This window comes from Pseudomonas brassicacearum (genome assembly GCF_003732175.1).
Classification (GTDB): Bacteria; Pseudomonadota; Gammaproteobacteria; order Pseudomonadales; family Pseudomonadaceae; genus Aquipseudomonas; species Aquipseudomonas brassicacearum_G.
Genome location: NZ_MOBI01000038.1, coordinates 1 through 55595 on the forward strand (window position 1 = coordinate 1; position 55595 = coordinate 55595).

54 protein-coding genes, 4 tRNA genes and 1 pseudogene (1 of these 59 running past the window's edge) are annotated in these 55595 nt (G+C 59.4%); 15 read left to right on the forward strand and 44 right to left on the reverse strand.

The window, feature by feature from the left end:
* Positions 1–84: 84 nt before the first annotated feature.
* The 3 genes from BK658_RS28065 to rluC are packed head-to-tail and all read right to left on the reverse strand — an operon-like array spanning position 85 to position 2707.
* Positions 85–1074, reverse strand: a complete 990-nt coding sequence (locus BK658_RS28065; protein WP_123585146.1) for a S49 family peptidase — start codon at positions 1072–1074, stop codon at positions 85–87.
* Positions 1075–1095: 21 nt separating this feature from the next.
* Entirely contained in the window at positions 1096–1758 is a 663-nt protein-coding gene (locus BK658_RS28070; protein WP_123585147.1) for an HAD-IA family hydrolase, read from the reverse strand.
* Positions 1748–2707 (reverse strand): 23S rRNA pseudouridine(955/2504/2580) synthase RluC, encoded by a 960-nt coding sequence (gene rluC / locus BK658_RS28075; protein WP_123585148.1) that lies wholly within the window; start codon positions 2705–2707, stop codon positions 1748–1750. Before rluC ends, BK658_RS28070 begins: the two co-directional genes overlap by 11 nt.
* A 740-nt stretch (positions 2708–3447) precedes the next feature.
* Between rluC and rne the strand changes: the two genes are divergently transcribed.
* Entirely contained in the window at positions 3448–6621 is a 3174-nt protein-coding gene (gene rne / locus BK658_RS28085; RefSeq protein ID WP_123585149.1) for a ribonuclease E, read from the forward strand.
* Positions 6622–6806: 185 nt separating this feature from the next.
* Here rne and BK658_RS28090 read toward each other — a convergent pair whose 3' ends face one another.
* The 11 genes from BK658_RS28090 to BK658_RS28140 all read right to left on the reverse strand — a co-directional run bounded on the left by BK658_RS28090 (position 6807) and on the right by BK658_RS28140 (position 17197).
* Positions 6807–7412 (reverse strand): nucleotidyltransferase family protein, encoded by a 606-nt coding sequence (locus BK658_RS28090; RefSeq protein ID WP_123585150.1) that lies wholly within the window; start codon positions 7410–7412, stop codon positions 6807–6809.
* Positions 7412–9727 carry a xanthine dehydrogenase family protein molybdopterin-binding subunit gene (locus BK658_RS28095; RefSeq protein ID WP_123585151.1) on the reverse strand — a complete coding sequence of 772 codons (2316 nt, stop codon included), beginning with the start codon at positions 9725–9727 and terminating at the stop codon, positions 7412–7414. Before BK658_RS28095 ends, BK658_RS28090 begins: the two co-directional genes overlap by 1 nt.
* Complete coding sequence (locus BK658_RS28100; RefSeq protein WP_123585152.1) at positions 9724–10194, reverse strand: (2Fe-2S)-binding protein; 471 nt, start codon at positions 10192–10194, stop codon at positions 9724–9726. Before BK658_RS28100 ends, BK658_RS28095 begins: the two co-directional genes overlap by 4 nt.
* 136 nt (positions 10195–10330) lie before the next feature.
* Positions 10331–11350 carry a UDP-N-acetylmuramate dehydrogenase gene (gene murB / locus BK658_RS28105; protein WP_123585153.1) on the reverse strand — a complete coding sequence of 340 codons (1020 nt, stop codon included), beginning with the start codon at positions 11348–11350 and terminating at the stop codon, positions 10331–10333.
* Positions 11347–11811 carry a low molecular weight protein-tyrosine-phosphatase gene (locus BK658_RS28110; RefSeq protein WP_123585154.1) on the reverse strand — a complete coding sequence of 155 codons (465 nt, stop codon included), beginning with the start codon at positions 11809–11811 and terminating at the stop codon, positions 11347–11349. Before BK658_RS28110 ends, murB begins: the two co-directional genes overlap by 4 nt.
* A complete protein-coding gene (gene kdsB, locus BK658_RS28115; RefSeq protein ID WP_123585155.1) occupies positions 11811–12575 on the reverse strand; it encodes a 3-deoxy-manno-octulosonate cytidylyltransferase in 765 nt (254 codons plus the stop codon). The genes BK658_RS28110 and kdsB overlap by 1 nt, the downstream gene beginning before the upstream one ends.
* On the reverse strand, positions 12572–12757 hold the full coding sequence (locus tag BK658_RS28120) for a Trm112 family protein (protein ID WP_003174668.1): 186 nt from the start codon (positions 12755–12757) through the stop codon (positions 12572–12574). The genes kdsB and BK658_RS28120 overlap by 4 nt, the downstream gene beginning before the upstream one ends.
* 24 nt (positions 12758–12781) lie before the next feature.
* Positions 12782–13792, reverse strand: a complete 1011-nt coding sequence (lpxK, locus tag BK658_RS28125; protein ID WP_123585156.1) for a tetraacyldisaccharide 4'-kinase — start codon at positions 13790–13792, stop codon at positions 12782–12784.
* Positions 13792–14220 (reverse strand): ExbD/TolR family protein, encoded by a 429-nt coding sequence (locus BK658_RS28130; RefSeq protein ID WP_123585157.1) that lies wholly within the window; start codon positions 14218–14220, stop codon positions 13792–13794. Before BK658_RS28130 ends, lpxK begins: the two co-directional genes overlap by 1 nt.
* Positions 14217–14852 (reverse strand): MotA/TolQ/ExbB proton channel family protein, encoded by a 636-nt coding sequence (locus BK658_RS28135; RefSeq protein ID WP_019689340.1) that lies wholly within the window; start codon positions 14850–14852, stop codon positions 14217–14219. The genes BK658_RS28130 and BK658_RS28135 overlap by 4 nt, the downstream gene beginning before the upstream one ends.
* A 110-nt stretch (positions 14853–14962) precedes the next feature.
* Positions 14963–17197: a DNA internalization-related competence protein ComEC/Rec2 gene (locus tag BK658_RS28140; RefSeq protein WP_123585158.1), complete on the reverse strand. Its 2235-nt coding sequence runs from the start codon at positions 17195–17197 to the stop codon at positions 14963–14965.
* Between the two features lie 135 nt (positions 17198–17332).
* Between BK658_RS28140 and BK658_RS28145 the strand changes: the two genes are divergently transcribed.
* On the forward strand, positions 17333–17848 hold the full coding sequence (locus BK658_RS28145) for a DUF2062 domain-containing protein (protein ID WP_123585159.1): 516 nt from the start codon (positions 17333–17335) through the stop codon (positions 17846–17848).
* Positions 17849–18576: 728 nt separating this feature from the next.
* Positions 18577–18951 (forward strand): DUF6124 family protein, encoded by a 375-nt coding sequence (locus BK658_RS28150; protein WP_123585160.1) that lies wholly within the window; start codon positions 18577–18579, stop codon positions 18949–18951.
* A gap of 134 nt (positions 18952–19085) precedes the next feature.
* Here BK658_RS28150 and BK658_RS28155 read toward each other — a convergent pair whose 3' ends face one another.
* The 4 genes from BK658_RS28155 to BK658_RS28170 form a co-directional block, all read right to left on the reverse strand.
* Positions 19086–19865 carry an ABC transporter permease gene (locus BK658_RS28155; RefSeq protein WP_123585161.1) on the reverse strand — a complete coding sequence of 260 codons (780 nt, stop codon included), beginning with the start codon at positions 19863–19865 and terminating at the stop codon, positions 19086–19088.
* Complete coding sequence (locus BK658_RS28160; RefSeq protein ID WP_123585162.1) at positions 19862–20794, reverse strand: ABC transporter ATP-binding protein; 933 nt, start codon at positions 20792–20794, stop codon at positions 19862–19864. The genes BK658_RS28155 and BK658_RS28160 overlap by 4 nt, the downstream gene beginning before the upstream one ends.
* Before the next feature lie 133 nt (positions 20795–20927).
* Positions 20928–21551: a glutathione S-transferase family protein gene (locus BK658_RS28165; protein WP_123585163.1), complete on the reverse strand. Its 624-nt coding sequence runs from the start codon at positions 21549–21551 to the stop codon at positions 20928–20930.
* A 54-nt stretch (positions 21552–21605) separates the two neighbouring features.
* Positions 21606–22265, reverse strand: coding sequence for a transglutaminase-like domain-containing protein (locus BK658_RS28170; protein ID WP_123585164.1), 660 nt, complete (start codon positions 22263–22265; stop codon positions 21606–21608).
* 249 nt (positions 22266–22514) lie between these two features.
* Here BK658_RS28170 and BK658_RS28175 point away from each other — a divergent pair, with 249 nt between their 5' ends.
* Together BK658_RS28175 and BK658_RS28180 are read left to right on the forward strand one after the other, a co-directional pair.
* On the forward strand, positions 22515–24962 hold the full coding sequence (locus tag BK658_RS28175; RefSeq protein WP_123585165.1) for an acyl-CoA dehydrogenase: 2448 nt from the start codon (positions 22515–22517) through the stop codon (positions 24960–24962).
* 95 nt (positions 24963–25057) lie between these two features.
* Entirely contained in the window at positions 25058–25456 is a 399-nt protein-coding gene (locus tag BK658_RS28180) for a PA2817 family protein (protein WP_123585166.1), read from the forward strand.
* 173 nt (positions 25457–25629) lie between these two features.
* On the opposite strand, the gene BK658_RS28185 is transcribed toward BK658_RS28180, so the two are convergent.
* The gene (locus tag BK658_RS28185) at positions 25630–26628 is read right to left on the reverse strand and encodes a LysR family transcriptional regulator (RefSeq protein WP_123585167.1); all 999 of its coding nucleotides are present in this window, start codon (positions 26626–26628) and stop codon (positions 25630–25632) included.
* Positions 26629–26718: 90 nt separating this feature from the next.
* Between BK658_RS28185 and BK658_RS28190 the strand changes: the two genes are divergently transcribed.
* Positions 26719–27345, forward strand: a complete 627-nt coding sequence (locus BK658_RS28190) for an alanyl-tRNA editing protein (RefSeq protein WP_123585168.1) — start codon at positions 26719–26721, stop codon at positions 27343–27345.
* A 95-nt stretch (positions 27346–27440) separates the two neighbouring features.
* Positions 27441–27818 (forward strand): DUF6124 family protein, encoded by a 378-nt coding sequence (locus BK658_RS28195; protein WP_123585169.1) that lies wholly within the window; start codon positions 27441–27443, stop codon positions 27816–27818.
* A 271-nt stretch (positions 27819–28089) separates the two neighbouring features.
* Here the strand turns inward: BK658_RS28195 and BK658_RS28200 are convergent, their stop codons facing one another.
* From BK658_RS28200 to BK658_RS28215, 4 genes are all read right to left on the reverse strand, one after another.
* Positions 28090–28854 (reverse strand): ABC transporter ATP-binding protein, encoded by a 765-nt coding sequence (locus BK658_RS28200; RefSeq protein ID WP_123585170.1) that lies wholly within the window; start codon positions 28852–28854, stop codon positions 28090–28092.
* 102 nt (positions 28855–28956) lie between these two features.
* On the reverse strand, positions 28957–29667 hold the full coding sequence (locus BK658_RS28205; RefSeq protein ID WP_019689329.1) for an ABC transporter permease: 711 nt from the start codon (positions 29665–29667) through the stop codon (positions 28957–28959).
* Positions 29664–30392 (reverse strand): ABC transporter permease, encoded by a 729-nt coding sequence (locus BK658_RS28210; RefSeq protein WP_123585171.1) that lies wholly within the window; start codon positions 30390–30392, stop codon positions 29664–29666. Before BK658_RS28210 ends, BK658_RS28205 begins: the two co-directional genes overlap by 4 nt.
* 56 nt (positions 30393–30448) lie before the next feature.
* Entirely contained in the window at positions 30449–31228 is a 780-nt protein-coding gene (locus tag BK658_RS28215; RefSeq protein WP_123585172.1) for a transporter substrate-binding domain-containing protein, read from the reverse strand.
* A 974-nt stretch (positions 31229–32202) separates the two neighbouring features.
* On the opposite strand from BK658_RS28215, the gene BK658_RS28220 reads away from it, so the two are divergent.
* Genes BK658_RS28220 through BK658_RS28230 form a run of 3 tightly spaced genes read left to right on the forward strand, consistent with a single transcriptional unit; the run spans position 32203 to position 34482 of the window.
* On the forward strand, positions 32203–33444 hold the full coding sequence (locus BK658_RS28220; RefSeq protein ID WP_123585173.1) for a type II and III secretion system protein family protein: 1242 nt from the start codon (positions 32203–32205) through the stop codon (positions 33442–33444).
* A gap of 35 nt (positions 33445–33479) precedes the next feature.
* Positions 33480–34190, forward strand: a complete 711-nt coding sequence (locus BK658_RS28225; RefSeq protein WP_123585174.1) for a tetratricopeptide repeat protein — start codon at positions 33480–33482, stop codon at positions 34188–34190.
* 19 nt (positions 34191–34209) lie between these two features.
* Positions 34210–34482, forward strand: coding sequence for a DUF3613 domain-containing protein (locus BK658_RS28230; RefSeq protein ID WP_123585175.1), 273 nt, complete (start codon positions 34210–34212; stop codon positions 34480–34482).
* A gap of 193 nt (positions 34483–34675) precedes the next feature.
* Here the strand turns inward: BK658_RS28230 and BK658_RS28235 are convergent, their stop codons facing one another.
* The 12 genes from BK658_RS28235 to BK658_RS28290 form a co-directional block, all read right to left on the reverse strand.
* Positions 34676–35638 carry a type II secretion system F family protein gene (locus tag BK658_RS28235; RefSeq protein WP_123585176.1) on the reverse strand — a complete coding sequence of 321 codons (963 nt, stop codon included), beginning with the start codon at positions 35636–35638 and terminating at the stop codon, positions 34676–34678.
* A gap of 29 nt (positions 35639–35667) precedes the next feature.
* Positions 35668–36654, reverse strand: coding sequence for a type II secretion system F family protein (locus tag BK658_RS28240; RefSeq protein WP_123585177.1), 987 nt, complete (start codon positions 36652–36654; stop codon positions 35668–35670).
* The gene (locus BK658_RS28245) at positions 36651–38093 is read right to left on the reverse strand and encodes a TadA family conjugal transfer-associated ATPase (RefSeq protein WP_123585178.1); all 1443 of its coding nucleotides are present in this window, start codon (positions 38091–38093) and stop codon (positions 36651–36653) included. The genes BK658_RS28240 and BK658_RS28245 overlap by 4 nt, the downstream gene beginning before the upstream one ends.
* A gap of 3 nt (positions 38094–38096) precedes the next feature.
* Complete coding sequence (locus BK658_RS28250) at positions 38097–39320, reverse strand: AAA family ATPase (protein ID WP_123585179.1); 1224 nt, start codon at positions 39318–39320, stop codon at positions 38097–38099.
* Positions 39314–39808: a TadE/TadG family type IV pilus assembly protein gene (locus BK658_RS28255; protein WP_123585180.1), complete on the reverse strand. Its 495-nt coding sequence runs from the start codon at positions 39806–39808 to the stop codon at positions 39314–39316. Before BK658_RS28255 ends, BK658_RS28250 begins: the two co-directional genes overlap by 7 nt.
* Positions 39808–40287, reverse strand: a complete 480-nt coding sequence (locus BK658_RS28260) for a TadE/TadG family type IV pilus assembly protein (RefSeq protein ID WP_123585181.1) — start codon at positions 40285–40287, stop codon at positions 39808–39810. Before BK658_RS28260 ends, BK658_RS28255 begins: the two co-directional genes overlap by 1 nt.
* 8 nt (positions 40288–40295) lie before the next feature.
* The gene (locus tag BK658_RS28265; protein ID WP_123585182.1) at positions 40296–41630 is read right to left on the reverse strand and encodes a pilus assembly protein TadG-related protein; all 1335 of its coding nucleotides are present in this window, start codon (positions 41628–41630) and stop codon (positions 40296–40298) included.
* Positions 41631–41697: 67 nt separating this feature from the next.
* Positions 41698–42519 (reverse strand): Flp pilus assembly protein CpaB, encoded by an 822-nt coding sequence (cpaB, locus tag BK658_RS28270; protein WP_123585183.1) that lies wholly within the window; start codon positions 42517–42519, stop codon positions 41698–41700.
* Positions 42520–42534: 15 nt separating this feature from the next.
* Positions 42535–43869, reverse strand: coding sequence for an AAA family ATPase (locus BK658_RS28275; RefSeq protein WP_123585184.1), 1335 nt, complete (start codon positions 43867–43869; stop codon positions 42535–42537).
* Between the two features lie 2 nt (positions 43870–43871).
* Positions 43872–44402: an A24 family peptidase gene (locus BK658_RS28280; RefSeq protein WP_123585185.1), complete on the reverse strand. Its 531-nt coding sequence runs from the start codon at positions 44400–44402 to the stop codon at positions 43872–43874.
* A 30-nt stretch (positions 44403–44432) separates the two neighbouring features.
* Positions 44433–44624 (reverse strand): Flp family type IVb pilin, encoded by a 192-nt coding sequence (locus BK658_RS28285; protein ID WP_123585186.1) that lies wholly within the window; start codon positions 44622–44624, stop codon positions 44433–44435.
* Positions 44625–44780: 156 nt separating this feature from the next.
* Complete coding sequence (locus tag BK658_RS28290) at positions 44781–44972, reverse strand: Flp family type IVb pilin (RefSeq protein ID WP_123585187.1); 192 nt, start codon at positions 44970–44972, stop codon at positions 44781–44783.
* A gap of 435 nt (positions 44973–45407) precedes the next feature.
* Here BK658_RS28290 and BK658_RS28295 point away from each other — a divergent pair, with 435 nt between their 5' ends.
* The gene (locus tag BK658_RS28295; RefSeq protein ID WP_123585188.1) at positions 45408–46271 is read left to right on the forward strand and encodes a response regulator transcription factor; all 864 of its coding nucleotides are present in this window, start codon (positions 45408–45410) and stop codon (positions 46269–46271) included.
* Positions 46272–46330: 59 nt separating this feature from the next.
* Here the strand turns inward: BK658_RS28295 and BK658_RS28300 are convergent.
* The 4 genes from BK658_RS28300 to BK658_RS28315 all read right to left on the reverse strand — a co-directional run bounded on the left by BK658_RS28300 (position 46331) and on the right by BK658_RS28315 (position 46742).
* Positions 46331–46406 (reverse strand) — tRNA-Gly (locus tag BK658_RS28300).
* Positions 46407–46408: 2 nt separating this feature from the next.
* Positions 46409–46484, reverse strand: a tRNA-Glu gene (locus BK658_RS28305).
* 104 nt (positions 46485–46588) lie between these two features.
* Positions 46589–46664 (reverse strand) — tRNA-Gly (locus tag BK658_RS28310).
* A 2-nt stretch (positions 46665–46666) separates the two neighbouring features.
* Positions 46667–46742, reverse strand: a tRNA-Glu gene (locus tag BK658_RS28315).
* A gap of 370 nt (positions 46743–47112) precedes the next feature.
* Between BK658_RS28315 and BK658_RS28320 the strand changes: the two genes are divergently transcribed.
* Positions 47113–47871 carry a hypothetical protein gene (locus BK658_RS28320; protein ID WP_185019916.1) on the forward strand — a complete coding sequence of 253 codons (759 nt, stop codon included), beginning with the start codon at positions 47113–47115 and terminating at the stop codon, positions 47869–47871.
* A 155-nt stretch (positions 47872–48026) separates the two neighbouring features.
* On the opposite strand, the gene BK658_RS30900 is transcribed toward BK658_RS28320, so the two are convergent.
* The 4 genes and pseudogenes from BK658_RS30900 to BK658_RS28335 form a co-directional block, all read right to left on the reverse strand.
* Positions 48027–48908, reverse strand: a complete 882-nt coding sequence (locus BK658_RS30900; RefSeq protein WP_371917849.1) for a methyl-accepting chemotaxis protein — start codon at positions 48906–48908, stop codon at positions 48027–48029.
* Positions 48888–50036 (reverse strand): annotated as a pseudogene (locus BK658_RS30905) (HAMP domain-containing protein); the annotation flags it as partial. The pseudogene BK658_RS30905 and the gene BK658_RS30900, both read right to left, overlap by 21 nt.
* An 89-nt stretch (positions 50037–50125) precedes the next feature.
* Complete coding sequence (locus tag BK658_RS28330) at positions 50126–51532, reverse strand: aminotransferase-like domain-containing protein (RefSeq protein ID WP_123585191.1); 1407 nt, start codon at positions 51530–51532, stop codon at positions 50126–50128.
* A 136-nt stretch (positions 51533–51668) separates the two neighbouring features.
* The gene (locus BK658_RS28335; protein ID WP_123585192.1) at positions 51669–52430 is read right to left on the reverse strand and encodes an SDR family oxidoreductase; all 762 of its coding nucleotides are present in this window, start codon (positions 52428–52430) and stop codon (positions 51669–51671) included.
* A gap of 232 nt (positions 52431–52662) precedes the next feature.
* Between BK658_RS28335 and BK658_RS28340 the strand changes: the two genes are divergently transcribed.
* Positions 52663–53667, forward strand: a complete 1005-nt coding sequence (locus BK658_RS28340) for an NADP-dependent oxidoreductase (protein WP_123585193.1) — start codon at positions 52663–52665, stop codon at positions 53665–53667.
* Positions 53668–53805: 138 nt separating this feature from the next.
* On the opposite strand, the gene pyrF is transcribed toward BK658_RS28340, so the two are convergent.
* A complete protein-coding gene (pyrF, locus tag BK658_RS28345) occupies positions 53806–54504 on the reverse strand; it encodes an orotidine-5'-phosphate decarboxylase (protein ID WP_162491267.1) in 699 nt (232 codons plus the stop codon).
* Positions 54505–54810: 306 nt separating this feature from the next.
* Between pyrF and BK658_RS28350 the strand changes: the two genes are divergently transcribed.
* Complete coding sequence (locus tag BK658_RS28350) at positions 54811–55575, forward strand: response regulator (RefSeq protein ID WP_103319086.1); 765 nt, start codon at positions 54811–54813, stop codon at positions 55573–55575.
* Positions 55575–55595, forward strand: the start of a protein-coding gene (locus BK658_RS28355) for a sensor histidine kinase (protein ID WP_123585194.1). 1020 nt of this gene lie beyond the right edge of the window; only the first 21 of its 1041 coding nucleotides appear in the window; it begins with the start codon at positions 55575–55577; its stop codon lies beyond the right edge, outside the window. Before BK658_RS28350 ends, BK658_RS28355 begins: the two co-directional genes overlap by 1 nt.

Consider the following 55595-nt stretch of genomic DNA (forward strand, 5'->3'; position numbering starts at 1 on the left):
TTTCTTGCGGCCAAAGGTCAAGCAATAGGGCTTAACTGATCGGCATTAGCCACGCAGGCCGGTTTTTTTTACATCGCACGATAATCAGCGCAATGCCGGCCCCTGAAAGCCCATCCACATGGCCAACTGCTCAGCCACGCTGGCGCCGAGTTTTTTCGAGAAGCGGTCGAACGCCGACTCTTGAATCGTGAAGTCGACCAGCTCTTTCTCGCCGATCACGTCACGCGCCACCGAACTGGCACTGCCCAAACCATCGATCAAACCCAATGGCAGCGCCTGCTCGCCCGACCAGACCAGCCCGGAGAACAGCTCCGGATGCTCTTTGTCTTTCAGGCGATCGCCGCGGCCCTTTTTGACACTGGCGATAAACTGCTGGTGAGTGGTATCCAGCACACCCTGCCAGAACTTGATCTCATCCGGTTTTTCCGGCTGGAACGGATCAAGGAACGACTTATGCTCGCCGGACGTATAGGTCCGACGCTCGACACCAAGTTTTTCCATGGTCCCGACAAACCCGTAACCGGCCGCCGTCACACCAATCGACCCCACCAGACTCGCCTTGTCGGCGTAGATCTGGTCCGCCGCACTGGCGATGTAGTAAGCCCCCGAAGCCCCCAGATCAGAAATCACCGCATAAACCTTGATCTTCGGATGCAGGGCACGCAGACGACCGATTTCATCGTAGACATAACCCGACTGCACCGGACTGCCGCCCGGACTGTTGATTCGCAGCACGATGCCCTTGACCTTCGGATCCTCAAACGCGGCGCGCAAACCGCCAACAATGTTGTCGGCGCTGGCCGATTCCTTGTCGGCAATCACCCCGGTCACTTCGATCAACGCGGTGTAGCCCGACCCGCGAGTTGCGCTTTTCTCAATATCCATCAGCGGCGTAAAGAGGATCAACGCGATGAGCAGATAAACAAAGGTCAGTAGCTTGAAGAAAATCCCCCAACGCCGAGAGCGACGCTGCTCCTGCACCCCCGCAAGCAGGGTTTTCTCAAGCAGCTTCCAGCTCTTGTCTTCGCCATCTTCGGCACTGGCCTTGGCTGGCGCCTTCCATTCGTCGGTCATTCCATCCACCCCAACAAAAACCTAATTGGCCCGCTGACCCAGCCAGGCATGCAATTGCGAAAAATGATCGATGGCCAGGCGCGGCTCGAACACGCGCAAGGCTTCCATCGATTGAGCACCATAGCTGACGGCAACCGAATCCATCCCGGCGTTGCGCGCCATCTGCAGATCAAACGACGAATCCCCCACCATCAACGCCTGCTCGGGGAGAACGTCGCAATGGGCCAGAATCTGTTCGAGCATCAGTGGATGCGGCTTGCTGGCGGTTTCATCGGCGGCGCGAGTGATATCGAAATAATCCTCCCAACCGTGGGACTTCAACACACGATCCAGCCCGCGACGCGCCTTGCCGGTAGCTACCGCCAGGTGATAACCCTCGGCACGAAACGCTTCAAGCGACTCGACAACACCGTCAAACAACGGCGAAGGCACAGCTTCCGACGCAATGTAGTGATCCGCATAGTGCTGACGGAATGCCACCAACTCGTCATCACCAATCTCCGGATACAGCGTGCGAATCGCTTCCGGCAGCCCCAGACCAATGATGCCCTTGACGGCAAGATCATCGCGTAACTGAAAACCGGATCGCTGCGACGCGACATGCATCGCCTCGACAATCCGACCAATGGAGTCGGCCAACGTGCCGTCCCAATCGAAAATCAGCAATTTGTAATCAGGGTGCACTCAGGCGCTCCACGGTCTTGGCCCACATTTCATCCACGGGCGCCTGAAGCTTGAGCTCACCGCCATCAGGCAGCGGCACGGTCAGCATGTAGGCATGGAGAAACAGGCGCTTGCCGCCCAGATCGCGAATCTCTTTGCTGAAGTCGTCATCGCCGTACTTGCTGTCGCCGGCGATGCAATGCCCGACATGCAGGGTATGCACGCGAATCTGGTGAGTCCGCCCGGTGATCGGTTTGGCTTCGATCAGGGTGGCAAAGTCGCCAAAGCGACGCAGGACCTTGAACACGGTCACGGACTCCTTGCCCTCCTCCTCGTCGACCTCGACCATGCGCTCGCCGGAGCGCAGATTGCTCTTGCCCAGCGGCGCACGGACTTGCTTGATCGAGGCAGCCCAGTTACCGCGGACCAGCGCCATATAGCGCTTATCGACGCCATCGCCGCGCAATGCCGTGTGCAAGTGACGCAGCATGCTGCGTTTTTTGGCGATCATCAGCAGACCGGAGGTGTCACGATCGAGACGGTGAACCAGCTCAAGCTCCTTGCAATCCGGACGCAACTGACGAAAGGCTTCGATCACGCCGTAATTCAAGCCGCTGCCGCCGTGAACAGCGATGCCGCAAGGCTTGTTGATCACGATCAGCGCCTTGTCTTCGAAGACAATCGAGGCCTCGAGGCGCTGCAACAAACCTTGCGCCAATGGCACCGGCTCGTCGCGCTCCGGCACACGCACCGGCGGCACGCGCACGATGTCGCCCGCCTGCAGCTTGTATTCGGGCTTGATCCGACCTTTGTTCACACGCACTTCGCCTTTACGCAAAATGCGGTAAATCAAGGTCTTGGGCACGCCTTTGAGCCGAGCAAGAAGGAAGTTATCAATACGTTGGCCGGCATATTCCGGCGAGACCTCAAGCAGTTGTACGCTTGGGGTCGAGGGGGCAGTAGTCGTCATGCCGCGAATGATAACAATTTTTTATGGAATTGAAGCACTTAATCATTGCTGCTATAGTCGCGAACGCCGCCAAAAGCGGCCCGGACAGAGGACAAACGGCAGATTGCCGGCCCTGACCAACGCAATTCATCAGGACGCGAGGCCGTCCTACGGGGCTTTCGCAACGATTGGAAGGTTCGTGATTGTAACAAGCGCAGGTGACATGAGGCCTGAAGCGAGCGCAGCAACAGAGTAACCACTCGTCTGATGCGCCGATATTTACGGCCAGTTCACAAAGTGCAGTCAGTCCCGAACCGGCCCTTGAGCGAGTGCTTCGGAAACAACGCCTGTTACAAGCTGAGTACCAGCAAAACAGCTGTCACCCAGTCTTGTGTAGCCATGAGCGTGAACTCCCCATTGGAGAACACGGTAAATGCCAACCCGCTGCGGATTCTGCGCGCGGCAGCACCCGAATTATCAGGGATACGTGTAGGGTGGAGATGCACAACCGTCGGACTGTGTAGCACTAGGCTTATATTTAGACGCTTCATCTCGTCCACAGTCGCCGGTTGATTCCTCCTCCTGACTGAGTGCTTAAGTAGCCACAGCAAGCAGGACGCGTACGTCGCGACGCCGGCCCAATTGGTCGAACCTCGCTAGACACTGGAGTGGCCAACCACTCCTGACGCACCTGACACCGACCGTGAGAAGTCGTGTGTGCCGAACGCCGTTTCCGGCAGCCCGGAAACCGACGGTACTACATGAAAAGAATGCTGATTAACGCAACTCAACCCGAAGAGTTGCGTGTTGCACTGGTAGACGGCCAGCGCCTCTACGACCTGGACATCGAGTCCGGTGCACGCGAGCAGAAGAAGGCCAACATCTATAAAGGCCGGATTACTCGCATCGAACCAAGCCTTGAGGCTGCCTTTGTCGATTTCGGCTCTGAGCGCCACGGCTTCCTGCCCCTCAAAGAAATCTCCCGCGAATACTTCAAGAAAGCCCCTGAAGGCCGCGTCAACATCAAGGACGTCCTGAGCGAAGGCCAGGAAGTCATCGTTCAGGTCGAAAAAGAAGAACGTGGCAACAAGGGCGCCGCCCTCACCACCTTCATCAGCCTGGCCGGTCGTTACCTGGTTCTGATGCCGAACAACCCGCGTGCCGGCGGTATCTCCCGTCGCATCGAAGGTGAAGAGCGCAACGAACTGCGTGAAGCCCTGAACGGCCTGGTTGCCCCGGCTGACATGGGTCTGATCGTGCGCACTGCCGGCCTTGGCCGCAGCAGCGAAGAAATGCAGTGGGACCTCGACTACCTGCTGCAACTGTGGACCGCCATCAAAGAAGCCTCGCTGGATCGTTCCGCGCCATTCCTGATCTATCAGGAAAGCAACGTGATCATCCGTGCGATCCGCGACTATCTGCGCCAGGACATCGGCGAAGTGCTGATCGACAGCGTTGAAGCCCAGGACGAAGCCCTGACCTTCATCCGCCAGGTGATGCCGCAGTACGCCAGCAAGATCAAGCTGTACGAAGACAGCGTTCCGCTGTTCAACCGTTTCCAGATCGAAAGCCAGATCGAGACCGCTTTCCAGCGCGTCGTTGAACTGCCTTCCGGCGGCTCCATCGTTATCGATCCGACCGAAGCCCTGGTGTCCATCGACATCAACTCGGCGCGCGCCACCAAAGGCAGCGACATCGAAGAAACCGCCCTGCAGACCAACCTTGAAGCCGCCGAAGAAATCGCCCGTCAGTTGCGCCTGCGCGACATCGGCGGCCTGATCGTCATCGACTTCATCGACATGACCCCTGCCAAGAACCAGCGCGCCGTGGAAGAGAAAGTCCGCGAATGCCTGGAAGCCGACCGCGCTCGCGTGCAAGTCGGTCGCATCTCGCGCTTCGGCCTGCTGGAAATGTCCCGTCAGCGCCTGCGTCCATCGCTGGGCGAAAGCAGCGGCATCGTCTGCCCTCGCTGCAACGGCACCGGCATCATCCGTGACGTTGAATCGCTGTCGCTGGCGATCCTGCGCCTGATCGAAGAAGAAGCTCTGAAAGACCGCACTGCCGAAGTTCGTGCACAAGTGCCGATCCCGGTCGCTGCGTTCCTGCTGAACGAAAAACGCAACTCGATCACCAAGATCGAACTGCGCACCCGTGCCCGCATCGTCATCCTGCCAAACGACCACCTCGAAACGCCGCACTTCGAAGTTCAGCGTCTGCGCGATGACAGCCCGGAAGCCCACATCAACCAGTCCAGCTACGAAATCGCTGCTGCCGCTGCTGAAGTGGAAGAAGTTCAACCGGCCGCCGCCACCCGCACCCTGGTTCGCCAGGAAGCCGCTGTGAAAACCGCTCCAGCCCGCGCCAACGCTCCGGTTCCGACCGAAGTCGTTGCCGCCGCCGCACCGGTTGCCGCTCCGGTTGCCGCGCCTGAGCCAAGCCTGTTCAAAGGCCTGGTGAAGTCGCTGGTCAGCCTGTTCGCCACCAAGGAAGAGCCTGCTGCTCCGGTTGTGGTTGAAAAACCAGCTACCGAGCGCCCGGCACGCAACGAAGAGCGTCGTAACGGTCGTCAGCAAAGCCGCAACCGTAACGGTCGCCGCGACGAAGAACGCAAACCACGCGAAGAACGCGCCCCTCGTGAAGAACGCGCACCGCGCGAGCCTCGTGAAGAGCGTCAACCACGCGAAGCCCGCGAAGAGACTCCAGCAGTCGCTCGCGAAGAACGCGCACCGCGCCCACCGCGTGAAGAGCGCGCACCACGCGCCCCTCGTGAAGATCGCAAGCCACGTGGCGAGCGTGAAGAGCGCCCGGTTCGTGAACTGCGTGAACCTCTGGATGCCGCGCCAGCCGCTGCCGCCGCTGTAACTGCTGTTGCTGAAGAGCGTCCGGCTCGTCAGCCACGTGAAGAGCGCGCTCCACGCCCACCGCGTGAAGAACGTCAACCACGCGCCGAGCAAGCCGCTGCCGCCGTTGCTGAAGAAGAGCTGCCAACCAACGAAGAGCAACTGCAGGAAGATGGCCAGGACAACGCCGAAGGCGATCGTCCACGCCGCCGCTCCCGTGGTCAGCGTCGTCGCAGCAACCGTCGCGAGCGTCAACGCGATGCCAATGGCAACGTGATCGAAGGCTCGGAAGAGTCCGAAACCAGCGAAGAGCCAACAGGCGCTGAACTGGCTGCCGGCCTGGCCGTTACCGCCGCTGTTGCCAGCACTGTGATCAGCGCTCCTGCTGAAGCTCAGGCTCATCAGCAAGCTGAACGCGCTAGCGCTGTGACTCAAGATGCTGTTCAGGAAGTGGCTCAGGTTGAAGCGCCAGTCGTGGAAGCCACCACTCCGGTCGAAGCGCCAGTCGTTCCAGCGGTAGAAGTGGCTCCTGTTCGGGAAGCACAGCCTGAAGTTCACGCTGGCGCTGAACCCGTCGTTGTCGCAGAACAACAACAGCCAGTAGTCGCTGCCGAGCCTGTGGTTGAAGCCCCGGTCGCTGAAAAAGCGCCTGTGGTTCGCGAAGAGCAAACCGCGTTCAACTGGGTTGCAGAAACTGCAGCTGTCGAAGTTCCAGCGCCAGTCGCTGAAGCCCCGGCTGTTGTTGCCGAGCCTGCTCCAGTGGTTGAAGCACCGGTTGTCGCCGAAGTGGCTGCACCGGTTGTCGAAGCCGCCCCGGTCAGCGCCCTGACGCCAAGTGGCCGCGCGCCAAACGACCCACGTGAAGTGCGTCGCCGCAAGCGTGAAGCCGAGCGTCTGCAGAAGGAAGCCGAACTGGCTGCCGCTGCTGCTCCGGTTGTTGCTGAAGTCGTCGAGGCAGCCCCTGCCCCGGTCGCTGAAGTGACTGCCGAGCCTGCCACCCCAACCATCGACGAAAACCTGCGTTCCGTCGAAGAAGTGGTAGAGCACAAACCTGAGGCCCTGGAAAAAGAGCACGAGCCTAAACCCCTCGCCTGATTCCATCAGCCACTAAAAAGCCCCGCCTGGTAACCCAGGCGGGGCTTTTTTATGTCTTTGAGCATCACACCAATCCCCCGTGGGAGCGAGCCTGCTCGCGATAGCGGTGGATCAGCTTGCATCAATACTGAATGTTAAATCGCTATCGCGAGCAGGCTCGCTCCCACACGGGATCTGCGCCGGGGCTACTTGAAGACCAACGCCTCAGGCACGTCCACATCCCACAACACTCCGGGATCCTCCACCGCCACCTCAACGACGTTCGCCGACGCAAACAACGGCTTGGCCCCCCGGTCGCCGGACAACGCCATCAGCGCGGCACCCAACGAACGCCCAAATCCCACCGGATGCCCAAACTCGCCACCCTGCACGGGCACGCTGATGGTATCGAGCGCAATCCCCTCGACAATCCGCTCAATACTCGACGGCAAGATAAACGGCATATCCCCCAACACCAGCAGCCAGCCATCCAGCGCCGGGCACGCAGCGACCGCCGCTGCAATGCTGTCGCCCATGCCCGCCGACGCCAGCAGCAGCACCTGGCAACCATAAGCCCGGGCCAGCCGCGCAACTTCTGGGCGATCCGGCGTCGTCACCAACAACCGGGTGCCCATGCCAATCGGCAGATTGCGCAGCACCTGTTCGATCACCGGCCGCACAATACCGTCGCGCCCCTCGCACATCGCCAGCAACTTGTCCTGGTCGGCACCCGCCACTTGTCGATAACGACTGCCCTGCCCCGCCGCAAGAATGATCGCGCCCAGCTTCAGACTCTGCTCGACGCTGCGCATCAGGCTTTAGTCTGCTGCCAGCCTTGCAACTGGTAGCGCACCGGCAAACTGCGAATACGCTTGCCAGTAGCGGCGAAGATCGCATTGCACAACGCCGGAGCGATAGGCGGCACACCCGGCTCACCGACGCCGCCCAGCGGCACATTGCCGGCTGGCGTGACCAAATGCACCGCGACCTCTTTCGGCGCCAGGGACATGCGCGCCACTTCGTACATATGGAAGTTGTCCTGCTGGACCTTGCCGTCCTTGAAGCTGATTTCACCCAGCACCGCGTTACCCAGGCCCATCACGCAGGCCCCTTCGAACTGCGAGCGAATCCGCTCCGGGTTGACCTGAGGACCACAATCGACCGCGATGTCGGCCTTGTGCACGATCAGCGTACCGTCGTCCTTGACTTCAACCTCGATGACCGCCGCCACATAGGTGACGAAGCTGTAATGCACCGCCAGGCCCAAACCACGGCCCTTGGGCAATTTGCGCCCCCAGCCGGCACCCTTGGCCGCCGTTTCCAGAACGCCACGCAGGCGCGCCGTATCGATGGGATAACGCTCAGGGGATTCACCGTAGTTCCACTCTTCGCTCAGGGTTCGCGGATCGATCTGACGGTCCGGCCCCAAGAGCTTGATCTGGTACTTCAGCGGGTCTTGTCCGGCCTTGTGCGCCAACTCGTCGACAAAGCTCTGAATCGCGAAACCGTGAGGAATGTTCGACACCGAGCGATACCAGCCAACCCGGGTATGCGCCGCCGCATCAGGGTTTTCCAGGCGCACATTGGGAATCGCATAGGCCATGTTGGTAAAGCCCATGCCCAACTCGAAGGCCCCTTCGTGATTCATGCCAGGTGCGAACAACGCGGTGATGCTTGGCGCCACGGTGCGGTGCAGCCAACCGGACGGCATACCGTCCTTGTTCAGGCTGGCCTTGAGGTACTCCGCCGAGACGGTATGGAAGTACGAACAGTGGATGTCGTCTTCACGGGTCCATTGCACGCGCACAGCCTTGCCGGGAAACTCCTTGGCCAGGATTGCTGCTTCGAGAATGAAATCCGGCTTGGACTTGCGACCGAAACCACCGCCCAACAAGGTGACGTTGACCGTGACCTTGTCGAATGGAATACCCAAGCGCTCGGCGATGCGCTCGCGGGTCACTTGCGGGGCCTGACTCGGCGCCCAGGCTTCGCAATGGCCATCCTTGAAGCGCGCAACGGCAACCATCGGTTCCATCGGCGACTGCGCCAGATGCGGCAGATAGTAGGCCGCCTCCAGACTGCTGTCGGCACTGTTCATGGCCTCATCGATATTACCGGTGCTGCGCACCACTTTGCCCGGTTTCAGGGCGGCGGCCTCCAGCTCCTTGCGGTAGGCAATCGAGTCGTAACCGGCATTAGCGCCGTCATCCCACTCGATCTTCAGCGCTTCACGGCCCTTGATCGCCGCCCAGGTATTGCTGGCAATCACCGCCACCCCGCCCAACGGCTGGAATTCAGAGGGCAATGGGCGGCTTTCAATCTGGATAACCTTGACCACTCCCGGGACCTTCAGCGCCGCACTGGCATCGAAGGACTTGACCTTGCCGCCATAAACCGCCGGCCGCGCCACGGTGGCGAACAACATGCCGTCAAAGTGCACGTCGGCACCGTAGACCGCACGACCATTGACGATGTCCGTACCGTCGATAGCCCGGGTCGACTCTTTGCCGATGTAGCGAAACTCCGAAGGCTGCTTCAGCCGCAGGTTTTCACGAGCCGGCACTGCCAGCGCCCCCGCAGCAACGGCGAGCGCACCGTAACCGAGTTCACGCCCGGTGGGCTGGTGGATAACGTTGTGTAATTGCGCGCGGCATTCGCCAACCGGGACTTTCCACTGATCGGCCGCCGCTTGTTCCAGCATGGTTCGTGCAGCGGCACCGCAACGGCGCATCGGCTCGTACCAATGGCGCATGCTGCGCGAGCCGTCGGTGTCCTGGTTGCCGAAGCGCACCTCATCTCCCGGCGCCTGCCGGACTTTGACCATTGCCCAATCGGCGTCCAGTTCATCGGCGACCACCATACTCAAACTGGTCCGCACACCCTGGCCCATTTCCGAACGGTTGCAGACCACCGTCACGCTGCCGTCGGCGGCAATACTCACGTAGACCTTGGGATCATCGATCCAGCCGTTGGGCATGCCCGCGGCACCGAATTTCTTCTCTTCAGCGAACGCGTCCTGCCAGCCCCAACTGGCGGCGAGCACCAGCGCACCGGTCGCCCCCGCACCTTTGAGAAAACCACGACGACTGAGATTACTTAGCGCGAAATCATTCGGTAGCTGGCTCATGCCTTGCGCTCCTGCAGATGAGTGGAGGCCTGGCGTATCGCGGTCTTGATGCGATTGTAAGTGCCGCAGCGGCAGATATTGCCGACCATCGCCTGCTCGATCTGTTCATCGCTGGGATTGGGGTTGGTCTTGAGCAACGCAGTGGCCGACATGATCTGCCCGCCCTGGCAAAAACCACACTGGGCGACCGCCGTGTCGAGCCAGGCTTGCTGGACGACCTGGCCAACCGGATCGCTGTGCAGGTTGTCGATGGTGCTGACGTCCTGCCCGATCACCGAACCGATAGGCGTGATGCAACTGCGCGCCGGGGCGCCGTCGATATGAATCGTGCAAGCGCCACACAGGCCCATGCCGCAACCGAATTTGGTACCGCTGTAACCGGCCACATCGCGGATTGCCCAGAGCAGTGACATGTCCTCGGTGACGTCGAGTTGATGATCTTGACCATTGAGCTTCAGGGTAATCATGGGCACGCCCGCATATTGGTAGAGTTATGGAGCAAATGATTGCATCGTTAGCAGGCTAAGTTAACTCAGCATTAACAAAAAAGCCCTGCAACCAAGGTAGGTGTGCAGGGCTCTGGATTCAGCGATCAAGCGTAGCTCAATACTGATTCGGCTCCATTTCCAGCTCGACATTGAAGCGCTCGGCGATGTCTCTCTGGATCCGCTGTGCCAGGTTAAGCAACTCAAGCCCGGTGGCCGTGCCGTAGTTGACCAGCACCAGCGACTGCAAGCGATGCACGCCGGCATCGCCGTCACGAAAACCCTTCCAGCCCGCCTGCTCGATCAACCAGCCGGCCGCCAGTTTCACCCGGCCATCCGCTTGTGGATAACCGACCAGGCCCGGATGCTCAAGGCGGATCTGTGCCGCCAGCTCCTTTGACACCAGTGGGTTCTTGAAGAAGCTGCCGGCATTGCCGAGCACCGCCGGGTCAGGGAGCTTCTCATTGCGAATGCTGCAAATCGCCTGGCTGACATCGGTTGCGGTGGGATGATCAATGCCCTGTTCGGTCAAACGCTGACGAACCGGGCCGTATTCCAGGTGCAAATGCTCGACGCGGTTCAGGGCAAAACGTACCCGCAGGATCAACCAGCGACCGACCTGCTGCTTGAACAGGCTGTCACGGTAGGCAAAGTTGCACTCGGCCAGCGTGAAATCCCGCAGCTCGCCGGTCTGGCGGTCCAGGGCGGTCAGACCGGCGAACACATCCTTGATCTCGACCCCATAGGCACCGATGTTCTGCATCGGCGCGGCACCGACGGTGCCGGGGATCAGGCTGAGGTTCTCAAGGCCCGACAGGCCCTGCACCAGTGTCCATTGCACAAACGGGTGCCAGCTTTCGCCGGCCTCGGCTTCGATCACCACCTGACTGCCGTCGTCGCTCAACACTCGAATGCCACGGGTGGCCATGCGCAGCACCAGTGCTGCAATGTCTGCGGTCAGCAACAGGTTGCTGCCACCGCCAATCACCAGCAGCGGTACAGCATGCGCGGCCGAATACGCCAGCGCCTCGCGTACATCGGCATCACCGTGGGCTTGCGCGAACAATTGCGCGCGCACGTCCACGCCAAAGCTGTTGTACGGCTTCAGCGAAACCTGCGATTGCAGGTGCAAAGTCATAAGCGTCCCTTCAATTCAATCACCAGCAAATCGCTGGCGCGCTCGATCAGGTCCAGCACCTGCTCGAAGCCTTGATCGCCGTCGTAATAAGGATCCGGCACTTCATCCACGCTCGACTCATAGCGGCGCAGGAACAAATCCAGCTCCGCCCTGCCCTTGGCCGGCTGCAACGCCTTGAGTTTGCGCAGGTTGCTGTGGTCCATGGCGAGGATCAGGTCATAACTGGAAAAATCGGCGCGTGTAACCTGCTGGGCACGTTGCGCGGACAGGTCATAACCACGACGCAGCGCGGCGGCCTGGCTGCGCTTGTCCGGGGCCTTGCCGACGTGCCAGTCACCGGTGCCCGCAGAAGCCACTTCGACCTGATCGGCCAAACCGGCTTCACGCAGTTTGTGTCGCAGCACTCCTTCAGCCGTGGGTGAACGGCAGATGTTGCCCAGGCAGACGGACAGAACCCGCATCAGGCCTCCAGCAGGCGACGAACGCGCTCGAGGTCTTCAGCCGTGTCGACACCCGGTGGCGGTGCAATCAGTGCATCGGCAACGTGAATCCGCACACCGTGCCAAAGCGCACGCAGCTGTTCCAGGCACTCGGTGTTTTCCAGCCAGCACGGGCCCCAGCTGACAAAGTCATGCAGGAAACCGGCGCGATAGGCATAGATGCCAATGTGCCGACGGAAAGGAACGCCAACCGGCAATTGCTCGCGGCTCTTGGCGAAGTCGTCCCGTGCCCACGGCAAGGTCGCGCGACTGAACGTCAGCGCCAGGCCATTCAGATCGCTGACGACCTTGACCACGTTGGGGTTGAACAGGGTTTCAACGTCTTCGATCGGCTCGGCCAGGGTCGCCATGCGCGCTTCGGCATGGGCCGCCAGATTGGCCGCGACCTGATCGATCACGGAGGGCGGAATCAACGGCTCGTCGCCTTGCACATTGACCACGATAGCGTCCGGCGCCAGGCCCAGTTGGGCAGCGACTTCAGCCAGACGATCAGTGCCGGAGTTGTGGTCCTCACGGGTCATCACCACTTCAGCGCCAAACGCCTTGCAGGCCTCGACGATGCGCGCATCGTCGGTAGCAACGACTACCCGTTGCGCGCTGCTTTTGCTCGCCTGTTCCCAAACGTGCTGGATCATCGGCTTGCCGGCAATCATTTGCAGGGGTTTGCCCGGCAGACGGGTAGAAGCAAAACGCGACGGAATCACGACGGTGAAGGCTGTGCTCATTTATCCAGACGCTCGTCTGTTGTCAGGGTGCGTGCTTCACTTTCGAGCATCACCGGAATCCCATCACGAATCGGATAAGCCAGACCGGCGCCTTTGCTGATCAGCTCGGTTTTATCGGCGCTGAGCTTGAGCGGACCTTTGCAGATCGGGCAAGCGAGGATGTCGAGCAATTTGGTGTCCATGAGCATTCCCTGGATAAAAACGTTTTAAGGCAAAAGCCGCGCGGGCAACAGCCGCATCAACTGCGTATCGAACCAGGCCACGAAGGCCGGTGATGGCGCAGCATCGACCGTCAGATACCACCAGTCGGCGGCCGCGAAGGCTCGGCATTTCACCGCATCCTTCTCGGTCATCACCAACGGCAGTGACGGTGTGAAATTCAAGGCCGCCGCGCTGTACTCGGCGTGGTCGGCAAAAGCATGTGCAACAGGCTGCCAGTGTAGCGTTTCAAGGGTGTTGAAGAAACGTTGCGGATTACCGATTCCGGCCACCGCGTGCAGCGCCTGGCCCGCGGGGAAATGCTCAAGCGAGCGACGTTCGCCCGTCAGCAGGTTGACCAGCGCAGTCGGTTGCAGCTGGAAGGCAAAACCGTCGTCGCGATCTGCCGTGGCGCCGTTGTAGAGCAGCGCATCGACGCTTTGCAGGCGCTCGACCGGCTCACGCAGAGGGCCCGCCGGCAGGCAGCGTTTATTGCCCAATCCGCGTGCGGCATCGATCAACACCAGCTCAAGATCGCGTGCCAGACGGTAATGTTGCATGCCATCGTCAGACAGAATCAGATCCAGCGGCTCAGCGGCCAGCAGCGCCTGCACGGCGCGACTGCGATCGGGGTCAATCATCAATGGCACGCCGGTGCGCTGGACGATCAACAGTGGTTCGTCGCCCGCGATGGCCGCGCTCTGCCCGGCTTCGACCCGCCAGGGCAATTGCGGCGGTTTGGCGCCATAACCGCGACTGACCACGCCAACCCGCAGGCCACTGCGCTGGCAGTGGTCGATCATCCACAGGATCAACGGCGTCTTGCCGGTACCGCCCACCGTAATGTTGCCGACTACGATCAGCGGCACCGGCGGCTGGTAGATCTCGCCTTGGCCTGCCAGAAACCGTGCGCGCTTGGCCGTGACCACACGCCGGTACAGCCATTCCAGTGGCTGCAATAACTTCAGCGCCGGATGACCGGCGTACCAGGCGGCGAGCAAACGATCGGACATGGCCATCAGGGCGTCGGCGCCGCCTCAACGGTGGTCATGCGCAAGTGGGTGAAACCCAGCTTGCCCGCGGCATCCATCGCCGTGATGACGGCCTGATGCTGGGTTTTGCCATCGGCGCTGATCGACAGCGGCGAGTTGGTGTCGCCATTCGATTCCTTCTTCAAGGCGTCGATCAGGCTGGCCAGATCGTTCTTCGGCAACAATTGGTTGTTGACCGAAAATACTCCGTCGGCGCTGATAGCGATGTCCACTTGCTTGGTCTGCTGGTCTTCGGCAGGCGACCCGCTGACGGCTTCCGGCAGGTCGACGCGCAACTGGGTTTCCCGGGTAAAGGTGGTGGTCACGACGAAGAACAGCAGCAGGACAAACACCACGTCGATCAGGGACACGAGGTTGATGTCCACGTTCTCCCGTTGCTTGCGGCGGAATTTCACGCTTTGCCCTCAGCCAGATCGACGTCACGGTCGCCCTGCACCACTTCAACCAGCTTGATGGCTTCCTGCTCCATGCCCACGACGAGTTCATCGATACGCCGTTGCAGGAACCGGTGGAAGAACACCGACGGGATACCGACGATCAGGCCCGAAGCCGTGGTGATCAAGGCTTTGGAAATACCGCCGGCCAGCACCGCCGCGTTGGTGGTCATGCCGGTGCTCATGAACGAACTGAAGATATCGATCATGCCCAACACCGTGCCGAGCAGGCCGAGCAACGGCGCCATGGCGGCGATGGTACCCAGCGCGTTGATGTAGCGTTCCAGCTCGTGGATCACCCGGGCAGCGGCCTCTTCGATGCACTCCTTCATGATCTCGCGACCATGCTTGGAGTTGGCCAGGCCCGCCGCGAGGATCTCGCCCAACGGCGAGTTGGCGCGCAGTTCCTTGAGTTTTTCCTTATTGAGTTGCTTGTCCTTGATCCAGACCCAGACCTGCCCGAGCAAATGCTCCGGGGTTACACGGCTGGCCCGCAAGGTCCAGAGACGCTCGGCAACGATCGCCATTGCCGCGATGGAACTCAGAATGATCGGCAGCATCATCCAGCCGCCGGATTTGACCAATTCCCACACAGTGACAGTCCCCTCGAAAAAGTCCGCCACTTTAACATACAGACTCGACAGAGAGACCCGACACGCCACAGACCGTGTGTCGCATGGCGCGCCGCGCTGATGACCGGTGGTTATTGGCTGACAAACGGCGGGGAGCGCCAGAAACGTGGTTGCTGGCGCAGTGACTCGGGCGCCTCGAACGCCCCCAGACGCAAACGCAAGGCGCCCTGCTCGGCGCTGTCATAAACCTGCATGCCCAGCCGGCGATAACGTGCCAGCACTTGCGGATGGGGATGACCGAACGAATTGTCGTGCCCACGAGAAATCAACACGGCCTTGGGCGCCAACGCCGTGAGAAAGGCCATCGACGAAGAGCTGCGACTGCCGTGATGCGGCGCCTGTAGCCAGTCGGTCGCGACCGCCAGCGGACTTTCCAGCAACGCCTGCTCGGCCCGGGCGTCAATGTCGCCAGTCAACAACAGACGTTCGCCGTTGGCTTCGATCTGCAGGACGCAGGATTTCTGGTTGCTCTCACTCGCTCCGGACCATTGCCAGAGCGCAAAACTCACCCCGTCCCACTCCCAGCGCTGACCGCTCTCACAGGACTGCGCGTGCAACTCGGCCGGCAGCGCTTCGGGATCACCGCTGAGCACCTGCGCCACCGGCAATCCGCTTGCGACCGAGCGCGCGCCACCGGCGTGATCGGCATCGGCATGACTGATCAGCATCACCTCCAGCTTGCGCACACCGAGTTTGCGCAACGACGGCAACACCACCCGCTCGCCCAGATCGAAATCACCGAAACGCGGGCCGGCGTCGTAGAGCAACGTGTGATGGCGCGTGCGGACCACAATGGCCAGGCCCTGGCCGACGTCCAGTTGCCAGATTTCAGCCATGCCGTCAGGTACGGTTTTGAGTGGTGGAAGCACTATCAAAAGAAGCATCGGCCACCCCAATAACCGTATGGGCAAGCCTTTGGGCAGCAACAGCAGAAAAGCGCCAACAGCACTTATCCCCCAGACCCAGAGCGGAATCACCGGTGCAACCCATGCCGGGATCTGCCCAGCCACCAATGCCAGGCCGTTGAACAGAACATCGAGCAAGCCGCCGGCCAGCCACAACAGCCCCTCGCCGATATAAGGCAGCGGCAGCAGCAACGTCCCCAGCAAGGCCGGGGGCAACACCACCAGGCTGATCCACGGCACGGCCAGCAGATTGGTCAACGGGCCACTGAGACTGATGGGCAAACCGAGTATCAGCAGCAACGGGCATAAGCCAATCGCGATTAGCCATTGCGCGCGCGTCCAGGTTTGCCACCAGCGCCAGGCACCCAGGCGGCCGCCGAAGGTAAAAATCAGCACCGCCACGGCGGCAAATGACAACCAGAATCCCGGCTGCAAACTGGCCAGCGGCTCAAGCAACAACACCGCGTTCAACGCCAGCAACAAAGGCCACCAGGCCCCCAGATGGCGAAACCGCAGCCGCCATAACAGCACCAGACCGATCATCACGCAGGCCCGGCGCACCGGCACCTCGAAACCGGCCAGCAACCCATAGCCGAGCGCCGCCGCGAACGCCACGCCGCAGGCCCACGGTAACCATGGCAAGCTCTGCGGCCACACCCCATAACGCGCCAATCCGGCAATCAGCAGATAAACCATCCCGGCCAGCAACCCGATGTGCTGCCCGGAAATCACCAGCAAATGCACGGTGCCGGTGTCTTGCAACACGCGCCAGTCTTCGCTGCTCAGCCCGGACCCGTCGCCCAGCACCAGCGCCGCCAACGCCCCCTCGCGCCCTTGAGCATCGACCGCCAGCAACCGCTGGCGAACAGCATCACGCCAGGCCCCTTGCGCAGGTCTGAGCAACTGACCGTCCTTGACGCTTCCCGTCGCGCCGATGCGTTGCGCCAACAGCCAGGCGTCGTAATCAAAAGCCTGCGGATTGAGCAGGCCTGTGGGGCTCTTCAATTTCACCGCCAGTCGCCAGCGCTCACCGCTGTTGACGGTCGGACCGTCATACCAGGCCAACCGCATCAACCTCGGCAATGGTGTGCGCCGCGACTCGCTATCGGCCAGCTCGAAACGCACCACGCCTTGCGCGTTCTGCGGCAAGCCGACGACTCGTCCTTCGACCCAGCGGGTTTGCCCGTCGAGGTCCGGCGCCAAACGATCTGCCAAAGCCCAGTGCGCACTGGCACACGCCCAGCTGAAACCGAACAGAAAAAACGCCAGTGGAAAGGTGCGAAATGGCAACAACATCAATACCAGTACGGGCAGCAACAGCAGTAGCCCGAGCGGTGGCAACACCGGTAAAAAACGCAAGGCCAACAGACCCAACGCGAGCGCCAACATCCCTGTGCGCATTAGCCTGTCCTTGAGAGTCCCTCCTCTTGGATTAGCCGAGTAACCAAAGTCCGCATTTATTAATTGTCACAAAGTCTGAACTGGCACTCCGTAGAATCCGGGCATACTTGCCGCTTGAACCGACCGAGAAGCCTTATGCCCCGGCGCTTATTCAAACGTTACATGCCAGACCCGACCAGCATCCGGGAACACAAATCCTTACGCTTTCTCGGTACGCTGCTGCATGACCCGAACCTCTGGCACCTCAATCGGCACTCGGTTGCGCGCGCCATGGCCATCGGCGTGTTCGCCGCGTTTCTACCGATACCGTTGCAAATGCTGGTGGCGGCAATGCTCGCCATTTGGGTGCGAGGCAATATTCCGATCGCGGTGAGCCTGGTCTGGCTGACCAACCCGATCACCATGCCCGTGGTGTTTTACTGCACCTATCAGACCGGCGCCTGGCTGATGGATGTCCCCGCCCGCAGCCTGCCGGATGAGCTGACCTGGGAATGGATCAGCGGTGAGCTCTCAACCCTTTGGCAACCGTTTCTGCTGGGCTCGGTGGTGACTGGCCTGGTGCTCGGCGCGTTGGCCTACTGCCTGACCATGACCTACTGGCGCTGGTGGGTGGGTCGACAATGGAAGCGGCGCAGGCAAAGTCGGATTTAGAAATGCAAAAACGGCACCTTTGGGTGGTGATGCCGGTCAGTTAAGACGCCGAACCTGCGGGCTTGCTCGCAAGAATCGGGCACTGGATCACCTCGATCCGCCGGACTCACCGCAGTAGCACGCCAACACGCTGATCGTTCCCACGCTCTGCGTGGGAACGATCAACACGCAAAACACGAACAGTCAATTACAGAGCCGCGCCCGTAGCAGCTGTCGAGCTTGCGAGGCTGCGTTCGGTCTGGGCCGCATCCGGACGCAGCGGTCGTAAAATCATGCAACACGTTCTGTCAGGTAAACCGCATACGCAGGGTTGGCGAGGACTTCGTCCGAACGCGGCCCGCCTCTAACGCAGCCTCGCGGGCTCGGCAGCTGCTACGACGGGTGTTTAAGCTTGCCTACGCTGTGCCCATCGGAGGCTACAGTGCCTTGCGTCACGGCCTACACCTGCGCCAGAATCCGCCGGCTTGTGCGCTTTGGTCCTCGCCTCTATTGTTTCCGTGTCACTGCCAATCAGTGATCGGGTTTAGCAGCTCGGAGGTTTCACGTAGGTGCACTGCACTCCAGAAATTCAGGTATTCCCTATCCCTGAACGCTATGGTGGCTGTGCGCAGGGCGCCCTCGGGCGCGCCGGTTTTTCGTGATTCCTCCCGGTCTGCTAACCTGCGTACAGCCGCCACCCTCTCGTTTAGCAGCGAATCGGTGGTAGCTCCAAAGAGGAAATTACGACAATGTTCAAAGCCACACCGAATCCGCCCGAAACCGATCCGGTTTCCCCCTACGCCTCTCTCGACTCGAAAGAACTCCACGCCGCCGCACACCGTGCGCTCGATCATTACCTGGTGCTACCCGAGACCAAGCAGTTGTTAGCCGACCGACGCCCCGGCTGCATTTTCGTCATTGCCCCCGACGTCGACTCTGAAACCCTGCTGGCCCACGCCTGCGAGACCCTCGCCTCGGTCAATGTCATGGCCAGCGATCTGGCGTTTGAGCTCGAAGGCCCCAAGCGCAATACCGCGTTGGCGATTCAGCAGATGATTTCCCTGGCCGAGTTGGCGGTGAATCGGGCACTGGATCACCTCGACCCACCGGACTCACCAAAGTAGCGGCCAACACACTGATCGTTCCCACGCTCCGCGTGGGAATGCAGCCCGTGACGCTCCGCGTCACTGGACGCGGAGCGTCCCCAGAGGCATTCCCACGCAGAGCGTGGGAACGATCAATAGTTCTGGATGTGTGTTTAGGTGCGCATTCCGCGTCCGCTGACCAGCAACCGCGCGCAACCGATGTACAGCACTACGGTTGCCACTAGCATGAAGGTAATGGCGACGCTGATCTTGATGTCCGAGACGCCGAGGATGCCGTAACGGAAAGCGTTGACCATGTGCAACACCGGGTTGGCCAGCGACACGGTTTGCCAGAATGGCGGCAACAGGCTGATCGAGTAGAACACCCCGCCCAGGTAGGTCAACGGCGTCAGCACGAACGTCGGGATAATCGAAATATCGTCGAAGTTGCGCGCAAACACCGCGTTGATGAAGCCCAGTAGCGAAAAGATCGTTGCCGTCAGCAGCACCACCAGCAAGGTAATCCCCAAATGGTGTACTTGCAGGTGAGTGAAAAACAGCGAAAGCAGCGTCACGATCACACCCACTGCCAAGCCACGCAGCACCCCGCCCACGGTGTAGCCGATCAGAATGGTGTGCGGCGAAACCGGTGAAACCATCAGCTCCTCGATGGAGCGCTGGAATTTGCTGCCGAAGAAGCTGGAGACCACGTTGCCATAGGCGTTGGTGATCACCGACATCATGATCAAGCCCGGCACGATGTATTCCATATAGGTGAAACCACCCATATCACCGATTTGCCGGCCAATCAGATTGCCGAAGATCACAAAGTACAGAACCATGGTGATGGCCGGCGGCAGCAGGGTCTGCGGCCAGATCCGGGTAAAACGCCGGACCTCACGATAAACAATGGTATTGAGCGCAACGAGGTTGGGCTTCAGTTCGGAACTCATACGGCCACCTTCGCCAGATTTTTCTCCACCAGAGACACGAACAACTCCTCGAGGCGATTGGTTTTGTTGCGCAGGCTCAGCACTTCGATGTTCTGCGTGGCCAGTTGGCCGAACAACGCGGTAATACCGACGGCTTTATCGACCTGGACTTCCAGGGTGCGGCTGTCGACCAGACGGGTCGGATAACCGTTCAACTGCGGCGCTACGGTCAATTCGTTTTTCAGGTCCAGCAGGAACGTCTCGACATGCAACTGGCTGAGCAGGTTACGCATGCTGGTGTTTTCGACGATGGTGCCGTGGTCGATGATGCCGATGTTGCGGCACAACTGCTCAGCCTCTTCCAGGTAATGCGTGGTGAGGATGATGGTGATGCCTTTCTGGTTCAGCTCGGTGAGGAAGGTCCACATCGAGCGACGCAGTTCGATGTCCACGCCGGCAGTCGGCTCGTCGAGGATCAGCAGGCGCGGTTCATGCACCAACGCACGCGCGATCATCAACCGCCGCTTCATGCCGCCCGACAGTGAACGCGACGGTACATCGCGCTTGTCCCACAGACCGAGCTGAGTCAGGTATTGCTCAGCGCGCTCCTTGGCGATTTTGGGCGGGATACCGTAGTAACCAGCTTGAGTCACGACTATGTCGAAGGTCTTTTCGAACTGGTTGAAATTGAATTCCTGCGGCACCACGCCGATGCAGCGCTTGAGCCCCGCCGGGTCGCGGTCCAGGTCGTGGCCAAAGATATTCACCGTTCCGCTGGTCTTGTTCACCAGGGTCGAGAGAATGCCGATGGTCGTGGATTTGCCGGCGCCGTTGGGGCCGAGCAAGGCGAAAAAGTCACCTTCGGCGACATCCAGATCGATACCACTCAAGGCCTGGAAACCGTTGCCGTAGGTTTTGGTTAGCTGCCGGATGGACAGAGCAGAACTCATATCGGATTTACACACCAAGAAGGGAGGTCAGGAATAAATAAGGGCGGGCGGCGACCCATGCAACCGCGGCGCATGAATGCAATGGTGCTTGGCGACACCGCACAAGTACAGTCAAGTGTGTTGATAGTCAGTATTAAGTCAACGCGGTCATGACGGCTTTCTGATAAGCCGGACGTTGCTTCAGGCGCGCATACCAGGCTTGCAGATGGGGCATTGGCGCTCGCTCGATGGGCATCTCGAACCAGGCATAGATAAAGCTGCCCAACGGAATGTCGCCCACGCCGATCTCGTCGCCGGACAAATAAGGCTTCTGCGCCAATGCCTGGTCGACCATCGACAGCAATTGCTCGCAGGTTTTCTGCGCCGCGTTGATTGCGGCCCAATCCTGCTGATCTGCGGGGGTACGCAATACGCCCCAGAACACCTGGCGGAAAGGTTCGGCAAAGGACGAAGTGGTCCAGTCCATCCACTTTTCAGCGGCTGCCCGGGCCTGCACGTCGGTCGGGTACCAGTTCGAATCAGCGGCGTGACGGGCAGCCAGATAACGCACGATGGTATTGGATTCCCACAGCACAAAACCGTCGTCTTCAATCACCGGAATGCGGCCATTGGGGTTCATCGCGCGATATTCCGGTGTGTCGACCACACCAAAAGCCCCGCCCGCATCCTGCGTTTCGTAGGTCAGCCCGAGTTCTTCGGCGCACCACAGTGCCTTTCTGACATTCGACGAATTTTTCCGACCCCAGATCTTCAGCATGACCGCTCCTCAATGGATTCATTGGATGAATGCCGGGGCAGTCTACGCCCCGGATCAGCCGCGACTCAAATCGCTCTGCATGTCGCCCAACAGGGCTGGCGACTGCTCACCAAACAAATGTGGGTAGAGTTTTTCCAGGTACTCGAAGAAGAACGCTTCGGGCACGTCGGCGAACTGACCATGGTCGACCAGATACTCCATCGATTGCAGCCCCTGGCGATTGAACGGATGGAAGATGCTGTCATTGATCCCGTCGAACTCCAGTGCCGGTACATCGAACAGCTCACAGAGTTTCTGGTTGAACGCCGGCGTGGCCTTGACCCAGCGACCCTGCAAATACAACTCGGTGTAACCGTGCATGGCGAACACATCACTCCTGAGCAACTCGATCAAGCGCGGGGTCGACAAGTGATTGCGCACATCCGCGAGACCAATCCGCGCGGCGATCCCACAGTGCCGCGTGCAACCGGCCAGCAAAGTGGCTTTGGGCACGCAGTAGCCTTCACCGGTGGCCAGCGCATAACTGCCACACAAGGTCGCGGGATCACGGCTGAAGGTGTAGGGGTTGTAGCGCACCGCTTCACGCACGGCGTAATACAGACTCACCGCCTGCTCGACCGGATCACGGCTGTTACCGCGATGCTGTTCAGCGAACTCCACCACCGCAGGGTGGTCACTATCGATGAAGCGGCCGGGGCTCAGGTACTCGTGCATGAGAACAATCTCCTGGAGAAGCCATGAGTCTATCGGCAGACCCAGCACAGAGATAACGGCGTTTCGGCCAAATACGAGAGCTTGTCGTACCTGCAACAAAGCTTTTTTACAGCGTTCGTTAGCGCTAACACTGACGAAATTCACCGCTGTTTCCCACAAATTCAAACACATCGCTCTGACCACCCCGTTTTGCAGATGCCGTCTAAGCTCTGAAGGTGGTTTTGACCCTGGCTTCACGGAGGATTGAATATGCTGCTGTTGTGGATACTGGTTCTGGTGGTCGGGATTGCCTGGCTGGCTCACCGCCGCATCGCGCCCCTGCCCGCCCTGGGTATCGTGGCGGTCTATCTGTTGGCGCTGGGACTCTTCAGCCACGCGCGAGGCTGGCTGCTGCTGATTTTCTGGATCGTGCTGGCCGTCGTCGCGGCGCCCCTGCTGCTGCCCGACCTGCGACGCAAATACTTCAGTGCCCCGCTGTTCAACTGGTTCCAGAAAACCCTGCCGCCGATGTCGCAAACCGAACGCGACGCCATCGATGCCGGCACCGTCTGGTGGGATGGCGAGTTGTTCAGCGGGCGTCCGGACTGGAACAAACTGCTGTCTTATCCCAAAGCGCAGTTGAGCGAAGAAGAACAGGCGTTCATCGATGGCCCGACCGAAGAGCTCTGCGCCATGGTCAGCGACTGGCAGATCGGCCAGGCAATGGACCTGCCGGCCGAGGCTTGGGCGCATATCAAGCAGAACGGTTTTTTTGCCCTGATCATTCCCAAGGAATTCGGTGGCAAGGGGTTTTCCGCCTACGCCCACTCGCAAGTGGCGATGAAACTGGCCACCCGCAGCGGCGACCTGGCCTCCACGGTGATGGTGCCCAACTCCCTCGGCCCGGCCGAACTGTTGCTGCATTACGGCACCGATGAACAACGCAACCATTACCTGCCACGCCTGGCATGCGGCGACGATATCCCGTGTTTCGCGCTGACCGGCCCACTCGCGGGCTCAGATGCGGGCGCCATGCCTGACACCGGGGTAATCTGCAAAGGTGAATGGGAAGGCCAGGAAACCCTGGGTCTTCGGCTGAACTGGGAAAAACGCTACATCACCCTGGGCCCGGTCGCCACCCTGCTCGGCCTGGCGTTCAAGGCCTATGACCCCGACCATCTGCTGGGTGACGAGGAAGACCTTGGCATCAGCCTCGCGTTGATCCCGACCGACACCGCCGGGGTCGACATCGGTCGACGCCACTTGCCCCTCGGCGCCGCCTTCATGAACGGCCCGAACTCCGGCAAGGACGTATTCGTGCCGTTGGACTTCCTCATCGGCGGCCAGGAAATGCTCGGCAAAGGCTGGATGATGCTGATGAATTGCCTGTCCGTCGGGCGTTCCATTTCGCTGCCGGCAGTCGGCACCGGCGCCGCCAAGTTCACCAGCCTGGTGACCGGTCAATACGCGCAGGTTCGCGAGCAATTCAACGTGCCGCTGTCGGCCTTCGAAGGGATTCAGGAAGCGCTGGCACGCATCGGCGGCAACGCCTGGATGATGGATGCCGCGCGGATGCTCACCGCCAACGCGGTGGATCTCGGCGAGAAACCTTCGGTGCTCTCGGCGATTCTCAAGTATCACCTCACCGAACGCGGTCGCGAGTGCATCAGCCACGCCATGGACGTGCACGGTGGCAAGGCGATCATCATGGGGCCCAATAATTACCTCGGGCGTAGTTGGCAAGGCGCACCGATCTTCATCACCGTGGAAGGCGCGAACATCCTTTCGCGCAACCTGATGATCTTTGGCCAAGGCGCGATCCGCTGCCATCCGTTTGTGCTCAAGGAAATGGCCCTCGCCGGCCGTGAAGAAAAGGACCAGGCACTGAAGGAGTTCGACGGCCTGCTGCTCAAGCACATCGGTTTCGCCGTGAGCAACGCCGCCAGCACCTTGGTGCTGAACCTCGGCTTCGGGCATTTCGAACATGTACCAGGAGACAAACTCAGCCAGGGCTACTTCCGCGCCCTCAACCGTCAGGCTGCAGCATTTGCCCTGCTCGCTGACCTGAGCATGATGCTGCTGGGCGGTGAACTGAAACGTCGCGAGCGTCTGTCGGCCCGACTCGGCGATGTACTGAGCAACCTGTACCTGGCCTCCGCCGCCCTCAAGCGTTACCACGATCTCGATTCACCCGAGCACATGGCGCCGCTGTTCGTCTGGGCCATGGAAGAGAGCCTCGGTCAATCGGAACGGGCGCTGGATGAACTGCTGAGCAATTTCCCGAGCAAGGTGCTGGGTTGCCTGTTGCGAGTGATCGTGTTCCCGTTCGGTCGCCGTCACAAAGGGCCGTCAGACAAACTCGGCGCCGAAGTGGCAGCGGTCATTGGCCGGGCCAAAGGCGATCCGACACTCGAAGAGTTGCTGGGGGGGTGTTACCGGCCGCAATCGGTCGATGACCCGGTCGGTGCGCTGCAACATGCCTGCGACTTGCTGAATGCCGCACAACCGCTGCAGAAAAAAATGCACTTTGCGCTCAAGAGCGGGCAGTTCAAACCGGGTGCCGGGGAGCACGTCATCGACGCCGCCCTGGAGGCCGGTGTGCTGCAAGCCGCAGAAGCACATACCTTGCATGAAGCTGAGATGGCGCGGCGCAAAGTGATCGACGTCGATGACTTTTCCAAGGAGCAACTTGAACTGGCGGAGGGCAAGACCCGCTAACGCGGTGGCTCGTCCGGCGGGTCAATGATGAAAAGCGGGCGCTGGAGCTATATACTCCGGCGCCCGTTTTGCTTTAGATCTAGAGGACTCCCGTTATGCTCGACCAAATTCTCGTCCAGCTCGACCTCCTGCGCAGTATCCTGGTCGCTGTCGGTGAAGCCGAGCAGGTTCCAGACGAAAGTCATGCCTTGTTCCTGGAGCGCTTCGACGAACTGCGTGCGTCGCTGCCAATCGATCCGATCGAAAGCCAATACCTGGGTCAGGACATTCTTTGTCAGGTCATCACCCGTTATCCGCAAATTGCCCACCTGGTCCCCCGCGACCTGTTGTGGTATTTCGCCGGCGACTGCCTGCACTACATGCCCGACGATGAAATCGATCTGTATCAGGCACTGGAAGAACGCCGTTACGAAGCCGAACAGAACGACGAACCGTTCGACTGGAACCAGGAAAAACAACTGCTGGCCCTGTCGAACCAGGACAGCAAGCACTGATTCCAGATCAGAAATGCAAAAGGCTCGCATGGTTAAACATGCGGGCCTTTTTTGTGACATTGTCGAATGACTCGGTGGCTGGAACGCCGCCTTCGCGAGCAGGCTCGCTCCCACATTGGATCTTCGTCGCTTACAAATCCCCTGTGAGAGCGGGCTTGCTCGCGAAAGGGCCTTCAGAGCAACCCATCACTCTCCGGCAACTCATACTGCGCTGCGACCTTGCCCGAACCACTCAACTTTCCCGGTTTGCCCAGCGTCGGCTCTTTCTCCAGACACTCCACCAGGTAATCGATAAACACTCGAAGCTTGGGCGGCAAATAGCGTGTCGGCGAATGCAGTAGCCAGGCGCCGCCATGATAGGACGCCAGAAAGGTCCAGTCCGGCAGGACCTGCACAATCAACCCTTGTTCAAGCGCATAACGCGCGGTGAAGTACGGCAAGCTGCCAATCCCGATGTGCTGCAGAACTGCCCCCAACCGCACGCCAGTGTGATTGGCGGCGTACCGGCCACGGACACCGACAGTCACCACCTGGGTGCCCTTCTTGAACTTCCAGCGTGCATCGCCAGGCGTTTCACCCAGATAGATACAACTGTGATTGAGCAAGTCGTGGGGATGGCTCGGCGTTCCGTGTTCAGCCAGGTATTGCGGGGTCGCGCAGAGTAGATGATCGATGGTCAGCAACTGCCGACCGACCAGGCCGGCTGGTGGGCGATCCGTAATGCGAATCGCCAGGTCGACATGATCGTCGATCAAATCGACCTGGCGATCCTCTAGCAGCAGCTCTACATCGACTTTGGGATAACGACGCAGAAACTCCGGCATATGCGGATGGATCACGAATCGCCCCACCGCCTTCGGTACGCTGACCCGCACCAGCCCTTCAGCTTCATGGGTGAACTGACCACTGATCTCCATCACTGACCGAGCGGCGCTGACCATTTCCTGACAGCGCTTGAACACCTCTTCGCCACCGTCGCTCAAACGCAACTTGCGCGTGGTCCGCTGCAACAACCGCGTGGCCAGCGCCTTCTCCAGGCGCGAGATGCTGCGACTCACCGCCGAAGGCGACGAGCCCAGCTGTCGAGCAGCTTCCGAGAAGCTACCGGTCTCGACAACCTTGACGAAAATCGCCATTTCACCCAGCAACGGCAGCGGTAGATTTATGCTCACAGCGCAACAGTCCTTTGATGTTTGAACGGATTATCACGCAATTCCAGCCTTCATATAATAAAAATAGAAACTTTAATAAGGGCATGGAATATGACGCTTCGCCTCTTTTTCCATAGCGATGACCTCAGCGCCAACGTGGAAGTCCTTGAGTGCACGCCCTGTGAAACCGAGTTCGCCGTAGTCCTGCGCGCCACGCTGTTTCATCCCCAGGGCGGTGGCCAGCCGTGTGATACCGGCTGGATCGGCCAAAGCCAGGTCACGCGAGTCGTGCAAGAGCAGGATCGTATCGTGCACTACGTCGACCGACCCGTAGACACGGGCATGACCTCAATCGAGATTGACGAACAACGCCGTCAACTTAATACCCGTCTGCATTCGGCCGGCCATTTGATCGGGCACTTCCTCGAGACCAAAGGCTGGACACCGATCAAGGCCCATCATTGGCCAGGCGAAGGCAAGGTCACCTTCACACCCGGTGAAACGCCCCAGGAACTGGAAGCCGAAACGATCCAGCAAGCCCTCGCCCAGTGGATCGCCACCGATCTGCCACGCCTGACTTCGCTGTGCGAAGGTTCGCGTGAAATCGGCTTCGGTGAACTGCCCGCCTACGGCTGTGGCGGTACCCATGTAAGGCGCCTACAGGAATTAGGCACAGTCACTATCGCAGCCCTTTCGCAGAAGAAGGGCACGCTTTCGGTCCGCTACGAGGTGGGCTGAATCATTCGGCGATGCAGCGCCCACTGCGCGACATCGCCTGATGCCAGGAGCCTGCACTCGCAGGCCCGATGACTCTCTATGGATGGACCTGACACATGAAAAAGACCACCTCGCACTCTCCAGAATCACCAGATGCTCCACCAACCGACACCGTCGATCTATCCACGTTTTCCAAAAGCACTCCACGCCTTGTCAGCGCCCGTCTACGTAAACCAGACCGCCCCGACCCAATCAGCCACGTCTTCACCATCGTCCCGAATGTCGACACCGAATCTCTGCTCTGTCATGCCAGTGAAACCCTCGCCTCCCTGAACGTCATGACCACCGATCTTGCCGGAGAACTGGAAGGCTCGCGCCGCAACGTAGCGTTGGCCATTCAGCAACTGGCGGTGCTGGGCGAGTTGTTGATCAATCGAGCGCTAGACAATCTGGACTTACCCGAAGGCGTGCTTGAAGTTCCATTAATCAAATAACGCTAAGTGATTCTGGCGCTTAGCGAGGGCGTTTACAGTAAATTGGCGGGTATTGGTGACGTCATTGCACGACGATTGCAGGTACAGGCTTCGATATAAAAAACGGGCGATCTTATTCGGATCGCCCGTTTTTTTAATGTACTGACTGAGTAGCACTTATGATCGCGCACCATGGGGGTGATCCTGATCCTCTTCGCCGGACGCCTGATTCTGTCCATGAGAATCGTGCCCGCTCATAGAGGCGCCCCCCCTTGTAGGAGCAAGGGGGGGGTTACTTCAGGTTACCGCTGAGGAACTGCTTCAGGCGTTCGCTCTTCGGGCTACCCAGCACGTCTTCAGGCGCGCCCTCTTCCTCTACCCGCCCCTGATGCAGGAACAGCACCTGATTCGAGACTTTGCGGGCGAAACTCATTTCATGAGTCACCATGATCATGGTCCGGCCTTCTTCGGCCAGGCCCTGGATCACTTTGAGCACTTCGCCCACCAGCTCCGGGTCCAGCGCCGAGGTCGGTTCGTCGAACAGCATGACTTCCGGCTCCATCGCCAATGCGCGGGCAATGGCCACCCGCTGCTGCTGACCACCCGAGAGGAACGCCGGGTACTGCTCCGCCACACGAGCCGGCAGGCCGACTTTGTCCAGATAACGCCGGGCGCGATCTTCGGCGTCTTTCTTGCTGACTCCCAGCACCCGGCGTGGAGCCATGGTGATGTTTTCCAGCACGGTCATGTGGCCCCACAGATTGAAGTGCTGGAACACCATCGCCAGACGGGTGCGCAGTCGTTGCAGCTCGGCATCATCGGCCACGCGCATGCCATGGTGGTCTTTGACCATGCGAATCTGCTTGCCGTCCAGGCTCATCGCGCCGTCGTTGGGTGTTTCGAGAAAGTTGATGCAGCGCAAAAAGGTGCTTTTGCCCGAGCCGCTGGCGCCGATCAGGCTGATCACGTCACCGGTTTTGGCTTTCAGGGAAACGCCCTTGAGCACTTCGTGGCTACCGTAACTCTTGTGTAGTTCTTCAACAGTCAATTTGTACATGTGCGCAGCATCCTCTAAGGGAAAATGGGTCGCCGCTGCGTAGACGTCGCAAGCGGCGACAAAGCCCGTGGCCTGATGAGCGGCCGTATAGAGCGCTAAGTCCTAGTGAGCCGGGCCCAGAAAAGCCAGCCAGCGACGTTCGGCAATGCGGAACAGTCCGACCAGCGCAAAGGTCACCAAGAGGTAGATCAGCGCGGTAATGCCGAACGACTGAAAGGTCAGGAAGGTCGCCGAGTTGGCGTCGCGAGCGACTTTCAGAATGTCCGGGACGGTGGCAGTGAAGGCCACGGTGGTCGAGTGCAGCATGAGGATCACTTCGTTGCTGTAATACGGCAACGAGCGACGCAGGGCCGATGGCATGATCACGTAGGCATACAACTTCCAGCCCGTCAGACCATAAGCTTTGGCGGCTTCGACTTCGCCGTGGTTCATGCTGCGAATCGCTCCGGCGAAAATCTCCGTGGTGTAGGCGCAGGTGTTCAGGGCAAACGCGAGGATGGTGCAGTTCATCGCATCGCGAAAGAACGCGTCGAGCACCGGTTGCGCACGAACCGCGGCCAGGCTGTAGATCCCGGTGTAGCAAATCAGCAACTGGATATACAGCGGCGTACCGCGAAACAGGTACGTGTAGAACTGCACCGGCCAGCGTACGTAAAGTTTGTTGGAAACCCGGGCAATGGACAGTGGAACCGACACCAGGAAACCGATGAAGATCGAGGCGCTGAGCAGCCACAGCGTCATGGCCAGGCCGGTGATGTGGTAACCGTCGCTATAGAGGAAGGGTTTCCAGTAGTCCTGCAGTAATTCGATCATCGTACAGCCTCCCGGGAACCTGCCGCGTAATGCCGTTCGAGCCAGCGCAGGACATAGTTCGACGCGCTGGTGATCACCAGGTAGATCAGCGCGGCCAACACCAGAAAAAAGAACAGTTGATAGGAGCTTTTACCGGCGTCCTGTGCGGCCTTGACCAGGTCTGCCAGGCCGATGATCGACACCAGCGCGGTGGCCTTGAGGATCACCATCCAGTTATTGCCGATGCCCGGCAGGGCGAAGCGCATCATTTGCGGGAACACCACGAAGCGAAAGCGCTGGGCACGGCTCAAGCCGTAGGCCGTGGCGGCTTCCATCTGTCCGCGAGGCACAGCGAGGATCGCGCCGCGGAAGGTCTCGGTGAAGTACGCGCCGTAGATGAAACCCAGAGTTATGATCCCGGCGGCGAACGGATTGATCTCGATGTATTCCCAACCCAGCACCTCGGTGAAATTGGTCAACCAGGTTTGCAGGCTGTAGAAAATCAGCAGCATCAGCACCAGGTCCGGCACCCCGCGAATCAACGTGGTGTAGAGCTGGGCCGGAATCCGCAACAGTTTGACGCTGGACAGTTTGGCACTGGCGCCGATCAGGCCGAGCAGAACGCTCAACAACAGCGACAGTATCGATAACTTGACGGTCATCCAGGAGCCTTCCAGCAACAGAGGACCGAACCCCTTCAAGCTGAATGCGGAGAGCCCGAGTGTCTGCAAAAGTGCTTCGAACATAATTCAGGACCTATAGCGATAAAAAAGCGCCCGTCCCGAGGACGGGCACCGGGGCCTTACTTGCCGCTGTAGAGACTCAGATCACCGAAGTGTTTCTTCTGGATCGAGTCGTAGGTGCCGTCATCGTGGATCGCCTTGATGCCTTTATCGAGAAGGGCCTTGAGCTCGGTGTTGCCTTTGGCGATACCCACTGCTGTCTTGGCGGGCAACAACTCGCTGTCGATCGGTTGGCTGACCTCGTAATCAGCCCCTTGCGGCGACTTCAAAAAGCTCAGCTTGGCTTGCAGCATGTCCTGGATCGTGGCGTCGAGGCGACCCGACATCAAGTCAGCATAAACCTGGTCCTGGTTGGCGTAGGCCTTGGTTTCTACCCCCGCCTTGTCCAGTACGGCCTTGGCATAGGCTTCCTGGATGGTGCCTTGCTCGTAGCCGACTTTTTTACCCTTGAGCGAGGCCACGTCAGAAACAGTGGAGCCCTTTTTGTAGACCAGAGCGGTCGGGCCGGAGAACAGCTCGCTGGAGAAGTCGATGACTTTCTCACGGGCTGGAGTCACGGTCATGGAAGAGATTACGCCGTCGAACTTGTTGGCCTTCAGGCCTGGAATCGTGCCGTCGAAATCGCTCTCGACCCATTTGCACTTGACCTTCAGCTCGGCGCAGATCGCGTTACCCAGATCGATGTCGAAGCCCACCAGGCTACCGTCAGCTGCTTTGGACTCGAACGGTGCGTAGGAAGGATCAACGCCAAAACGCAGCTCTTTGTACTCTTTGGCCGTGGCTACGCCTGCGGCCATGCACAGTGTCAAAGCAGAAAGGGTCAGCAATGTTCTTTTCATTATTATCAATTCCTAAAACCACTACGGGCGCTTGTGGCGCATGGGTGCTGCTACTGGAATGCGGGTGACGCTGTAAACCTGAACCTCAAGTACGTGCTTTGAAGCCATCTTGTGTGTCAGCACCTTCCGGTGACTCTTACGCACACACACTTACTTGTACATACAAGCATATGCAATCAACCAGCCAACTCGCTGAACGGCAGCTGAAGAAAACTTTTAAAGCAACAGGAAGGCGTCTGGAACGGGGCTTTTGGAATGCTCAAAAAATTCTGGAGGGTTGCCGAGCCGCGCTCGCGGATGTTACCGGAGCCACGTTTTGCGTCGTGTTGGTGCATCCGGTAACAATTTGAAAGGGCACATTGCGTGTGGAAATACCCCGCCGCGGGACTACCTCGCGGGTAAGTGCGCGAATCGAAAAACAGCAACGCGCCCATATTTGCACAGAAGATTTTCTTCTAAATCATGGCGCTTTACCTCGGTTGAACTACCTTCAAGCAAAGAGCAAATCATACGGTTTTGAGTTGTCCACGTTTTGTTCAGCGATCAGATAGCGAATTGGCAGAAGGAGATACCTCACTATGATCCTGGCTGGCGTTTTTCTGCTTTGCGGCCTGATTGCCAGTTGTTTTTTGGGGGAACCACGTCGGCTGACAGCACTGTTTATAGCCACTGTTGCTGTCGAGCCTGTGCAGATCGCTCCGGTCGGTTGCCTGTGCGAACCAAACAAGGTTGGCAAAAAACCTCGCGTGTCCCGAGCCCAGGTATCTGGATCACTAACGACAGTTTTAGCGCAGGTCGCTCGCAGGTCAGTCAGACCCGCGTATTGCACCTGCTAGCGCGCAGCACCCAGCAATATTGCCAGGACCACTAATGGTTCGTGGTCTGGTGAAGTGGAGGGCCGGCCCGGGCGCCTTGAAGCGATCCAGGGTAACCAGGTTAGCCCGCAGATGGCCTATTCAGCGAGGATGCACTTAATGAGCTATCGTACCGTGCCCGCTTTCAAACGAATTATCCATGGCCTGTTGTGGATGGGCCTTGGTGTGGATGCGGCTCAGGCCGCGGCGAACAATTGCTCGCAACTGGCCAGTCTGCCCGCCGTGTTCGAGGTCGGCCAAGGGCTTCAGGATGAGTTGCGCATGCCCGTCCCGATCAAGCAACTGGCAGTGGGCGACCCGAAAGTTGCCGACGTGCAAACCAGTAGCAGCAACTCCTTCATTCTCACGGGTGTAGCTCCCGGGGCCACTAGCCTGATGGTCTGGACCGCCTGCTCGCCCACGCCGCGCCAAAGCATGGTATTCGTCAAGGGCAGGGCCACCGCAGCGCTGACCAGCGTGTCGACAGTACCTTCCGAAGACCCGCTGCTGCCAAGCCAGGTACAGACCGATATTCGCTTCGTCGAAGTCAGTCGCACCAAATTGAAAGAGGCCAGCACGTCGATCTTCGGCAAGAGCGGCAATTTTCTGTTCGGCTCGCCAGGCTCTGTACCCGGGGTGACCGTGACCCCCGGCCACATTGGTAACCTGGCGCCAAACATCCCGCTCAATAACGACACTTTCAATATCGGCTTTGGCGGCGGCAATGTGCTGGGGATGATCAATGCGCTGGAAGGCAGTGGCTTTGCCTACACCCTGGCGCGGCCGAGCCTTGTAGCACTCAGCGGACAAAGTGCGAGCTTCCTGGCGGGTGGTGAAGTGCCGATCCCGGTGCCCAGCTCAGGCAGCGACAACATCTCCATCGAGTACAAGGAATTCGGTGTCCGCCTGACCCTGACCCCGACCATCATCGGGAAAAATCGCATCGCCCTGAAGGTGGCACCCGAGGTCAGCGAACTGGATTTCACCAAGGCCATACAGATCGCCGGCACCATTGTCCCGGCATTTACCGTACGTCGTACCGATACCAGCATTTCCTTGGCTGATGGTGAAAGCTTCGTCATCAGCGGCCTGATCAGCACCAGCAACAGCTCCCAGGTGAACAAGTTTCCAGGGCTGGGCGATATCCCGATTCTCGGCGCGTTCTTTCGCAATAACAGCATCAACCGTGAAGAGCGCGAACTGCTGATGATCGTCACCCCGCACCTGGTTCAACCGTTGGCGGTCAACGCAAAACTGCCGTCATTGCCGGGTGAGCAACTGCGCAATTACGACCCGAACTTCTACCGCATGTACTTCCTCGACAACGGTGACTTCGACAGCCGCATGGGGCTCTCTCAATGAGCCTGATTCAAGGTGTTGTAGCCAGAGGACACTCAATGAAAGCGCTCATAGCAATAGCGGCGACGGTGATGCTTGCAGGCTGTGCCACAAATGGCCTGTCTTATCGACCGAGTAGCTGCGCGGCTCCTGGCTCGGATCAGCAGTTGTCGCTGAACCTGGCCGACGACATGACCAACGATGGCCGTTTGTATGCCAGCCTGGCGAATCTGGAAGGGCTGTCTGATGACCTACCGCAGGTTCGCCTGCGCAAGGCTCGAGTACTGCGCCTGCTGGGCCGTAACGAGGCCGAACCGTTGTACAAGAGTCTGCTCGGCACATGCCTGGCCGCTGAAGGCGAGCATGGTCTGGGCCAGATGGCCGTGGCCAAAAATGATCATGCGGCTGCCGCGGATCACCTTGAGCGTGCAATGAGGATGGCCCCCACCGACGACAAAATCCGCAATGACCTGGGGGTCGTTTACCTCAACCAGCGTCGGCCCAATGAGGCACGCTTTCAGTTTATGACCGCCATGGAACTCAAGCCGTCGGACTCGCTGGCGGCACTCAATCTGGTGACACTGCTGATCTATCAGGACAACTGGAAGCAGGCTGCCGAACTCGCAAACCGCGCCAGCCTGAGCTCCAAGCAAGTCTCGGATGCCCAAGCTCGCGCGGAAAGACTCAAGGCCCCGGCCAAAAAAGTGGTGGCTACCGAGGGTAAAGGCATGACAGAGGTAGTCAATACCTCAGCCAATGCGATCAAGTAGACAAGATGAGGAGTCGCAAATGAATACCAAGAGGCTGTTGATAGTGTGCATGGCTTGCCTGTCCACGACCGCCTGGGCTATTGAGCCCGGCCCCTCTTCGGTGCCGCAACAAGGCACGGAACAATGGTTGCAACTACAGATTCGCGGCGTAGTGGCATCCCCTCGATTGCAGACTGTTTCGGCCACCGAACGTGACCTGTCCATGCAACGCTGGCTGGATAGCTTCACCCACCCGATTCCTGAACATTTTGACCAGAAGGCATCGGGAAGCATGAGCAACGGCGGCAAATGAGACACATCAGTGGGCGATCAGCCTCTGGCGTAGTCCAGCGTTACCTGACAAGAACGTCGGGGCCAAGAACGTGCGTGGGTAAACGAATAAAAGGATAAAAGTGGATCAGGCGCCGGGCCTGACCCACTTTAGATTTGCTCCATCCTGTGCTCCGACAGGAGCCGCCATCCAGCTGGGCAGCCCCCCGTTTATCTCATCCGAATGCTTTGAGTACTCCAAGCATGGCGGGCCCAATGGCGACCAGAAAGAAGCTCGGCCACAGACAGAAAATCAGTGGGAATATCAGCTTGGTACCGATTTTCGCGCCCATTTCTTCGGCTGCCTGCGTACGCCGGTCGCGGAACTCATCGGCATAAATGCGCAGGGTATCGGCCACGCTGGTACCGAAGCGGATACTCTGCCCCAACAGGCTGACCAACCCTTGCACGTCTTCCAGCCCGGTGCGCACCGCCAGTTGCTTGAGCGCCTCGGTACTGGTGATGCCGGCACGGATTTGCGCATTGACCAGCGCCAGTTCCTCCGCCAGTTCGACCTGGCTGACCGACATCTCCTCTGCCACCCGTTCGATGGTCGTGGGCAACGCCAGACCCGACTCCACACAGACCACCATCAGATCCAGGGCATCCGGAAACGCCGCACGCAGCCGGGCCTGACGCAGCTGTTTGCGCTTGCCGACATACATCGCTGGCAGCAGCCAACCGACAGCGGCTGCCATGAGCACCAGCAGCAGGCCCAGGCTCAGAGAAAGTCGGGGAATCAGCGGCAAAACCAGCAGCGAAATACCGACCAATATCAGCGGCAACAGCAAGCGCACCGCCCAGTACATCTGCACTGCTGAAGACGAGCGGTACCCCGCGTGCATCAACAGAAGCTGGGTTTCGGACGTCTGAGCCGTTTCGGCTGAGCCAAAACGCTGGCCGACGCGCTCCAGCAACAGTTGCAGATTACCTGGCGCATCCGGCCCCCCTGCACTCCCGTAATGCCCCCGTTTGATCAGCGCAAGGCGACGCTGCATCGGGTCCTGAAGCCCCAACACCAGTAATACCACGGTGACGACCGCGAGCACGGTACTCAACCCTATCGCACTGACGAACAACAGGCGCGCCAGCGCCTCATTACCCGTCACCCGACCCAACAATCCGAGCAAATAGTCCATGACCTGCACCTCCGCGTAGCGAATACCGCTTAAACCTGAATCCGGATGATTTTGCGGATCCAGACAATCCCGACCAACATCGCGCAGAAAGCCCCGATGATCAGCTTGTGGCCGATCGGATCATTGATCAGCACAGGCAAGTAGCTGGGGGTTGTGATCAAGATCAGCGCCGCCAACACGAAAGGAATGGCCACCAGCACCCAGGCCGACATTCGCCCTTCGGCCGACAGAGTCTTGACCTTGCGCTGAAAGCGGAAGCGCCCCCGAATCAAGCGACTCAAACGTTCGAGCACCTCGGTCAGATTGCCGCCGGTCTCGCGATGGATGAGGATCGACGTCACCAGCATCATTACCGTCATGCTCGGCATGCGTTCCAACAGGCCGAGCATGGCCCGGCGTACATCATTGCCATAGTTGATATCGGCGAAGGTCAGGCCGAACTCATGTGCCACTGGTCCCTTGTGCTCTTCGGCCACCAGACGCAGGGTTTCGTTGAATGGATGCCCGGCGCGCAAGGCCCGGCACATGGCATCCAGCGCATCCGGCAAGCCCTCTTCGAACGCAGCAAAGCGTTTGTTGCGGTCACGGAGGATTTTCAGCAACGGCAGCCAGGCCACCGCAAAACCTACTGCCAACGCCATCCACCAGGGTGACGAGAGCAACAACACCAACGCTCCTGCACCACCTCCCATGGCGAGCCCGAGAAACAGCACCCGATAGGCCCGATATTCGTGTCCCGACTGCTCGATCAGCTGTGTCAGGTCCGCCATGAACGGCAGTTGCTCAAGCCTGGCCTCCAGTGGCGACAAGCGTGTCAGGTATTTCTGCCGCAGCACGGTCTGCATGTTGGGCAGATTGTTGGCTTTCTCCAGCACATGCAGGCGGCCGCGAATGCGCTTGCGCATCTTGCCCGCCTCACCGAACACCGGCACCACCACGCCCTGGGACAGGAGGAAGACGGCGATAAACACCATGCCGAGAAAGATCAGAATGAATTCACCAGGAATATTGTTCATGACTGCCGTGCCTCCATCCATTCAGGCCTGAACAAGTTCAGTGGCAACTCGATGCCACGTTTGGCCAACACGTCGCGAAAGGCCGGGATCATGCCGCTGGGCCGATAATCGCCGAGCACTTCACCGTGTTCGCCAATGCCGCTGCGTGCAAACGAGAAAATCTCGGTCATGGTGATGATCTCGCCTTCCATGCCGTTGATTTCCTGCACGCTGACCAGGCGCCGCTTGCCGTCTTCCTGACGCTCGAGCTGGATCACCACATCAATGGCCGAAGCGATCTGCTGACGCATGGCCTTGATCGGGAAAGTCGCACCGGTCATCGACACCATGTTCTCGATTCGCCCCAACGCATCACGCGCGGTATTGGCGTGGATCGTGGTCAGCGAGCCGTCGTGGCCGGTGTTCATGGCCGTCAGCATGTCCAGCGCCTCGGCGCCGCGCACTTCGCCGATCACAATGCGGTCGGGGCGCATCCGCAGACTGTTGCGCACCAATTCGCGCTGGCTCACCTCACCACGCCCCTCGATGTTCGAAGGACGGGTTTCCAGACGCACCACATGGGGCTGCTGCAGTTGCAGTTCGGCCGAGTCTTCAATGGTGACGATCCGTTCGTTTTGCGGAATGAAACTGGACAGCACATTGAGCATGGTGGTTTTGCCGCTGCCGGTACCGCCGGAAATCAGCACGTTCAAGCGTCCGCGAACAATCGCCTTGAGCAGCAAAGCAATGGCCGGGGTCAAGGTACCGACCTGGATCAGGCTGTCGGTGTTGAGCAGGTCCACGGCAAAGCGACGGATCGACATGCTCGGCCCGTCGATGGCCAGCGGCGGAATAATTGCGTTGACCCGCGAACCGTCCTTGAGCCGGGCGTCCACCAACGGCGAAGACTCATCGATACGCCGCCCCAGACTGGAAACGATGCGATCGATGATGTTCAGCAAATGCTGATCGTCGCGAAAGCGCACATCGGTCCTTTGCAGCTTGCCGAAACGTTCGACATACACCGAGGCAAAGCCGTTGACCAGAATGTCCGACACGGTGTGATCCGCCAATAACGGCTCCAATGGACCAAGACCGAGCACCTCATCGGTGATCTGCTTGATGATCAACTGGCGGCTGACCGAACTCACGGGGGCCGAGTGCTCATCCAGCAAGCGCTGGCAAATATCGCGAATCTGCCGTGTGGCCTCGGCCGGCTCAAGTGAGTCGAGCAAGGACAGGTCCATGACCTTGAGCAACTGCTGGTAGATTTTCTCCCGCCACTCGGCCTCCACCGGGGTGACCTGGCTCCGGGTTTCGTAAATAACGTCCGGAACCGAACGTTCCCACGCCATCAATTCCTCTGCCGGGTCCAGCAGGTCATCGTCCGACTGACCAGACAACGATGCGGCAGGTTTGCCGGACTGTTTGCGCAAGCGGTTACGAAAGTCGCTGATCATGGGTTATCCCCCGAAAAAACGGTTGAAGGCGCGTTTGAACAAGCCTTTGTTCCCGGTCATCTGCTTACCGACCAACGCCTCGGACATCTGCCGTACGGCGACGGTGATCGGAGCCCGCGGCGCTTGCACCCCCAACGGCACGCCAGAGTTCTGACTCTGGCTGACCAGGTTGAAGTCGTTGGGTAATTTCAACAGGTTCGCGCAGCGCAGCGCTTCGCCGATATCCTTGAGGCTGATGGCTGCCGCCTTGTCATAGCGGTTGACCACTATCTGCAATTGATCCCCGCGCACGCCCAGGTCTTCGCGAAGAATCCGCGTCAGGGAGCTGGCATCGCGCAGATGGCTGACACTCTGCTGCACCACGACGTACACCCGATCCGCCTGCTCCAGCACGGAGCCTGTGAGGTGGTCGATTTGCCGTGGCAGATCGATCACCACCCAGTCATAACTGGCGCGGGCCAGCTGCAACAGGGCATCGAGTTGCTCGGGCTGGGCATCCTGCGGCAGACACAACTCGCCGGCCCGGCCACCCAGCACATGCAAGGTCGGGCTGAAGTGACTGCAAAAACCGCGTAGTGCGACGCTGTCCATGTCCTCGACCTGTTGCAGCACTTCCAGGTGGCTGTGCGATTGCGCCACATCGAGGTAATGCGTCACGCTGCCAAATTGCAGGTCCATGTCCAAAAGCAGGGTATTGCCGCCCTTGACGCTAAGCTGGTGAGCCAGGTTGCAGGCCAGCAAGGTGCTGCCGGAGCCGCCCTTGGCGCCAATCACCGCGATCAGCTTCCCTTCTGCCCCACTGTTGACCCGGACCTCTGTGACCAGACGACTCAAGGCTGAAACCAGTTCCGTCTCGGCTATCGGTTCCGGCAAGACATCACGGGCGCCGGCCTGCATCGCCAGGCGCATGGCGTCCTGCTCGTTCAACAGGCCGCACACCAACAGCGGCGGACGCTCATGGGCCGGATGCTGTAACAGTGCTGCCAGCTCCTCGCGCCACAGATGGCTGACACGCACCAACAACAGATCGGGCATCCGCTCCAGACCATAGAGTGGGTCGACATGCCCGTTACTCACCAGGCGCGTGCTCACCTCCAGGCTCGGCATGCGCTGGCAAACGCTTTGCAGATCACGCAACGCCGTGGCGTCACGGCTACTGATCAGCAATCGCAGCCCGGGCTTGCCGGTCGTCGCGGTGCTTAACGATGTTTCCTTTATATTCAGCATGGAGTGACCTCCCCTGACTCGGAATGATGCCCAAGACTTTCGCGTGGCAAGGTTGCCCTGATGGTGGGCAACGTAATGGGCACGCCAAACCCGGGAATAAACAGATTGAATACGTAGCTTTGCAGGCTCACCTGGACATAACGGATGGCACGGAACCCGGTGGCGCTGACGGTGTCGGTGGGGTTGGTCACCACAGCACCGTTCACGTCCAGGTAGGTCAGTGTCAGGTTGCCAGTGCCCAGATTAGTGATCAGCTGGCTGGTGCCGGTGTTGCCCGCGGGATTGAAGATCGCCCGCTGCAACACGATCGGATCGCTGATGTTGCACACCGCTGCCAGACGCGCGCCGCGGCGCGCGGATTCATCGAGGGCATTGACCGTGAAGTACAAGCGACCCATTTCCAGCACGCCGAACAACAGAATGAACACCAGCAAGCCTATGACGGCGAACTCCACCACATAGACGCCACGCATGTGTTTGCGATTCATCACAGCACCCTCATGACGGTTGTGGCGACCAGCGGAATGCTCAGCGCAATCGTATTGGCAAAGAGCCCGGTAATCGATCCGGTACAAGCACCAGCGCCAATCACCGGGCAGAAGGTATAGGTGATCGTGACCCGTATATGGTCGGTGCCCACGGCGGTGACCGCCACGTTGCCGGTCGTCAACCCTGACACTACCGGCGTCCCGGTGTTGGCAGGCACGCCATAGACCGCCACGTTTTGTGTATTGGTCAGCAGCGTGCTGCTCAGTGAGACAGTACCGAGCGTCGAGTTCCAGGCCTGGCTGGCCACGTAACGGCTGGCATCACGGCTGGCCTGTAACAGGGTGTTGTACTGAAACAGCATTCGGCCGAACTCACCGAGGGCCAGCAACAGCAGCAGCATCAACGGCAGGACGAGGGTGAATTCCACCAATGCCATGCCTTGCTGGTCCTGCGGTTTTTTGAATGCGTGAAGTCTCATGACGCCTCCTAAGAGTCTGTGCTCGGAGTGCCGCTATTGCTGATATAGGTTTTGTAGAGCTGAATGATCTGCGGGCCGGTATCACCCGAAGGGTTCGGGCCAGGCACGTTGTCGCCTTGGCACTCCTTCACGAACTGCCCGAAGATCTCCGAGGTACTACCCGTGCTACCGGCCGGTTGCACCACGAAATAGCAGCCAAAACCCAGGACCGGAATCGAGGTCGCGCCATTATTTTTCCCGGTACAGTCGCCAATCACGATTTTCAGCATCCGTCGCTCGTAGACCCCACCGGTCTGGCAACCCGTGCCTGAACCGGCAATACACGCCGCAGAACTCGCCAGCCAGTCGTTGTAGCCAAGCACCGCGTTGCCACCTGCAGTGAGTGTGCCATTGCTCGATATGATGGTCTGGCCCTTATATTGCAGTGTGCCTGAGCTGTTGGTGATCACTGGCGTGCTGTAGCTGACGATCAGGTCTGGCGGATAATCCGCGGCTTTGACCCCTCCACTGTACTGATTAAAACGGGTATTCAAACCTTGAGACACCGGGCCGACGTTGTTGCCCGGTTTGGTCGTGACATTTTGCCCGACGCTGCGGCATACCGAGCCGCCTCCAGCCAGGTCATCCCTGACCGTGCTGCCGCCCGAGCCAAAATCGAGCAGTTGAAAATTGCCTGGGCCAATGGCGGATGTAGTGCCTGAGCCTGTTTTCAAATCCTGCAAATCGCCAAATTTATAGCCCCAGAACACACCGGTGCTCGGGCTGTATTTGGTCGGGTCACCACAGACCATCAATGGCGCGAGATCGCACGGGCTGGTGGGGCTGGGGCCGGCAGTGGCCATCGCCGCCACTGACTTGCCGCCCAGACCGCCACCGCCCACTGTCTGGACGAAGCTCCAGAAAAAACCGGTCAGGCCATAGTTCGGTACCGTTACCCGAACATAAGTGGCATTCGACGGCCCCGGGTAGGAGAACGGTCCGTAAACACTGTTGGCCAGTTCCACCACCGCGAAGGTGCCCGCGTTGCCGCCGATGGCCGTGGACAATTCGGTATTGCCCGAGGCATTGGCATTCAGTGTCAGCGTATTCAGCGCGGCAGTGCGCGTTGTGCTGGCAATGCTGGTACCGCCAGTAACCTGACTCAGGGTTTTGGCGCCACTCAGGGCGGCGGCATCCACCGCATTTTGCAGGCGGGTCTTGTTCAGCAGCAGGTGGCCACCGTCCAGCGCCAATGCCGCCATCATGCCGATCGCGGCCAACGCGATCACCATCATTACGGTCACCGATCCCCGCTGGCGCCTTGGCGTTACCGGAAACGGCCGTTGAATTCGAGAATTCATCATCAAGCCCTCATTTGCCGATACGGACCCGGACCGGCTCCGCCACTACCTTGATACCCATTGCACCCTGTCAGCGCACATTGACGACATGGGCTTCGATGCCACGAATCACGGTGACAGCCCCACCGACACTGCTACTGCGGTGCACCACACGTCTTGGCGCCGTTTCGGTGGCCATGGCAATGGCCTGCGTAACCGGCGCAGGAGGTGCTACAGGCGCGGGGGCCGGTTTTTTCGTGAGGTTCAGCGGGTTGCGCAGAGTCAGTTGCAGCTTCCCTTCCGTCTGCGCCGTAACCAGGGTTTCCGCCTCAGTGGTCGTCATCTCCAGCGTCACTGCACGCACCACCACCGGTTGAGTCTTGTCAGTACCCGCCGTCTGATCCACCGCCAACACGCGCAGGTTTTCGAGGATGGTCCTGGACACGGCGTTATTGCTGCTGCCATCGGTGTGTTTGGTTGCCAGCACATCGACCCGGTTACCCGGCAACAGGAACCCGCCGACCCCGACCACGTCGTCTACCCGAACCGAAATGGCACGTTTGTCAGGTGCAATCAAAGAAGCCAGGGTGCTGCCACCCAGGTGTTCACTGAGGCGCGCACCGCGCACGATGTCGCCGCGCAGGATGTCGAACGTGGCGATCTTGCCCACCGCCTTGTCGCTGGAATCGAAGGCATCGTCCGGGATCGTATCCATGGGCATGCGCACGGTCGTGACCTGTTGTGCCTCGACCATCTGCCCGAAAGGAATCTCGACCGTGGCGACGACCACGCTTCGAAGGTGATCATCCGGGCTGGCATTGAGCCGTGCGCTCAGCCAGCTATTGGCCATCCATGCGGCGCCGAGGCCCATGACCAACGAAATACCAATCAGCGTTGCAGTACGAGAGCTCATGTTTGTATCTCCTACTCAGAGAAAGTCGAGCTGGACGAAGTAGTTTTGCCAGGCCCATTCCAGTTCCTGCGGCGACAGTGGCCCGGAACCGCCCAGGTAACGCTGACGATCGAGCGCCATGTTCAGGAGGTCACGGGGGTGGCAAGGCACCAGAGGCATGCCTTCAGCGGCGTAAAGTTTCTGCAGCGCAAAGCGCACCAGCAGCGGGTCATGACGAATGCCCAGGCGCTCGCACTCCTGTTGCCAGATCCGTTCGTACTCCTCAGGCTTCAGGTAACCGAATTGCAGCTTGTAGCCAATCCGCCGCAGGAAGGCTTCATCGGCCAACTCCAGGGGATTGAGGTTGGTGGAAAACACCAGAATCAGATCAAATGGCAGCTCGCAATGCCGCCCGCCGCCCAGGTTGAGGAAGTCGCGCTTCTCTTCCATCGGGACGATCCAGCGATTCAACAGTTCGGCGGGCGGCATGCGCTGGCGCCCCATGTCGTCGATGATGAACAGGCCGTTGCTGGCCTTGAGCTGCAAGGCGGCCTGGTATTGACGGGTGAAGGGGTCATAACGAATGTCCAGCTGTTCCATGCTCAACTCACCGCCGGTAATGACGATCGGGCGTTTGCAGCACAGCAGCCGACGGTCGATTCCTTCATTGAGCATCAGATTGTTCTGTGGACTGCCATCATCCAGTCGCTGGTGTACCTGCGGGTCATAGATCTCGATCACCGACTCGTTGATCACAATGGCATAAGGTACCCAGATGGCCTCGGCGAACAGGCGAATCAACCGACTGCTGACATAGGTCTTGCCGGTTCCCGCTGGGCCATAAATCATGATCGCCCGCCCGGAATTCAGCGCCACACCCAGTTGATCGAGCATCCCCTCCGTAAGCACCAGGCCGTTAAGCGCCGTGTGCATATCGTGAGCGCTGATGCGTCCATGGTGAATGGTCTGCACCTTGAGCAGAGAACGGTAGGCACTCACCGGGAACGGTGCCGCTCCGATATAGCCGCTACGCGACAGGGCATCGCGGGCGGCACTGCGACCGCGTTCGGTCAGGCCATAACGCAGCGACTGCCCGCCTCCCGTTTGCGCGCCCATCTGCCCAAGCACTTCGACACGACCATCCTTGCGCAGAAACGCCAGGACCTCTTCCATTACGGCGCCGGTCAGCGCCAGGCGCTCTACCAGCCGCGACATGTCCAGCACGCCGGCGTCATACAAATGCTTGCACACCAACTCGCCGAGAAAACTGTCCGTCAACCCCGTCTCGCTGATAGTGCACGGCTGGGGGGCCAGTCGCTGCACCGCTTCTCGCTCATTGCGGTAGGCATCACTCTCGACAATGACGTGCATGACTAACCTCCCAACCCACTGGCAAAGAGCTGCCAGTGAATGGTGTTTAAAGTGCCGAGCAAAATGGCAACCGAATAAGGGAAAGGCTTGCCGGCCACCTCCTCTGAAGTCGGTGCCAGATAGGCCTGCGCCCTCAGCATCAGCCAATAGCGCCCCAGGGTCTGTAACAACTGACCGCGAACCAGCACTATCAGGAAACCGCACACGCCACCGGCAATCAGGCTGAATAAGGCAGCCCACAACGCGTAATGAAACGGTAGAAAACTGCCGACCATGGCCATCAACTTGACGTCACCGGCGGCCATGCCACCCAAGGCGTACATGGGCAGAAACAGTGCAAAACAGATCAGGATGCCCAACAGGCTGTCTCCCAATCCGCTGACTCCCCCCAAGTACGTCTGAGCGACCAATCCCAAGGCAAGTCCCAGCAGAATCAGCAAGTTGGGAATACGGTGGCGAAGCAGATCGCTCACCACCGCCACGCCCAAAAGTCCTATCAGTAAAACAGTCGATACCATCAGTTCCGTGGACATGGCGCGTCTCCCGACTGGGTATTATCGTTATCAGCAAGCAGCACCATTAACCGCAGCGCAGAGTGCTGTGATCCTGGTGTTCACTGCGCCGCCAAGTAGAGTGAACGCAACGACAACAGCGATCGTAATCAACCCGCCTGCCACTGCGTATTCCACAATGGTCAGGCCATCCTCGTCTTTGGCGAACTTGTGCACCGAAGTTCTTATTAATTGCAGAGTCATTTTGCGTACCTCACTACTGCAGTCATGTAGCTCAGTACCTACCTTGGTAGAGACGGCACGATGTCCATTGAGTTATCCGGCAGCTCTATCAGCAAAACAGTAACAACCGGTTGCTCCATGGACGTCGCGCGTCCCCCCCACGGTAAGTTGTCATTATCAGCAGGCAGCACCTTTGACCGCGGCGCACAGCGCTGTGATCCTGGTATTCACTGCGCCACCCAAAAGAGTGAACATGGCGGCAACTGCCACGGTGATCAGTCCACCCGCTACCGCGTATTCCACGATGGTCAGGCCGTCTTCGTCTTTGGCGAACTTCAGTACCGAAGCCTTGATAGTTTGAAGAGTCATTTTGCACACCTCATTTTCGAATGTTGTTCTTCCGGGGGAGCAGCACTTTTTGCACTGCTTGTAGCTACCTTAGTCAGGGCATCCCCAAGGGGGTTAGGAGGATTTTGCGCATCGCTAGGACTTTTTTGCGGGCACGGCCAACTAGCGGGTAGTGGGTGTCCGCAGAAGGAAAAGAAGGGAAAGGAAAGGCTCTAAACAAGGAACGGCGGGCAAAGGCCATTGCCCTTGATCCACAAACGACGAACGGTTGACCCGGTATCCACCGCCAACACGCCAATAAATAACCGCCCGGCACTGACTGCCAGGCGGAACATAGAGCGCATAGAACTAAATTCGGATGTTCTTATCAGGATTTAGTCTGCATAGCGATATCACATTGACAATACTACTCAGCGGAGAGAGGCACGAAGAACCTCCGAAGCCAGAGCTAAACACATGACGTCAAACGTGATCAGGAAACCATCACTACTCTGGTTCGATCGGACCCACGATCGGTCCACCCCGGAACTCATGGCGCAGTTCGAGCACGCCTGCGACTGCAAACTGGTGAAAGACTCCAGATTTTCCAGCGGGATGCAGGCCGACATGATCTGCATCCATTTTGATCGCCCCGACACACCCGGCCTGAAGATGCTGCTGGAGATCAAACGCACCGCACCGGCCATTCCGATCACCATGTTCACCGTGCAGCACTCCGAAGAGCTGGCCGTATGGGCGATGCGTTCCTGTGTCTGGGAATACATGGTGCTGCCCCTTTCAGCCGCCGAAAAGAAACGCTACCTGATGGCTGTCGTTCAGCTTCACGAGCTGCGCCGCAATGTTCGCGACCAACGCAAGACGTTACAGATCGACCACTCCCCGACCCTTCCGGGCAGTATCCGGATGACGCCGGAACACCAAAAACACCAGGCGTTGAGCAATGTGCTGCTATACATCGATCAGCACTTTCGGGACAACATCGATCAGAGGGAGGTGGCCAAACGCTGCGGCATAACGACCTTTCGCTTCAGCCGCCTGTTCAAGGAAGCCTACGGACTCGGCTTCATGGATTACATCCTGAACAAGCGCATGAATTTTGCGAAGGAATTGCTCGGCAACAGCCAGATGCCTATCACCAGCATTGGCTATGAAGCCGGTTTCAAGGACCCTTCCTACTTCGCTCGAGCCTTCAAGCATTCCGCCAACTGCACACCCAGCGAATACCGCTTGGCGCACCAGCTTAGAGCGTCGGTAGTCGCTGAGTTGGATGAAACAACCGCCGAAGTGCTGGATAGCCTGATCCATAGCCTCGGAGGCTGAGGCACTTTTATAACGCGCACACAAAAACACCGCTCAGTGAGCGGCGTTTTTGTTAAATATGGAGCGGGAAACGAGACTCGAACTCGCGACCCCGACCTTGGCAAGGTCGTGCTCTACCAACTGAGCTATTCCCGCAATGGCGTCCCCTAGGGGACTCGAACCCCTGTTACCGCCGTGAAAGGGCGGTGTCCTAGGCCACTAGACGAAGGGGACACGCTACCCGGAACACATGGTGTGTGTTTCGGTGTCCAGACCCGCATCCGAAGACTTGGTTCTGGTTTCACTCAGCCCTGCCCGAAAGCAAAGCCGTTTAAAATTGGAGCGGGAAACGAGACTCGAACTCGCGACCCCGACCTTGGCAAGGTCGTGCTCTACCAACTGAGCTATTCCCGCATTGGCGTCCCCTAGGGGACTCGAACCCCTGTTACCGCCGTGAAAGGGCGGTGTCCTAGGCCACTAGACGAAGGGGACACACGTACAACATTCACTCCCTACCGCGTTTCGCTGTGTGCTTTCCGCTGTAAGTGGCGCGCATTCTATGGATGGATTGAGGGGTCGTCAACCCCCAACTATAAATTTATTTAAATCAATGACTTCGCCCCCCTTTGAGGGGCAATTCCGGGTTTTCGTCCGACCGGGGTTTGACGCCTATATTCTGTCACTCGCCAAGGCGCTATAGTCCTCTCCAGCAGATGATGGCAATGTGCGCCCATCCACACATTGCCTATATAGACAGCGCAAAGGCTCGATTCAACTCGTCGCGCCACCCTATGCGCCCCCAGGCTTAGCCACTACACTCGCACGCAAACCCTATAAAGAGGTCTTCACGGTGACACCACTCATGATCACCCTGCTAGTAATAGTCGGGATCGCAATATTGATCGCCATTGGCTACATGAACCATGTGGTGGAAAACAATAAACTGGAAAGGGCCCGCACCAAGGTCGAACTCAATGATCGACTGCGCCGCTGTGGCGAAATCACCGAGACCTTCCCTGGCCAGCTGATGACTCCGGCGCTCAAGCTGCTGCTGACGCGACTGGAACTCAACGTCTGCCAGCGCCTGCTCAATCTGGATAAAACCAATTCGACGGCCAAAGCCCGCATTGAGGAACTGAGTGCGCTGGTCGCACGAGGTGAATCGATTCCGGTCAACAACCCACCGGCACCGATCCAGACTGAAGCCAAGGCCAAGGACGTACGCTTTTTGCTTGAAGCCTTGCATGGCCAGATCACTCGTGCGGCACAGGACGGTTTCCTGCCAACCAACGAAGCCAAGCGCTGGATTCGTGAAGTTCGCCACATCCTGGTATTGCTGCACATCGAGTTCTTCAACAACCTCGGTCAACATGCACTGCAGCAGGAACAACCCGGGCAAGCCCGCCTGGCGTTCGAGCGTGGCGTGCAGTACTTGCGCAAACAGCAAGACCCGCAGGTTTACAGCGAGCAGTTGCAGTACCTGGAAAAACTGCTGGCGCGCTCCAACTCCATGGTGCTGACCAACATTGCACCGGTGGAAGGCGAAGTTAACGAGTTGACTGAAGGCCTCAAAGACGTGGAAGCCGACGCAGACTGGAAGAAAAAGGCTATCTACGACTGATAGTGGTAACACCCGTGGCGAGGGAGCTTCGCTGGGTCGCGAAGCGACCCTCTCCCCTTCGCTCAGGTCAGTCAGACCACAAGTACCGCGCTCTACCAATGCTGCACCCGAGCGCGGACCGCACTGACGGGAGCAAGCGCCCCCGCCACACACGCTTACAACCTGAAATGCCCCACCATCCCCTTCAGCTCAACCCCCAATTGCGCCAGCTCGATACTCGACGTGGCATTGCCTTGCATGGCCACCGAGGATTGATCGGCACTGGCACGGATGCTGGTCACGCTGCGATTGATCTCTTCGGCAACCGAACTCTGTTGTTCGGCCGCTGCAGCGATCTGCTGGTTCATCTGCTGAATCAGCGAGACCGCCGCAGCGATACTGCCCAGCGCACTCTCGGTCTGTAACGCATCACTGACGGCGAGCTTGACCAGCTCACCGCTGCTCTGTATTTGCTGCACCGACGCCTGCGCAGCTGAACGCAAGGCACTCACCAGACGTTCGATTTCTTCTGTGGATTGCTGGGTACGCTTGGCCAGGGCCCGGACTTCATCGGCAACCACGGCAAAGCCCCTGCCCTGCTCACCGGCTCGCGCGGCCTCGATGGCCGCATTGAGTGCCAGCAGGTTGGTCTGCTCGGCAACGCTCTTGATCACGCTGAGGACAGTGCCAATGTTCTGGATTTCCGCACTGAGGCTTTCGATGCTGGAGCTGGCCGACGTCGCCGAGTCAGCCAGTTGCTCGATGCGCTGCATGCTCTGACGCACGACCTGCTGACCGGTTTCGACCTTGCCGTCTGCCGTTTGCGCCGCCAGTGCCGCTTCCTCGGCATTGCGCGCAACATCATGCACAGTCGCGGTCATCTGATTCATCGCGGTGGCGACTTGCTCGGTTTCTTCCTTCTGGCTGCTGACTTCCAGGTTGGTCTGCTCGGTCACCGCCGAGAGCGATTGCGCGGAATTCGCAAGCTGCTCGATACCCGCCTGCAAGCCGCTGACAATACTGCTCAGCCCCGCGCCCATTTGCTGCATGGCCTGCATCAACTGGCCGATTTCATCACGCCGTGTCACCTGCACGGTCGCGCTCAGATCGCCCGCCGCAATTTTCTGGGCGACGAGAATCACACTGCGCAGTGGCGCAACGATCAAGCGAGTAATCACCCACGCGGCAATCAGCCCGACCAGCAACGCAAGCGCCGAAGACGCAATAATCAACGCCGAATTCTTCTTCAGTTCTGCCTGCATCGACTGGTCCTCGGCCGCGTAAGCCTGGTCGACCCGCTGCACCACTTCGGCGGCGCGCTCATGCAACTGCTGATAGACCTTTTTCTCCTGACTCAGCAGCCCCGTGTACTCGGCAAGTTTTTCGCTGAAACTGGCGATATGCCCGGCCACTTCGTTGAGCACTGTCTGGTAGCCCGCGTCCTTGACCGCGCTCTTCAATGCCTCAACCTGGGTCAATGCCTGGTCGGCCTGTTCAATCTTGCCTTGCTCGGCGCTTTCGTCACTGGCCTTGCGGCTTTGATCCAGGCGCACTCGCGCCTCATTCATGGCCTGCAACATCAGTCTCGACACCTGACTGACCTGGTTGGCTTGCTCGATAACCTCCGCGCCCTCCTTGCCTTGGGTATCCTTGAGCGCATAAGCGCCATCATCGGCAAGGCCAGCCTGCAACACATCGAGGTTATTGGCCACGCTGGACACCGACCAACTGGCCATTTCCAGCGCCAGTTCCTTGGACTGGGTCAGCTCGACGAACTCATCGAAGGCTTTGCGGTATGCCCCCAGTGACTGCTCGACATCATTCATCACCGGAACGTTAGCCGCCGACTGCGCCTTGAGTTGCGTTGCGAGGGCGACCAACGCGTCAACACCCTTGTGCAAGGCATCGACGGTTTTCGGATCACTGTGCAAGGCGTATTCCTGCTCAAGCAAACGCACCTTGAGCAGGCCACTGTTGAGCGACGACATCTGCTTGAGCCCGTCGAAGCGCTGGCTGATGGTTTGCAAGGACCAGACGCCGATAGCGGCCACCACGGCCGTCAACATCAGGACCAGAATAAAACCGACACCCAGTTTTTTTGCCATACCGAGGTTGGCAAAACGTCCTTGCACGGCCGAAATCATTGCTCGTAACCCCCTTCCCATACTCAATGGCAACACGACCATTTTCTGTTGTTGCAGGTTCGCAATGGGGTGCACCCAAGCACAAGCCTTTGGCGCCGCGATAATGGCAAAAAGCTACGCGTGAGTCGTTTTCAGAACGGTCGAAGTCGATCCGGTAAGGCGCACGCCTGAAAAAACGCCTGCGCCCGAGGATCGCTGGCATACGCCACATTGATGCGCAGCCAATCGGTGGTCTCGCCATTGGGGCTGAAGGCCGTCGTGGAGGACAGCACGATACCGAATGAGTGAGCCAGCGTGCGCACCCGTGCCGATTCGTGCTCTCGTGGTCGGGCCCAAATGTACAACCCGCCCGCAGGCTTGCCGAACACCTCCCAGTCGGCGTCTTCAAGCACCAGCAATGTCGCCGCCATATCTCGCTTCAATCGCTGACGCTGGCGCTGTACCAGTTTGCGGTAGGCGCCATTGGCCAACAGACTGCTCAGCACCGACTCGCAAAACCGCGAAGCTCCCAGGCTGGTAATCATCTTCATGTCTGCCAGACGCGCAATGATTGCAGCGCTGGCCACGACATAACCGACCCGCAGCGAACTGCTGAGGGTTTTCGAAAAGCTGCCGACATAGACCACGTTCTGACCCGCATCCAGTGCCGCCAGACGGGTGCCGGCACTGCCCTGGAAGTCTGCGTAGACGTCATCCTCGACGATGATTAATTCATAACGCTTGGCCAATTGCAGAATCCGTTGCGCAACGGCGAGTGCCAGGCTACTGCCGGTCGGATTGTGGAACAGGCTATTGATGAACAACGCACGGGGATTGTTCGCGCTCAACAGGGCCTCAAGGACTTCAATGTCCGGGCCGCGAGGGGTCCGTGGTACTTCCAGCAACCTGACACCATGCAACCTGAGCAGCTTGAACAGATTCGAATACCCCGGACTTTCGACCACCACGCAATCACCCGGTTTGAGCAGCGTCCGTATGATCAGATCAAGCCCGTGAGTAGCTCCCGTAGTGGTGAGAACCTGGTTCTCATCGACGGTAATACTCATCTGTTGCAGGCGTTTGAGGATCTGTTGGCGCAAGACAGGCAACCCGTATGAAGGGCTGTAGTTGAACATTCCGGCCATGTCGGTACGCGAAACCTGGCGAATGGCATAACTGAGATCGTCGCTCTCGCGCCAGCTTTCGGGCATACCACCACGCCCCAGCGGCAACATGCCCAACGGGTCATCGACCACCCCGACACTGTTTGCGTCAGCCGCCGTGGGGCCCGATGGGTCAGCGCAACGATGTGTCGCGCCCAAAGGCCCGGCAACGAAAAAACCCGAGCCATGACGCGACGCCAGCACGCCTTGGGCGACCATGCGCTCATACGCCTCAATGACACTGGACTGACTGAGCAGGTTTTCCCGGGCCAGTTGTCGAATCGACGGCAAACGCGTTCCGGGCTCAATGGCACCTTGGCGAATCCAGCCAGCGAGGGCGTCAACAATTTGCTGCACGACAGGCACCAACGCCTGCCGATCGATTCTCAATTCCATGAGAGACCCACTCCAACTGTTTTTCTGGGGCCAGTTAAGCACAGGCGCTCGCATGAAGCTGTGCGACAACGCCGCTAAAACACCCTCCTCTAACCCCTTGAAACACAATGCCCGGCACTACGTCGCAGGCAAATCATCAGAACGCCGTCACCCCACCATCCACCGTCAGCGAGTGACCGGTGGTGAACGCCGCCCCATCGCTGCACAGATAAAGCACCGCACTGGCAATTTCCTCGACCTTGCCAATACGTCCCACCGGGTGCATGGCGGCGGCGAAATCGGCTTTTTTCGGATCGGCCTCATAGGCGCGGCGGAACATGTCCGTATCGATAACCGCCGGACAGACCGCATTCACGCGGATTTTCTTCTTCGCATATTCGATGGCCGCCGATTTCGTCAGGCCGATGACCGCGTGCTTGGACGCCGCATAGATACTCATCTTCGGCGCCGCGCCAAGCCCGGCCACCGAAGCGGTATTGACGATCGCGCCGCCACCTTGCGCCAGCATCAGCGGCAGTTGGTACTTCATGCACAACCAGACGCCTTTGACGTTGACGCCCATGATCGCGTCGAACTCATCGAGCGTGCCTTCGGCGAGCTTGCCCTTTTCGATTTCGATCCCGGCATTGTTGAAGGCGTAGTCGACGCGCCCATAAGTACTCACCGCCTTCGCCATCAGATTCTGTACATCGTTCTCCTGGGTCACGTTGCACCGCACGAAAACCGCTTCGCCACCGGCAGCCCGAATCAGCTCGACGGTACTTTCGCCGCCGGCCACATCAAGGTCCGCGACCACCACTTTCAAGCCTTCGGCGGCAAACGCCTGGGCGGTTGCGCGGCCGATACCGGCGGCAGCCCCTGTCACCAACGCCACCTGGCCGGAAAACGTCATGCTCATTGTTAGGTCCTCGAACGATGTGGGGGATCTCGTTTTCGCAGTCTAGGCACCCCGCCCCGTCACACGGCAGCACTATCAGAGGGCCGGTTGATTGCTTATGAGTTGCAGTGATGAAGATCCCCGCACGACTATCACTCCTTTGGATCGGGCTGTATTCGCTGTGTCAGCAAACCTTGCGACAACCGCCATGAGGGTTTATCAATCAGACTTCATTCAACCTTGAGTGCCCGCCATGACTGCCCAGACCAACCGTCAATTCCTGCTCGCCAAACGTCCGGTGGGAGCTGCGACCCGCGAGACCTTTACCTATCAACAAGTCCCTGTCGGTGAGCCGGCGGCGGGCCAGGTCCTGGTCAAGAACGAGTACCTGTCGCTGGACCCGGCCATGCGTGGCTGGATGAACGAAGGCAAGTCCTACATCCCGCCCGTGGGCATCGGCGAAGTCATGCGCGCACTCGGAGTGGGCAAGGTGATTGCCTCGAACAACCCGGGCTTTGCCGTGGGCGATTACGTCAACGGTGCGCTGGGTGTGCAGGATTATTTCCTTGGGGAGCCACGAGGTTTCTACAAGGTCGATCCGAAACTGGCGCCATTGCCGCGTTATTTGTCAGCGCTGGGCATGACTGGCATGACCGCTTACTTCGCACTGCTCGACGTCGGGGCGCCGAAGGCCGGGGAGACCGTGGTGCTGTCGGGTGCAGCAGGCGCGGTGGGCAGCATTGCCGGGCAGATTGCCAAGATCAAAGGCTGTCGCGTAGTGGGTATCGCCGGCGGCGCGGACAAGTGCAAGTTCCTGATTGACGAGCTGGGCTTCGACGGCGCCATCGACTACAAGCACGAAGACGTGGTTGCCGGCCTCAAGCGCGAATGCCCGAAAGGGGTAGATGTGTATTTCGATAACGTCGGCGGGGATATTCTCGACGCCGTGCTCAGCCGCCTGAACATGAAGGCGCGCGTGGTGATCTGCGGCGCCATCAGCCAGTACAACAACAAGGAAGCGGTCAAAGGTCCGGCCAATTATCTGTCGCTGCTGGTCAACCGTGCGCGGATGGAAGGCTTTGTAGTGATGGATTACGCCGCGCAGTTCGCTGCTGCCGGGCAGGAAATGGCCGGGTGGATGGCCAAGGGGCAGCTCAAGAGCAAGGAAGACATCGTCGAAGGACTGGAGACATTCCCGGAAACGCTGATGAAGCTGTTCAGCGGCGAGAATTTTGGCAAGTTGGTGTTAAAGGTTTAACGAAGTATCTGACTACATTGATCGTTCCCACGCTCTGCGTGGGAATGCAGCCCTTGACGCTCTGCGTCAATCGCCGAAGCGGACGCAGAGCATCCGGTGAGGCGTTCCCACGCAGAGCATGGGAACGATCTGTAAGATTTACGCCAGTTCGGCCACGACGTCGGCCAGGGCCTTGGCCGGATCGGCCGCCTGGCTGATCGGACGACCAATCACCAGATAGTCGGAACCGGCATCCAGGGCCTGGCGCGGTGTCAGGATACGACGCTGATCGTCCTGGGCGCTGCCCGCCGGACGGATCCCCGGGGTCACCAGTTGCAGCGACGGGTGCGCCGCTTTCAACGCCGAGGCCTCCAGCGCCGAGCACACCAGGCCATCCATCCCGGCTTTTTCTGCCAGTGCCGCCAGACGCAATACCTGCTCTTGCGGCTCGATGTCCAGGCCAATCCCGGCCAGATCTTCACGCTCCATGCTGGTCAGCACGGTCACGCCGATCAACAGCGGTTTTGGGCCGCTGCGCTGGTCGAGCACTTCGCGACAGGCCGCCATCATGCGCAGACCGCCGGAACAATGCACATTGACCATCCACACGCCCATTTCCGCAGCCGCCTTGACGGCCATCGCGGTGGTGTTTGGAATGTCATGGAATTTAAGGTCGAGAAACACCTCGAAGCCCTTGTCGCGCAAGGTCCCGACGATTTCCGAAGCGCAGCTGGTGAAGAGTTCTTTACCGACTTTGACCCGGCACAGTTTCGGGTCCAACTGGTCGGCCAGCTTCAGTGCGGCGTCACGGGTAGGGAAATCCAGGGCGACGATGATAGGAGTCTGGCAGGCGGACATGAGTGGGCTCTCAGGCAAGTCGAAATCGGCGCGCATTGTAGCGGAACGCGAGCCCGTCCGGGACCCGATGATCGGTAAATCATCTTCAACAGTGCCGGTTGGCGGATGATAAACCCTGCACGCCCGGCAATTGTGTCGAAACAGATACACTCACGACACGCCCTCAACACCGCCCAAGGCTACCCTCGCCAACCGCAAGACTTCCTACAGCACTTCCCGCCTCACGGCCGGACGCCTTATGCTGAAGCCACAACCTCGCAGCCCATCTTTTGTGGTTGGCAGCCTCTCTGGCAGATGAACGTACGCATGCAAAATAGCCCTGCTCCTCTGAACGATGATCAAAAAGCCCCCGCAGCCGGCGAAGACAAACGCTGGAACACCCGCGCGCTGATCGTTGACGACGACGTTCCGATCCGCGAACTGCTGATCGACTACCTGGCCCGCTTCAACATCCACGCCAGCGGCGTTACCGACGGCGCCGCGATGCGGCTGGCGCTGCAAGCGGAGCATTACGACGTGGTCGTGCTGGACCTGATGCTGCCCGGCGAAGACGGTCTGTCGCTGTGCCGCTGGCTGCGCGCCGAATCGGACATCCCGATCCTGATGCTCACCGCCCGCTGCGAACCCACCGACCGCATTATCGGCCTGGAACTGGGGGCCGACGATTACATGGCCAAGCCGTTCGAGCCACGAGAGCTGGTCGCACGGATTCAAACCATCCTGCGCCGCGTGCGCGATGACCGTACCGAACAACGCGCCAACATTCGCTTCGACAACTGGCGCCTCAATAGCGTGCTCCGCCAGTTGATCTCCGTCGATGGCCTGGTGGTGCCGCTGTCGAACGCCGAATTCCGTTTGCTCTGGGTATTCATCGAGCGCCCGCGACGGGTGCTCAGCCGCGAGCAATTACTGGACGCCGCCCGTGGACGTTCGATCGAAGCGTTCGATCGCAGTATCGATCTGCTGGTCTCGCGCCTGCGGCAAAAGCTCGGTGACGATCCCAAATCCCCTCAGTTGATCAAAACCGTTCGCGGCGAAGGTTACCTGTTCGACGCCCGAGACATCGGCTGATGCGTGCGCGCTTCGATACG

What these genes read in the sequence shown, in the direction of transcription:
- BK658_RS28065 (WP_123585146.1), bottom strand. Translation starts at nt 1,074, where the DNA reads ATGACCGACGAATGGAAGGCGCCAGCCAAGGCCAGTGCCGAAGATGGC.
- rluC (WP_123585148.1), bottom strand. Translation starts at nt 2,707, where the DNA reads ATGACGACTACTGCCCCCTCGACCCCAAGCGTACAACTGCTTGAGGTC.
- rne (WP_123585149.1), top strand. Translation starts at nt 3,448, where the DNA reads ATGAAAAGAATGCTGATTAACGCAACTCAACCCGAAGAGTTGCGTGTT.
- BK658_RS28090 (WP_123585150.1), bottom strand. Translation starts at nt 7,412, where the DNA reads ATGCGCAGCGTCGAGCAGAGTCTGAAGCTGGGCGCGATCATTCTTGCG.
- BK658_RS28095 (WP_123585151.1), bottom strand. Translation starts at nt 9,727, where the DNA reads ATGAGCCAGCTACCGAATGATTTCGCGCTAAGTAATCTCAGTCGTCGT.
- BK658_RS28100 (WP_123585152.1), bottom strand. Translation starts at nt 10,194, where the DNA reads ATGATTACCCTGAAGCTCAATGGTCAAGATCATCAACTCGACGTCACC.
- murB (WP_123585153.1), bottom strand. Translation starts at nt 11,350, where the DNA reads ATGACTTTGCACCTGCAATCGCAGGTTTCGCTGAAGCCGTACAACAGC.
- BK658_RS28110 (WP_123585154.1), bottom strand. Translation starts at nt 11,811, where the DNA reads ATGCGGGTTCTGTCCGTCTGCCTGGGCAACATCTGCCGTTCACCCACG.
- kdsB (WP_123585155.1), bottom strand. Translation starts at nt 12,575, where the DNA reads ATGAGCACAGCCTTCACCGTCGTGATTCCGTCGCGTTTTGCTTCTACC.
- BK658_RS28120 (WP_003174668.1), bottom strand. Translation starts at nt 12,757, where the DNA reads ATGGACACCAAATTGCTCGACATCCTCGCTTGCCCGATCTGCAAAGGT.
- lpxK (WP_123585156.1), bottom strand. Translation starts at nt 13,792, where the DNA reads ATGGCCATGTCCGATCGTTTGCTCGCCGCCTGGTACGCCGGTCATCCG.
- BK658_RS28140 (WP_123585158.1), bottom strand. Translation starts at nt 17,197, where the DNA reads ATGCGCACAGGGATGTTGGCGCTCGCGTTGGGTCTGTTGGCCTTGCGT.
- BK658_RS28145 (WP_123585159.1), top strand. Translation starts at nt 17,333, where the DNA reads ATGCCCCGGCGCTTATTCAAACGTTACATGCCAGACCCGACCAGCATC.
- BK658_RS28150 (WP_123585160.1), top strand. Translation starts at nt 18,577, where the DNA reads ATGTTCAAAGCCACACCGAATCCGCCCGAAACCGATCCGGTTTCCCCC.
- BK658_RS28155 (WP_123585161.1), bottom strand. Translation starts at nt 19,865, where the DNA reads ATGAGTTCCGAACTGAAGCCCAACCTCGTTGCGCTCAATACCATTGTT.
- BK658_RS28160 (WP_123585162.1), bottom strand. Translation starts at nt 20,794, where the DNA reads ATGAGTTCTGCTCTGTCCATCCGGCAGCTAACCAAAACCTACGGCAAC.
- BK658_RS28165 (WP_123585163.1), bottom strand. Translation starts at nt 21,551, where the DNA reads ATGCTGAAGATCTGGGGTCGGAAAAATTCGTCGAATGTCAGAAAGGCA.
- BK658_RS28170 (WP_123585164.1), bottom strand. Translation starts at nt 22,265, where the DNA reads ATGCACGAGTACCTGAGCCCCGGCCGCTTCATCGATAGTGACCACCCT.
- BK658_RS28175 (WP_123585165.1), top strand. Translation starts at nt 22,515, where the DNA reads ATGCTGCTGTTGTGGATACTGGTTCTGGTGGTCGGGATTGCCTGGCTG.
- BK658_RS28180 (WP_123585166.1), top strand. Translation starts at nt 25,058, where the DNA reads ATGCTCGACCAAATTCTCGTCCAGCTCGACCTCCTGCGCAGTATCCTG.
- BK658_RS28190 (WP_123585168.1), top strand. Translation starts at nt 26,719, where the DNA reads ATGACGCTTCGCCTCTTTTTCCATAGCGATGACCTCAGCGCCAACGTG.
- BK658_RS28195 (WP_123585169.1), top strand. Translation starts at nt 27,441, where the DNA reads ATGAAAAAGACCACCTCGCACTCTCCAGAATCACCAGATGCTCCACCA.
- BK658_RS28200 (WP_123585170.1), bottom strand. Translation starts at nt 28,854, where the DNA reads ATGTACAAATTGACTGTTGAAGAACTACACAAGAGTTACGGTAGCCAC.
- BK658_RS28205 (WP_019689329.1), bottom strand. Translation starts at nt 29,667, where the DNA reads ATGATCGAATTACTGCAGGACTACTGGAAACCCTTCCTCTATAGCGAC.
- BK658_RS28210 (WP_123585171.1), bottom strand. Translation starts at nt 30,392, where the DNA reads ATGTTCGAAGCACTTTTGCAGACACTCGGGCTCTCCGCATTCAGCTTG.
- BK658_RS28215 (WP_123585172.1), bottom strand. Translation starts at nt 31,228, where the DNA reads ATGAAAAGAACATTGCTGACCCTTTCTGCTTTGACACTGTGCATGGCC.
- BK658_RS28220 (WP_123585173.1), top strand. Translation starts at nt 32,203, where the DNA reads ATGAGCTATCGTACCGTGCCCGCTTTCAAACGAATTATCCATGGCCTG.
- BK658_RS28225 (WP_123585174.1), top strand. Translation starts at nt 33,480, where the DNA reads ATGAAAGCGCTCATAGCAATAGCGGCGACGGTGATGCTTGCAGGCTGT.
- BK658_RS28230 (WP_123585175.1), top strand. Translation starts at nt 34,210, where the DNA reads ATGAATACCAAGAGGCTGTTGATAGTGTGCATGGCTTGCCTGTCCACG.
- BK658_RS28235 (WP_123585176.1), bottom strand. Translation starts at nt 35,638, where the DNA reads ATGGACTATTTGCTCGGATTGTTGGGTCGGGTGACGGGTAATGAGGCG.
- BK658_RS28240 (WP_123585177.1), bottom strand. Translation starts at nt 36,654, where the DNA reads ATGAACAATATTCCTGGTGAATTCATTCTGATCTTTCTCGGCATGGTG.
- BK658_RS28245 (WP_123585178.1), bottom strand. Translation starts at nt 38,093, where the DNA reads ATGATCAGCGACTTTCGTAACCGCTTGCGCAAACAGTCCGGCAAACCT.
- BK658_RS28250 (WP_123585179.1), bottom strand. Translation starts at nt 39,320, where the DNA reads ATGCTGAATATAAAGGAAACATCGTTAAGCACCGCGACGACCGGCAAG.
- BK658_RS28255 (WP_123585180.1), bottom strand. Translation starts at nt 39,808, where the DNA reads ATGAATCGCAAACACATGCGTGGCGTCTATGTGGTGGAGTTCGCCGTC.
- BK658_RS28260 (WP_123585181.1), bottom strand. Translation starts at nt 40,287, where the DNA reads ATGAGACTTCACGCATTCAAAAAACCGCAGGACCAGCAAGGCATGGCA.
- BK658_RS28265 (WP_123585182.1), bottom strand. Translation starts at nt 41,630, where the DNA reads ATGATGAATTCTCGAATTCAACGGCCGTTTCCGGTAACGCCAAGGCGC.
- cpaB (WP_123585183.1), bottom strand. Translation starts at nt 42,519, where the DNA reads ATGAGCTCTCGTACTGCAACGCTGATTGGTATTTCGTTGGTCATGGGC.
- BK658_RS28275 (WP_123585184.1), bottom strand. Translation starts at nt 43,869, where the DNA reads ATGCACGTCATTGTCGAGAGTGATGCCTACCGCAATGAGCGAGAAGCG.
- BK658_RS28280 (WP_123585185.1), bottom strand. Translation starts at nt 44,402, where the DNA reads ATGTCCACGGAACTGATGGTATCGACTGTTTTACTGATAGGACTTTTG.
- BK658_RS28285 (WP_123585186.1), bottom strand. Translation starts at nt 44,624, where the DNA reads ATGACTCTGCAATTAATAAGAACTTCGGTGCACAAGTTCGCCAAAGAC.
- BK658_RS28290 (WP_123585187.1), bottom strand. Translation starts at nt 44,972, where the DNA reads ATGACTCTTCAAACTATCAAGGCTTCGGTACTGAAGTTCGCCAAAGAC.
- BK658_RS28295 (WP_123585188.1), top strand. Translation starts at nt 45,408, where the DNA reads ATGACGTCAAACGTGATCAGGAAACCATCACTACTCTGGTTCGATCGG.
- BK658_RS28320 (WP_185019916.1), top strand. Translation starts at nt 47,113, where the DNA reads ATGATCACCCTGCTAGTAATAGTCGGGATCGCAATATTGATCGCCATT.
- BK658_RS30900 (WP_371917849.1), bottom strand. Translation starts at nt 48,908, where the DNA reads ATGCAGGCCATGCAGCAAATGGGCGCGGGGCTGAGCAGTATTGTCAGC.
- BK658_RS28330 (WP_123585191.1), bottom strand. Translation starts at nt 51,532, where the DNA reads ATGGAATTGAGAATCGATCGGCAGGCGTTGGTGCCTGTCGTGCAGCAA.
- BK658_RS28335 (WP_123585192.1), bottom strand. Translation starts at nt 52,430, where the DNA reads ATGAGCATGACGTTTTCCGGCCAGGTGGCGTTGGTGACAGGGGCTGCC.
- BK658_RS28340 (WP_123585193.1), top strand. Translation starts at nt 52,663, where the DNA reads ATGACTGCCCAGACCAACCGTCAATTCCTGCTCGCCAAACGTCCGGTG.
- pyrF (WP_162491267.1), bottom strand. Translation starts at nt 54,504, where the DNA reads ATGTCCGCCTGCCAGACTCCTATCATCGTCGCCCTGGATTTCCCTACC.
- BK658_RS28350 (WP_103319086.1), top strand. Translation starts at nt 54,811, where the DNA reads ATGCAAAATAGCCCTGCTCCTCTGAACGATGATCAAAAAGCCCCCGCA.